This is a genomic window from Kineococcus sp. TRM81007 (genome assembly GCF_022669155.1).
Taxonomy (GTDB): domain Bacteria; phylum Actinomycetota; class Actinomycetes; order Actinomycetales; family Kineococcaceae; genus Kineococcus.
Genome location: NZ_JALBVB010000043.1, coordinates 46847 through 104517, shown reverse-complemented (window position 1 = coordinate 104517; position 57671 = coordinate 46847). Strand labels below are relative to the sequence as shown.

Annotated in this window: 55 protein-coding genes (1 of these 55 cut by a window edge); 27 read left to right on the top strand and 28 right to left on the bottom strand. The window is 75.6% G+C overall.

Features of this window, described 5'->3' with window-relative positions; translation table 11 throughout:
- The 3 genes in view from MN205_RS07380 to MN205_RS07370 are tightly spaced (at most 23 nt apart) and all read left to right on the top strand, a layout consistent with a single transcriptional unit that may run on beyond the window.
- Window positions 1–160: the 3' portion of a monovalent cation/H+ antiporter complex subunit F gene (locus MN205_RS07380; protein WP_242125817.1), read on the top strand. It extends 104 nt beyond the left edge of the window; only the last 160 of its 264 coding nucleotides appear in the window; its start codon lies off the left edge, out of view; its stop codon occupies window positions 158–160.
- On the top strand, window positions 157–570 hold the full coding sequence (gene mnhG / locus MN205_RS07375) for a monovalent cation/H(+) antiporter subunit G (RefSeq protein ID WP_242125815.1): 414 nt from the start codon (window positions 157–159) through the stop codon (window positions 568–570). Before MN205_RS07380 ends, mnhG begins: the two co-directional genes overlap by 4 nt.
- A gap of 23 nt (window positions 571–593) precedes the next feature.
- Window positions 594–1451: a purine-nucleoside phosphorylase gene (locus MN205_RS07370; RefSeq protein ID WP_305037182.1), complete on the top strand. Its 858-nt coding sequence runs from the start codon at window positions 594–596 to the stop codon at window positions 1449–1451.
- Window positions 1452–1479: 28 nt separating this feature from the next.
- Here MN205_RS07370 and MN205_RS07365 read toward each other — a convergent pair whose 3' ends face one another.
- The 3 genes from MN205_RS07365 to MN205_RS07355 all read right to left on the bottom strand — a co-directional run bounded on the left by MN205_RS07365 (window position 1480) and on the right by MN205_RS07355 (window position 4724).
- Window positions 1480–2637 carry a CAP domain-containing protein gene (locus tag MN205_RS07365; RefSeq protein ID WP_242125811.1) on the bottom strand — a complete coding sequence of 386 codons (1158 nt, stop codon included), beginning with the start codon at window positions 2635–2637 and terminating at the stop codon, window positions 1480–1482.
- A 267-nt stretch (window positions 2638–2904) separates the two neighbouring features.
- Window positions 2905–3699, bottom strand: coding sequence for an ABC transporter permease (locus MN205_RS07360; RefSeq protein ID WP_242125808.1), 795 nt, complete (start codon window positions 3697–3699; stop codon window positions 2905–2907).
- Window positions 3696–4724, bottom strand: coding sequence for an ATP-binding cassette domain-containing protein (locus MN205_RS07355; RefSeq protein WP_242125806.1), 1029 nt, complete (start codon window positions 4722–4724; stop codon window positions 3696–3698). Before MN205_RS07355 ends, MN205_RS07360 begins: the two co-directional genes overlap by 4 nt.
- Window positions 4725–4865: 141 nt before the next feature.
- Here MN205_RS07355 and yidD point away from each other — a divergent pair, with 141 nt between their 5' ends.
- Window positions 4866–5147 (top strand): membrane protein insertion efficiency factor YidD, encoded by a 282-nt coding sequence (gene yidD, locus MN205_RS07350; RefSeq protein WP_242125804.1) that lies wholly within the window; start codon window positions 4866–4868, stop codon window positions 5145–5147.
- Between the two features lie 20 nt (window positions 5148–5167).
- Here the strand turns inward: yidD and MN205_RS21700 are convergent, their stop codons facing one another.
- Both MN205_RS21700 and MN205_RS07340 read right to left on the bottom strand, forming a co-directional pair.
- On the bottom strand, window positions 5168–5722 hold the full coding sequence (locus tag MN205_RS21700) for a GNAT family N-acetyltransferase (RefSeq protein WP_242125802.1): 555 nt from the start codon (window positions 5720–5722) through the stop codon (window positions 5168–5170).
- A 42-nt stretch (window positions 5723–5764) separates the two neighbouring features.
- Window positions 5765–6682, bottom strand: a complete 918-nt coding sequence (locus MN205_RS07340) for a dihydrodipicolinate synthase family protein (RefSeq protein ID WP_242125800.1) — start codon at window positions 6680–6682, stop codon at window positions 5765–5767.
- Between the two features lie 134 nt (window positions 6683–6816).
- Here MN205_RS07340 and MN205_RS07335 point away from each other — a divergent pair, with 134 nt between their 5' ends.
- Window positions 6817–7710, top strand: a complete 894-nt coding sequence (locus MN205_RS07335; protein WP_242125799.1) for an ABC transporter ATP-binding protein — start codon at window positions 6817–6819, stop codon at window positions 7708–7710.
- A complete protein-coding gene (locus MN205_RS07330; protein ID WP_242125797.1) occupies window positions 7707–9356 on the top strand; it encodes a hypothetical protein in 1650 nt (549 codons plus the stop codon). The genes MN205_RS07335 and MN205_RS07330 overlap by 4 nt, the downstream gene beginning before the upstream one ends.
- A gap of 10 nt (window positions 9357–9366) precedes the next feature.
- On the opposite strand, the gene MN205_RS07325 is transcribed toward MN205_RS07330, so the two are convergent.
- The 4 genes from MN205_RS07325 to MN205_RS07310 are packed head-to-tail and all read right to left on the bottom strand — an operon-like array spanning window position 9367 to window position 12363.
- Complete coding sequence (locus tag MN205_RS07325) at window positions 9367–10443, bottom strand: GTP-binding protein (protein WP_255818303.1); 1077 nt, start codon at window positions 10441–10443, stop codon at window positions 9367–9369.
- Between the two features lie 23 nt (window positions 10444–10466).
- Window positions 10467–11123 (bottom strand): nucleoside/nucleotide kinase family protein, encoded by a 657-nt coding sequence (locus tag MN205_RS07320; RefSeq protein ID WP_242125793.1) that lies wholly within the window; start codon window positions 11121–11123, stop codon window positions 10467–10469.
- On the bottom strand, window positions 11120–12163 hold the full coding sequence (locus tag MN205_RS07315) for an NADPH:quinone reductase (protein ID WP_242125791.1): 1044 nt from the start codon (window positions 12161–12163) through the stop codon (window positions 11120–11122). Before MN205_RS07315 ends, MN205_RS07320 begins: the two co-directional genes overlap by 4 nt.
- Window positions 12164–12207: 44 nt before the next feature.
- Window positions 12208–12363, bottom strand: coding sequence for a hypothetical protein (locus MN205_RS07310; RefSeq protein ID WP_242125789.1), 156 nt, complete (start codon window positions 12361–12363; stop codon window positions 12208–12210).
- Window positions 12364–12430: 67 nt separating this feature from the next.
- On the opposite strand from MN205_RS07310, the gene MN205_RS07305 reads away from it, so the two are divergent.
- Window positions 12431–14161 carry a phospho-sugar mutase gene (locus tag MN205_RS07305; RefSeq protein ID WP_242125787.1) on the top strand — a complete coding sequence of 577 codons (1731 nt, stop codon included), beginning with the start codon at window positions 12431–12433 and terminating at the stop codon, window positions 14159–14161.
- A 78-nt stretch (window positions 14162–14239) separates the two neighbouring features.
- On the opposite strand, the gene MN205_RS07300 is transcribed toward MN205_RS07305, so the two are convergent.
- Window positions 14240–15136, bottom strand: coding sequence for an alpha/beta fold hydrolase (locus MN205_RS07300; protein ID WP_242125785.1), 897 nt, complete (start codon window positions 15134–15136; stop codon window positions 14240–14242).
- A gap of 192 nt (window positions 15137–15328) precedes the next feature.
- Here MN205_RS07300 and MN205_RS07295 point away from each other — a divergent pair, with 192 nt between their 5' ends.
- Together MN205_RS07295 and fmdA are read left to right on the top strand one after the other, a co-directional pair.
- Window positions 15329–15613: a hypothetical protein gene (locus tag MN205_RS07295; protein WP_242125783.1), complete on the top strand. Its 285-nt coding sequence runs from the start codon at window positions 15329–15331 to the stop codon at window positions 15611–15613.
- Window positions 15614–15657: 44 nt separating this feature from the next.
- A complete protein-coding gene (fmdA, locus tag MN205_RS07290) occupies window positions 15658–16911 on the top strand; it encodes a formamidase (RefSeq protein WP_242125781.1) in 1254 nt (417 codons plus the stop codon).
- 16 nt (window positions 16912–16927) lie between these two features.
- Here the strand turns inward: fmdA and MN205_RS07285 are convergent, their stop codons facing one another.
- Complete coding sequence (locus MN205_RS07285) at window positions 16928–18481, bottom strand: PHP domain-containing protein (RefSeq protein ID WP_242125779.1); 1554 nt, start codon at window positions 18479–18481, stop codon at window positions 16928–16930.
- A gap of 66 nt (window positions 18482–18547) precedes the next feature.
- Here MN205_RS07285 and MN205_RS07280 point away from each other — a divergent pair, with 66 nt between their 5' ends.
- From MN205_RS07280 to rsgA, 4 genes are all read left to right on the top strand, one after another.
- Entirely contained in the window at window positions 18548–19930 is a 1383-nt protein-coding gene (locus MN205_RS07280; RefSeq protein ID WP_242125777.1) for an aldehyde dehydrogenase family protein, read from the top strand.
- A gap of 49 nt (window positions 19931–19979) precedes the next feature.
- Window positions 19980–20633: an aldehyde dehydrogenase family protein gene (locus MN205_RS07275; RefSeq protein ID WP_242125775.1), complete on the top strand. Its 654-nt coding sequence runs from the start codon at window positions 19980–19982 to the stop codon at window positions 20631–20633.
- 126 nt (window positions 20634–20759) lie between these two features.
- Window positions 20760–22376, top strand: a complete 1617-nt coding sequence (locus tag MN205_RS07270; RefSeq protein WP_242125773.1) for a methyl-accepting chemotaxis protein — start codon at window positions 20760–20762, stop codon at window positions 22374–22376.
- A gap of 64 nt (window positions 22377–22440) precedes the next feature.
- Window positions 22441–23526, top strand: coding sequence for a ribosome small subunit-dependent GTPase A (rsgA, locus tag MN205_RS07265; RefSeq protein ID WP_242125771.1), 1086 nt, complete (start codon window positions 22441–22443; stop codon window positions 23524–23526).
- A gap of 22 nt (window positions 23527–23548) precedes the next feature.
- Here the strand turns inward: rsgA and MN205_RS07260 are convergent, their stop codons facing one another.
- Window positions 23549–24658, bottom strand: a complete 1110-nt coding sequence (locus tag MN205_RS07260; protein WP_255818345.1) for an adenosine deaminase — start codon at window positions 24656–24658, stop codon at window positions 23549–23551.
- Window positions 24659–24718: 60 nt separating this feature from the next.
- Here MN205_RS07260 and MN205_RS07255 point away from each other — a divergent pair, with 60 nt between their 5' ends.
- The gene (locus MN205_RS07255) at window positions 24719–25282 is read left to right on the top strand and encodes a GNAT family N-acetyltransferase (protein ID WP_242125767.1); all 564 of its coding nucleotides are present in this window, start codon (window positions 24719–24721) and stop codon (window positions 25280–25282) included.
- A 254-nt stretch (window positions 25283–25536) separates the two neighbouring features.
- The gene (locus MN205_RS07250) at window positions 25537–26397 is read left to right on the top strand and encodes an aldo/keto reductase (protein WP_242125765.1); all 861 of its coding nucleotides are present in this window, start codon (window positions 25537–25539) and stop codon (window positions 26395–26397) included.
- 84 nt (window positions 26398–26481) lie between these two features.
- Here MN205_RS07250 and MN205_RS07245 read toward each other — a convergent pair whose 3' ends face one another.
- The 9 genes from MN205_RS07245 to MN205_RS07205 form a co-directional block, all read right to left on the bottom strand.
- A complete protein-coding gene (locus tag MN205_RS07245) occupies window positions 26482–26940 on the bottom strand; it encodes a DUF4190 domain-containing protein (RefSeq protein ID WP_242125763.1) in 459 nt (152 codons plus the stop codon).
- Window positions 26941–27038: 98 nt separating this feature from the next.
- Window positions 27039–28325, bottom strand: coding sequence for a thymidine phosphorylase (locus MN205_RS07240; protein ID WP_242125761.1), 1287 nt, complete (start codon window positions 28323–28325; stop codon window positions 27039–27041).
- The gene (locus tag MN205_RS07235) at window positions 28322–28783 is read right to left on the bottom strand and encodes a cytidine deaminase (protein WP_242125759.1); all 462 of its coding nucleotides are present in this window, start codon (window positions 28781–28783) and stop codon (window positions 28322–28324) included. The genes MN205_RS07240 and MN205_RS07235 overlap by 4 nt, the downstream gene beginning before the upstream one ends.
- Window positions 28780–30078, bottom strand: a complete 1299-nt coding sequence (locus MN205_RS07230; RefSeq protein ID WP_242125757.1) for an ABC transporter permease — start codon at window positions 30076–30078, stop codon at window positions 28780–28782. Before MN205_RS07230 ends, MN205_RS07235 begins: the two co-directional genes overlap by 4 nt.
- Complete coding sequence (locus MN205_RS07225; protein WP_242125755.1) at window positions 30075–31298, bottom strand: ABC transporter permease; 1224 nt, start codon at window positions 31296–31298, stop codon at window positions 30075–30077. The genes MN205_RS07230 and MN205_RS07225 overlap by 4 nt, the downstream gene beginning before the upstream one ends.
- Window positions 31295–32809 carry an ABC transporter ATP-binding protein gene (locus tag MN205_RS07220; RefSeq protein ID WP_242125753.1) on the bottom strand — a complete coding sequence of 505 codons (1515 nt, stop codon included), beginning with the start codon at window positions 32807–32809 and terminating at the stop codon, window positions 31295–31297. Before MN205_RS07220 ends, MN205_RS07225 begins: the two co-directional genes overlap by 4 nt.
- A 55-nt stretch (window positions 32810–32864) precedes the next feature.
- Complete coding sequence (locus MN205_RS07215) at window positions 32865–33953, bottom strand: BMP family protein (RefSeq protein ID WP_242125752.1); 1089 nt, start codon at window positions 33951–33953, stop codon at window positions 32865–32867.
- Between the two features lie 155 nt (window positions 33954–34108).
- Window positions 34109–35347: an amidohydrolase gene (locus MN205_RS07210; RefSeq protein WP_242125750.1), complete on the bottom strand. Its 1239-nt coding sequence runs from the start codon at window positions 35345–35347 to the stop codon at window positions 34109–34111.
- A gap of 74 nt (window positions 35348–35421) precedes the next feature.
- The gene (locus MN205_RS07205; protein ID WP_374115877.1) at window positions 35422–36528 is read right to left on the bottom strand and encodes a mannose-1-phosphate guanylyltransferase; all 1107 of its coding nucleotides are present in this window, start codon (window positions 36526–36528) and stop codon (window positions 35422–35424) included.
- Window positions 36529–36965: 437 nt separating this feature from the next.
- Between MN205_RS07205 and sdhC the strand changes: the two genes are divergently transcribed.
- The 7 genes from sdhC to MN205_RS07170 all read left to right on the top strand — a co-directional run bounded on the left by sdhC (window position 36966) and on the right by MN205_RS07170 (window position 45213).
- A complete protein-coding gene (gene sdhC, locus MN205_RS07200) occupies window positions 36966–37382 on the top strand; it encodes a succinate dehydrogenase, cytochrome b556 subunit (protein ID WP_242125746.1) in 417 nt (138 codons plus the stop codon).
- Window positions 37383–37392: 10 nt separating this feature from the next.
- Entirely contained in the window at window positions 37393–37866 is a 474-nt protein-coding gene (locus tag MN205_RS07195) for a succinate dehydrogenase hydrophobic membrane anchor subunit (protein ID WP_242125744.1), read from the top strand.
- 32 nt (window positions 37867–37898) lie between these two features.
- Window positions 37899–39734 (top strand): FAD-binding protein, encoded by a 1836-nt coding sequence (locus MN205_RS07190; protein ID WP_242125742.1) that lies wholly within the window; start codon window positions 37899–37901, stop codon window positions 39732–39734.
- Complete coding sequence (locus tag MN205_RS07185; RefSeq protein ID WP_242125739.1) at window positions 39734–40579, top strand: succinate dehydrogenase iron-sulfur subunit; 846 nt, start codon at window positions 39734–39736, stop codon at window positions 40577–40579. The genes MN205_RS07190 and MN205_RS07185 overlap by 1 nt, the downstream gene beginning before the upstream one ends.
- 89 nt (window positions 40580–40668) lie before the next feature.
- On the top strand, window positions 40669–42333 hold the full coding sequence (locus MN205_RS07180; RefSeq protein WP_242125736.1) for an AarF/ABC1/UbiB kinase family protein: 1665 nt from the start codon (window positions 40669–40671) through the stop codon (window positions 42331–42333).
- A gap of 79 nt (window positions 42334–42412) precedes the next feature.
- Complete coding sequence (locus MN205_RS07175) at window positions 42413–44407, top strand: ABC transporter substrate-binding protein (protein WP_242125734.1); 1995 nt, start codon at window positions 42413–42415, stop codon at window positions 44405–44407.
- Window positions 44404–45213: an ABC transporter permease gene (locus MN205_RS07170; RefSeq protein WP_242125732.1), complete on the top strand. Its 810-nt coding sequence runs from the start codon at window positions 44404–44406 to the stop codon at window positions 45211–45213. The genes MN205_RS07175 and MN205_RS07170 overlap by 4 nt, the downstream gene beginning before the upstream one ends.
- Window positions 45214–45244: 31 nt before the next feature.
- Here the strand turns inward: MN205_RS07170 and MN205_RS07165 are convergent, their stop codons facing one another.
- The 3 genes from MN205_RS07165 to MN205_RS07155 are packed head-to-tail and all read right to left on the bottom strand — an operon-like array spanning window position 45245 to window position 47802.
- A complete protein-coding gene (locus MN205_RS07165) occupies window positions 45245–45994 on the bottom strand; it encodes a LamB/YcsF family protein (RefSeq protein WP_242125730.1) in 750 nt (249 codons plus the stop codon).
- A gap of 12 nt (window positions 45995–46006) precedes the next feature.
- The gene (locus MN205_RS07160; RefSeq protein WP_242125728.1) at window positions 46007–46936 is read right to left on the bottom strand and encodes a glycosyltransferase family 2 protein; all 930 of its coding nucleotides are present in this window, start codon (window positions 46934–46936) and stop codon (window positions 46007–46009) included.
- Window positions 46933–47802, bottom strand: a complete 870-nt coding sequence (locus tag MN205_RS07155; protein ID WP_242125726.1) for a polysaccharide deacetylase family protein — start codon at window positions 47800–47802, stop codon at window positions 46933–46935. The genes MN205_RS07160 and MN205_RS07155 overlap by 4 nt, the downstream gene beginning before the upstream one ends.
- Window positions 47803–48154: 352 nt before the next feature.
- Here MN205_RS07155 and MN205_RS07150 point away from each other — a divergent pair, with 352 nt between their 5' ends.
- The 5 genes from MN205_RS07150 (at window position 48155) to MN205_RS07130 (ending at window position 52778) form a co-directional block, all read left to right on the top strand.
- The gene (locus tag MN205_RS07150; RefSeq protein WP_242125724.1) at window positions 48155–49483 is read left to right on the top strand and encodes a hypothetical protein; all 1329 of its coding nucleotides are present in this window, start codon (window positions 48155–48157) and stop codon (window positions 49481–49483) included.
- Between the two features lie 85 nt (window positions 49484–49568).
- Window positions 49569–50207 (top strand): allophanate hydrolase subunit 1, encoded by a 639-nt coding sequence (locus MN205_RS07145; RefSeq protein WP_242125722.1) that lies wholly within the window; start codon window positions 49569–49571, stop codon window positions 50205–50207.
- Window positions 50208–50293: 86 nt separating this feature from the next.
- Complete coding sequence (locus MN205_RS07140; protein ID WP_374115876.1) at window positions 50294–51166, top strand: biotin-dependent carboxyltransferase family protein; 873 nt, start codon at window positions 50294–50296, stop codon at window positions 51164–51166.
- Complete coding sequence (locus tag MN205_RS07135) at window positions 51163–52578, top strand: carboxyl transferase domain-containing protein (protein WP_242125718.1); 1416 nt, start codon at window positions 51163–51165, stop codon at window positions 52576–52578. The genes MN205_RS07140 and MN205_RS07135 overlap by 4 nt, the downstream gene beginning before the upstream one ends.
- The gene (locus tag MN205_RS07130) at window positions 52575–52778 is read left to right on the top strand and encodes an acyl-CoA carboxylase epsilon subunit (protein WP_242125716.1); all 204 of its coding nucleotides are present in this window, start codon (window positions 52575–52577) and stop codon (window positions 52776–52778) included. The genes MN205_RS07135 and MN205_RS07130 overlap by 4 nt, the downstream gene beginning before the upstream one ends.
- 57 nt (window positions 52779–52835) lie before the next feature.
- Here the strand turns inward: MN205_RS07130 and fdhA are convergent, their stop codons facing one another.
- From fdhA to MN205_RS07110, 4 genes are all read right to left on the bottom strand, one after another.
- Complete coding sequence (fdhA, locus tag MN205_RS07125; protein ID WP_242125714.1) at window positions 52836–54071, bottom strand: formaldehyde dehydrogenase, glutathione-independent; 1236 nt, start codon at window positions 54069–54071, stop codon at window positions 52836–52838.
- Window positions 54072–54164: 93 nt separating this feature from the next.
- On the bottom strand, window positions 54165–55661 hold the full coding sequence (locus MN205_RS07120) for a GH1 family beta-glucosidase (RefSeq protein WP_242125713.1): 1497 nt from the start codon (window positions 55659–55661) through the stop codon (window positions 54165–54167).
- A gap of 92 nt (window positions 55662–55753) precedes the next feature.
- Entirely contained in the window at window positions 55754–56650 is an 897-nt protein-coding gene (locus tag MN205_RS07115) for a carbohydrate ABC transporter permease (RefSeq protein WP_242125711.1), read from the bottom strand.
- Window positions 56647–57627 (bottom strand): carbohydrate ABC transporter permease, encoded by a 981-nt coding sequence (locus tag MN205_RS07110; protein ID WP_242125709.1) that lies wholly within the window; start codon window positions 57625–57627, stop codon window positions 56647–56649. The genes MN205_RS07115 and MN205_RS07110 overlap by 4 nt, the downstream gene beginning before the upstream one ends.
- Window positions 57628–57671 lie beyond the last annotated feature (44 nt).

The window sequence follows — 57671 nt, the reverse complement described above, 5'->3', positions numbered from 1 at the left end:
CGCCGTGGACGTGTTCGTGGCGGTCCTGCTGTGCGGGGCGGCGGTCGCCGCCGCCTCGCAGGGCTCGGCCGTGCTGGTGGCGGTGCTGCTGGTGCTGTCGCTGCTGGGGTTCGCCGGTTCGGTGGCGGTGGCGCGGTTCGTCGGGCGGGACGACCGGTGAGCGCCGTGCTGGACGTGGTCTCCGGGGTGCTGGTGGTGCTCGGCGCCCTGCTGGCCGTGACCGCCGGGGTGGGGCTGGTGCGCTTCGGCGACCTGTGGCTGCGGATGCACGCCGGAACCAAGCCGCAGGTGGCGGGCCTGCTGCTGGTGCTGGCCGGCTGCGCGCTGCAGTTCACGCACCGCGTCGGGGTGATCGCCTCCCTGCTGCTGGTGGCGTTCTTCCAGGTGCTCACCGCGCCGGTGTCCGCGCACGTGCTGGCGCGCGCCGGTCACCGCTCCGGGGCGGTGCCGCGCGACGGGCTCGTCCACGACGACCTGGCGCGGGCCGTCGGCGGCGCCGGGGCGGGCGAGGACGACGCGGACGACCCGGACGACCCGGACGGGCCGGTGGGCGACGCGCCCGGGCGCTGAGCGGGGCGCCGCGACGACCTAGGCTGGGGCGCGTGACGAAAGCCGCTCCCCCCGCTCGCCACTCCACCGGCCACGCCGACGACCCGTTCGACCTCGCCGCCCGCGCGGCCGCGCGCGTGGCGGAGCTGACGGGCGTGGCGCACCACGACGTGGCGCTGTGCCTGGGGTCGGGGTGGGCGGCCGCGGCGGACCGCCTCGGCGAGGTCGTCGCGGAGGTGCCCGGCACCGAGGTGCCCGGGTTCACCCCGCCGGCCGTGGTCGGCCACGCCGGCACGATCCGCTCGCTCCGCGTGGAGCGCGAGGACGACGAACCGCTGCACGCGCTGGTGCTGCCGCGCACCCACTTCTACGAGGGCCGCGGGGTGCGGGCCGTCGCGCACGGGGTGCGCACCGCCGCGGAGGCGGGCTGCCGCACGGTCGTGCTGACGAACGGCTGCGGCGGGCTGGACCCGGCCATCGCCCCCGGCTCGGCGGTGCTCATCGCCGACCACCTGAACCTCACGGGTGCCACCCCCCTGGAGGGCGCCACGTTCGTCGACATGACGGACCTGTACTCCTCGCGGCTGCGCGACCTGGCCCGCACCGTGGACCCGGGGCTCCCGGAGGGCGTGTACGCGCAGTTCCACGGGCCCCAGTACGAGACGCCCGCCGAGGTCCGCATGGCGGGGGTGCTGGGGGCGACCCTGGTGGGCATGTCCACGGCACTGGAGGCGGTCGCGGCCCGGCACGCCGGCCTGGAGGTGCTGGGGTTCTCGCTGGTGACGAACCTCGCAGCGGGCGTGCAGGAGCACCCGCTCTCGCACGAGGAGGTCCTCGAGGAGGTCCTCGAGGCGGCGCCGCGCTGCGCCGCGCTGCTCGCGGGGGTCGTGCCGCTGCTGTGAGCGGCGCGCCGCCGGTGCCCGGGATCCTTCAGGAACGGGTGACGCGGCCGGTGGCGCGGTTCCACGTCAGGGTGCCGCCCTGGAACTCCTGGCGCACGCCGCCCTCGACGGCGTGCTCCCCCGTGCGGGGGTAGCCCAGGGAGCCCCTCTCCCAGCCCTGGGCGGCGTAGGTGGCGCCGAACGCGCCGTGGACCTCGTGCGCGCCGAGCTTCGGCGTCCAGTACACGAGCCCGCGGGCGAACCGCTGCACGCGGCCGCCGTCGCGCACCGCGAACTCCTCCCCCGCCGGGTACCCCACGGCGGAGTTCTCCCAGCCGAGGGCCGACCAGGTGCCGCGGATCGCTCCGCGCACGACCTGCGCGCCGGTGGACGGCGTCCAGTACACCGAGCCGCCGTCGAAGTGGGTGTAGCGGCCGACGCCGTCGGGGGTGCTGAGTTCCGACGTGGTGGGCAGGCCGAGGACGCTGCCGGGGCCGCCGGCCGCCTGGTAGCGCGCCAGGATGGAACCCTGCAGGCGGTGGGTGACGCCGTGGTTGGTCCACGTCCCGGTGGCCGGGGCGGAGACGGTGCTGGTGGTGGGGCGGGTCCCCTTGACGGTGTTCACCACGTAGTAGACCTCGGTCTGCGCGTTCGGGACGCGCGCCGGGCCGACGGCGATGCCGACGCCCATGCCGGTGAAGTCGCCGAGCATGACGGCGTGGTGCGGCGCGGAGCCGATCCAGCCGCGCACGGCCCAGTTCCCGTCGTTGCGGGTCTGGTAGCTGAGGTGGATGATCTCGCCCTTGCCCGCGTACCCGTTCAGCTGCGCGGAGAACTCGGGGTTGTGCCGGTAGGAGCCGCTGGCGGCCTGCGCCTCGGCCCAGCGCTGCGAGACGGCGGAGACGTCGCCGAACTCGGCGAGGGGGGCGAGGCCGTGGGCGGCGCGCTCGGCGTTGATGCCGGCGACGACCTGGCGCTTCTGCGTGGCGAGGTCCGTGTCGGGTGCGGCGAGCGCCGAGGCCAGGGTGACCGCGGCGGGTGCGGCGGGTGCGGCGGGGACGGCAGCGGGCGCGGCGGTGGCCGTGCCCGCGGCGGTCCCCACCAGCGCACCGGCGGCCAGCAGGCCGCTCAGCGCCCGGCGCACGGCGGTGCGCCGGCCGCGTCCGGTCGCCCTCGCACCGATCGTCCCCGCGCTGCTCGTGAACACGCCCCGCACCTCCGCCTCGCTCGCCGGCCCCGCCTGTCGCGGGCGTTCCACGGAGGGGATCGGGCCGGTCGAGGGCGGTCTTGAGCGTGGAGAGCGGTGCGAGCCGGGGAAGCGGGGCCCCGGTTCACCCGTCCNGGTGAACCGGGCGGGTCGGCCGGAGCGGGAGCGGGCGCTGGGTGCCGGTGGCCCGAGGGCGGGCCGCGGGGCCCCGGCGCGCCGACGGCTCCCGCCCCCGCGGTGCGGGAGGGGAGCCGTCGGGGCCGGTCGTCAGCGGGCGGCGGCCCGCCGGTACTGCCGGGTCGCCAGCGGCACGAACACCGCGAGGATCACCACGATCCACAGCAGCGTGTACAGCTCGGAGTTCTGCAGCGACCAGGTGCCCAGCTCGGTGCCCGGCGGCACGTTGCCGAAGCGCTCGCGCGCCGCCTGCACGAGGGTGGAGACCGGGTTCCACTGCGCGATCGTCTGCAACGGGCCGGGGAAGGTCTCCAGCGGCACGAAGGCGTTCGTGATGAACGTCAGCGGGAAGATCGTCAGGAACGTCAGGTTGTTGAACGCCTCCGGGGTGCGGATGAGCAGGCCGAGCAGGCCCATCACCCACGACAGCGCGTAGGCGAACAGCAGCAGCAGCGCGAAACCGACGACCGCGTCGAGGAACGAGGTGCGGATCCGCCACCCGATCACCAGACCGGTCAGCGACATGATGACCGTGACGATGACGTTGAGGACGACGTCCGAGGCCGTGCGCCCCACGAGGACCGCGGACTGGGCCATCGGCAGCGACCGGAACCGCTCGATGATGCCCTTCTGCATGTCGTCGGCGATGCCGGCGCCGGTGATGGTGGCCCCGAAGATGACCGTCTGGGCGAAGATGCCCGGCACGATGAACTCACGGTAGTTCGGCACGTCGATCGCGCCGCCGAAGACGTACCCGAACAGCAGGATGAACATGATGGGCGAGATGAGGGTGCCGACCAGCAGGTCGGGGATCCTCGTGATCTTCAGCATGTTCCGCTTGGCGATCACCGAGCTGTCGGCGAGCACCACCCCGACCGCGCTCACGGCCGCACCCCCTCCCCCACCGGCCGCGCCGGCTCGTCGACGCCGGCGACCTCGTCGGCCGGCTTGCCCGTCAGCGTCAAGAAGACGTCGTCCATCGTGGGGCGGCGCAGCCCCGCGTCCAGCGGCACGATGCCCACCTCGCCGAGGCGCTGCAGCACCTGCACGAGCACCTGCGTGCCCGAGGTCACCGGTGCGGTGACCCGGCGCGCGCGGCGCTCCACCTGCAGCTCGCCGACGGCCACCTCGTGCAGCACCGCCACCGCCGCGTCCACGTCGCCGTCGGTGGCAACGACGACCTCCACGCGCTGCCCGCCGACCTGGGTCTTCAGCTCGTCGGCGGTGCCGCGGGCGATGACGCGGCCGTGGTCGATGACGACGATGTCGTCGGCGAGGCGTTCGGCCTCCTCCAGGTACTGCGTGGTCAGCAGCAGCGTGGTGCCGCCACCGACCATCCGCGTCAGCAGCTCCCACATGTCGTTGCGGCTGCGCGGGTCGAGCCCCGTGGTCGGCTCGTCCAGGACCAGCACCGGGGGCTCGGCCACCAGGGCGCCCGCGAGGTCCAGGCGGCGGCGCATGCCGCCGGAGTACGTCTTGGCGACCCGCTTGGCCGCGTCCGTGAGGTCGAACTGCTCCAGCAGCTCCCACGCCCGCTCCCGCGAGCGCTTGCGCCCCAGGTGGTACAGCCGGCCCACCATGTCCAGGTTCTCGAACCCGGTGAGGTTCTCGTCCACCGCCGCGTACTGGCCGGACAGGCCGATGCGCCGGCGCACCTCGCGCGGGTCGGCCACGACGTCCACGCCCGCCACGGTGGCGGTCCCCTCGTCGGGGACCAGCAGCGTGGTGAGCATCCGCACCGTCGTCGTCTTGCCGGCGCCGTTGGGGCCCAGCAGGGCCAGGACGGTGCCGGCCGGCACCGTCAGATCGACGCCCGCCACCGCGGTGACGTCGCCGTACCTCTTCACCAGTCCCCGCGCTTCGACCGCCGGGGACACCGCCCGCGCGGCCGCCGTGCTCGCCGTTGCCATGACCGGAACCCTAGGGAAGACCTCCGACACCACGCCGCTCCTTTACCGTCGACCAGCCGTCGGGGAGGTGACCGGCGCCCGGCGCCGGACTCATCGCCTCGACGCCGGGCGCCGCGGCCGCGACGGCGCTAGCGTCGGGGCATGACGAGCCCCGCAGCCCGAGCGTTCGACGCCCTGTGCGACGTTTACCAGCGCCGGATCTCACCCCGGAAGGGATACGCGTGCGCCCACCGCGTCGCCCACGGCGGCGACTCCTGCTCCGGGGCCGTGCGCAGCATCGTGCGCAGCCGCGGGCTGCTGGGCGGCGCCGTGCCCAGCGCCGTGCGGTTCCTGGCCTGCTACCAGGCCGCGTCGCTGCTCATGGCCGGTGGTGGGCGCGGAGTGTGCTGCTGCGGGCCGATCCCCATCCCCTTCCGCTTCTGAGCGGTGCGGGGCTGCGCGGTTCAGCGCAGCGGCAGGTGCAGGTGCAGCTCGTCGCGCAGCGACCCGTCGGGCATGCGCAGCGCCCGCGGGTGCCGGCCGTGCCGGACCCACCCGAGCCGCTCGTAGAACGGCTCGGTCCCGGCGCCGCCGCGCACCTCCAGCACGAGGTGGTCCAGGCCGAGGTCGTCGCGGGCGTGCCGGGCGACCTCGGCCATCAGCGCCCTGCCGACCCCGCGCCCGCGGGCCGGCAGCGCCGTCTGCACCCGTGAGACCCGTCCCCGGTGGCCGGTGACCTCGGAGTCCGGCACGTCCAGCGCGAGCCAGCCGAGCAGCTCCGCGCCGTCCAGGGCGCGCAGCAGGCTCCGGTGCGGTCCCAGCCCGGCCAGCAGCTCGTCGAGCACCGGGCCGACCCGGGCCTCGTCCACCGGCAGCCGGGGGAAGCCGACCGCACCACCGGCGTTGCTGACCTCCACCCAGCACTCCAGCAGGCGCCGACGCTCCGGAGCTCCCACCTGACCGGGCGCGCTCGCCCAGCGGAACCCCACCCCGGCCCGGTCCTGCGCTGCGCTGCCCACCCGCGCAGCCTCACAGGCCGCCCGGGAGCGGGGCGAGCGGGGTCACCCCGCCGCCGGGGCCGCCACCAGCTCGCGGAACCGGCTCACCGCAGCGTCCGGGGCGGGGCGCAGGGGTGCGCGCGGCGCCCCCGCCGGCACGCCCAGCGCAGCCGCGAGGGCGTGCAGACCGGCGATCGGGCGCAGCCGCGCCAGCTCCTCGACGACGGGCCGCAAGAACCCCGTCCACCGGTCGACCTCCGGCCCGTCCCCGGCGACCACGGCCGCGCGCGAGCGCGCGTAGGCGGTGGGCAGCAGCGCCGCGACGCCGGAGTGCCAGGCGTCCGCAGCGCTGCCGGCCCCCAGCAGCAGCACGTCCCGGCTCAGCCCCACGGCGCACGGCAGCCCCGCGTCCCGGTAGCCCGCCAGGCGCTCGCGCCACTGCTCCGGGCCGGCGGCGGTGTCCTTCACGGCGGCCACCGCACCGGCACCCGCCAGTTCCCGCAGCACCGGCAGCGTCACGTCGTAGCGGGTGGTGGTCGGGTTGTTGTAGAAGCACACCGGGACCCCTGCCGCAGCGGCCACCGCCGCGACGTGCGGCACCACCTCCTCGTCGGTGAGGGGCACGTACCCCACCGGCGAGACGAGGACCCCGTCGGCGCCGGCGTCCACGGCGTCGCGGGCGGCGGCCACCGCGTCCCGGGTCGACAGGGCGCTGACCGCCGCGTACAGGGGAACCCCCGAACCCCGCAGCGCCTGCGCGGCGTGCCGTACGACGGCGCGCCTCTCGTCCGCGTCGAGGTACACCCCCGAGCCGGAGGTCCCGAGCACGGCGACGGCGTCGGCGCCACCGGCGGCCGGACGGGTCACCAGGTCGCGCAGCGCCGCGGTGTCCACCGCACCGGACGCGTCGAAGGGGGTGGGCGGGTAGGCGACCAGCCCGGTGAACGGCCGGGACGCACCCTGCTGCGGGTTCTTCTGCACACCGGGACCCTGCCACAGCGACGACGCGTGGGAATCCCCTGTCCCGGGCCGTGCGATCGGCGTACGCTCCTCCTCGGTGTGCCGGGAAGTCTGGTCGGCGGTCAGATCGGCGACGACCGGAAGGGTTCCCCACCATGAGCGGACCAGCGCTGCGCGCCGTCGGCCTCACCAAGCGCTACGGCCGGACGACGGCCCTCGACGACCTGTCCCTGGACGTCCCCGTCGGAGAGGTGTTCGGTTTCCTCGGCCCGAACGGCGCGGGGAAGTCCACCACGATCCGCCTGCTGCTGGGTTTCGCCCGGCCCACGGCCGGGCGCGCGGAGGTGTTCGGCGTCGACGCGTCCGACGTCGCCCGCGCGCACCGGCTGCTGGCGCACGTGCCCGCCGACGTGGCGCTGTGGCCGAAGCTGACCGGGGCCGAGGTGCTGCACCTGCTGGCCGCCACCGGGGCCGGCACCGACACCGCGCGCCGCGACGAGCTCGTCGAGCGGTTCGGCCTGGACCCCTCGAAACCCGCCCGCACGTACTCCAGCGGGAACCGGCAGAAGGTCGCGCTGGTGGCGGCCTTCGCCAGCCGGGCACCGCTGCTCGTGCTGGACGAGCCGACCAGCGGCCTGGACCCGCTGGTGGAGCGGGAGTTCCGCCGCGCCGTCGTCGAGGCCCGGGAGCAGGGGCGGACGGTGTTCCTGTGCTCCCACCAGCTCGCCGAGGTGGAGGCGGTGTGCGACCGCGTCGGCATCCTGCGCGCCGGCCGCCTCGTGGAGGTCGCCGGCGTGCCGGAGCTGCGCCGCCTGCACCGCAGCGAGGTGACCGTCACGTTCACGGGGGAACCGCCGCGCCTGGAGGCGGTGCCCGGCGTGGAGGGGGTGGAGAGCACCGGCGAGGGGCGGCTGCGGTTCTCGCTCACCGGCTCGCCCGGCCCCGTGCTGGGTCAGCTCGCCGCGGCGGGGGTCACCGCGCTCAGCGTGCGCGAACCCCGCCTGGAGGAGGTCTTCCTGGACCACTACGGGGAAGGAGCGGTGCGGTGAGCACGCGCACCTCCCCCGCACCCGCGCGGGTCCCGGACGTCCCCGCCGTCCCGGCCGCCGCGCCGGGCACCGGCCGGGCCGTGGGGCGCCTGGCGCTGCGCCAGGTGCGACGCGGCGGGCTGGCGACCCTGCTCGTCGCCGTCGCCCTGACGGCGACCGTCGCGGCGAGCTTCGACGCCCTGGCCGCCGACCCCGCGACCCTCGCCGGCCTGCTGGCCGTCGCGCAGAACCCGGCGGTGCGCACCCTGTTCGGGGAGCCCGTCGCGCTGGAGACCGCCGGCGGCTTCACCGTGTGGCGCTCGGGCACCCCCGTCGCCGTCCTGGTCGGTGCGTGGGCCGCGCTGGCGACCACCCGCACCACCCGCGGGGAGGAGGAGGCGGGCCGCTGGAACCTGCTGCTGGCCGGCCCGGTGCGGCTGCGCACGGCCGTGGGCCGGCAACTGCTCGCGGTGGCGGCAGTGGTGACCGCCACGGGTGCGGCCCTCGCGGCGGCCCTCGTCCTCGCCGGGACCCCGACGGGCGGCGCCGCCGTCCACGGCGCCGGGATCGCCGCCCTCGGGCTGTTCTCCGCGGCCGTCGCCGCGCTGGCCGCGCAGGTCCTCGGCACCCGCTCGGCCGCCACCGGTGCGGCCGTCGCGGCCCTCGGCGCGGGTCTGCTGACCCGGTCCGTCGCCGACGGGGTGCCCGGGTGGCAGGGGTTGCGCTGGGCCTCGCCGTTCGGGCTGCTGGGGCTGAGCCGGCCGTACGCGCAGGACCGGGTGCTGCCCGTCCTGCTGCTGCTCGCGGCGGCGGCGGCGCTCGCCGCGGTGGCGCTGGTCCTGGCCGGCCGGCGGGACGTGGGTTCGGGCCTGCTCGCACGCCCCGCGCACCGGCGGGCCCGCACGGCGCTGCTGGGCTCGGTGGGGGGTTTCGCGGTGCGCCGTGCCCTGCGGCCGGTGGCGGGGTGGTCCACGGGGATCGGCGCCTACTACCTGCTCATCGGCACCACCGCGGTCGCCCTAACGGAGTTCCTGGCGCAGGACGCGGCCGTGAGCGACCTGGCCGGGCAGGCGGGTTTCGCGGCGCTGGACAGCGTGCGGGGTTTCACCGCGACGGTGTTCTCGCTGCTGCCCGTCCCGGTCGGCGTGTTCGCCGCGGTGCGGATCGCGGCGCTCGTGGCGGCGGAGTCGGACCGCCGCCTGGCGCTGCCGGCGGCCGGGCCGGTGGGTCGCCTGCGCCTGCTGGGGACCGAGGCCGCGGTGACGGCCGCTGGGGTCCTCACCCTGCTGTCCGTGGCGGCGTTCGCCACCTGGTGCGGCACCGCCGCCGGGGGCGGCCTCCCGCTCGCGGACGCGCTGCGCGGCACGTGGAGCACGGCACCGGTGGCGCTGCTCTGCCTGGGAGCGGCGGTGCTCGCCGCCGGGTGGCTGCCGTCGGCCACCGCCCTGGTGGGCTCGCTGCCCGCGGTCGGGGGTTTCCTCCTGCAGATCCTCGCCGACAGCACCGGCGCCCCCGCGTGGGTGCGGGAGGTCTCGCCGTTCGCGCACCTGGCGCTCGTGCCGCTGGAACCCGCCGGCACGGCCGCCGCGCTGGTGATGACGCTCGTGGCGGTGCTGCTCGCCGTCGTCGGCGCAGCGGGGTACCGGCGCCGGGACCTGCTGTGCTGACGCGCCCGCGTCAGCCCGCCCCGCCGCCGTCCGGGTCCTCGGCACCGGCGCCGTCGACACCTTCGGTGTCGACGCCCTCGGTGTTGCGCAGCACGCCCATCATCGCCATCTCCTCGTCCGCCACCGGACCGCCCGCCACGCAGGCTCGCAGGTCCCCCTGCAGCGCCGCCTCGTCGATCCCGGCGCCGATGAGGACGAGTTCCGTGCGGCCCGCCGAACCCCGCGGCCAGGCCGTGCGCTCGAAGCGCACGGCCGCGCCGACGGTGTGCAGCACGAACCGCTGCGGGTGCGAGGGCGCGGCGAAGCGCACAAAGCCCTTGATGCGGAAGACCCCCGAGGGCCGCCCGTCCAGGAAGCGCACGAACGCGCGCGGGTCGAGGGGCTCGTCGCTGGTGAACTCCACGGTCTCGTACGCGGTGTGGAGGTGGTCGCCGTGCTCCTCGGCCACCGCCTCCCCCAGCGTCAGCTGGCGCTGCACCGCGGGCCGCTCGTCGAACAGCAGCCGGGCATCCACGCGCCCCTGCGCGGCGGGCACCACGGGCGCCCACGGGTTCAGCTCCCGGCAGTGCGCGGCGACCCGCGCGAGCTCCGCCTCCCCCACGAGGTCGGTCTTGGTCAGCAGCACCACGTCGGCCATCGCGACGTGGTCGCCGAGCGCGGGGTGGCGCGAACTCGTCGCCTCGAACTCCACGGCGTCCACGACCACCACCAGGCCGCCGTACTCGATGCCCTCGACGCCGCTGAGCAGCACCCGGCGCACCATCGCCGCCGGCTCGGCGACGCCGCTGGCCTCGATGAGGATCGCGTCGAGGACCTCACCGCCCCGGGGTGCCGCCAGGCGCGCCAGCAGCTCCTCCACGCTGCCGTCCTCGGTGCTGCAGCACAGGCAGCCGTTCTCCAGCGAGACGGTGTCGTCGGCGAGCCCGGCCACCAGCAGGGCGTCCACCCCGATGGCGCCGAAGTCGTTGACGACGACGCCGAGGCGCACCTCGGCGGCCGAGCGCAGCAGCTGGTTCAGGACGGTGGTCTTGCCGGCGCCGAGGAAGCCGGCGAGGACGACGACGGGGATGCGCGGCACGCGGCCCATCCTCTCCCGGCCCCCGGCGGGTGTCAGGTGGTGGGCAGGTCGAGGTCCCCGGTGAGCACCAGGTCGGCGCGGGAGGCGGTGGCGTCCACGAGGTCGGCGTTCGGCGCGTCGACCGCCGCCACCCACGCCCGCGCGGCGTCCGGCTCCTTGCCGAACTCCACGTGCCGGCGCACCAGGCGCCCGGTGCGCTGCGCGGCGTCGCCGGCGACGAACCACACCTCGCCGAACAGCTCCCGCACGCCCGCCCAGGGTCCGTCCAGCAGCAGGTAGTTGCCCTCGCTGACGACGAGCCGGGTGCCGGGGTGCACGGGCACGCTGCCGGCCACCGGCTGCTCGATCTCGCGGTCGAACGCCGGGGCGTAGACGACCTCCCCGGCGCCCTGCCCGCGCAGCCGGCGCAGCAGCGCGGCGTACCCGGCGACGTCGAAGGTGTCCGGGGCGCCCTTGCGCCCGCGCCGGCCCAGCCGGTCCAGCTCCACGTCCGCCAGGTGGAAGCCGTCCATCGGCACGTGCTGCGCGGCGCTCTCGTCACCGGCGGCTTCGCGCACGGCGGCGACGAGGGCGCGCGCGAGCGTGGTCTTGCCCGCGCCCGGCGGCCCCGCCAGCCCCAGCAGCACCCGGTCCCCCGGCAGGGCCAGGGCGCGGCGGACGAGGTCGCCGAACGCGGGCGCGGTGCTCACGCGCCGGCCGGGCCCGCCGCGTCCTGCCCCACGTCGATCAGCACCTTGCCGACGGTGCCGGCCTCCACGGCGGCGTGCGCGTCGGCGGTGCGCTCCAGCGGGAACCGGGTCAGCGGCAGGCCGTGCTCCTCGCCCACCGGCAGCGCGCCGTCGCGCAGCGCGGCGGTGACGTCCTGGGCGGCGGCGTCGAGGTTGTGCTGCCCCATCGTGTACATGAGGACGAACTGGAAGCGGGTGTTCAGCACCATGTTGGGGCGCACGTCCAGCTCCACGGGGACGCCGCCGTCGTTGGCGTACACGGCGATGCTCGCGCCCGGGCGCACCACGGCCAGGTCCAGCTCCAGGTTCGCGCCCAGCGCCAGCTCGACGACCTGGTCGACGCCGTCGGGGGCCGCGCGGCGCACCTGCTCGGCGGCGTCGGCGTCGCGGTAGTTCACGACGTGGTGGGCTCCCGCGGCGCTGGCCAGGCGGGCCTTCTCCGGGCCGCTGACGGTGGCGACCACGGTGGCACCGGCCCAGCGGGCGAGCTGGATCGCGGCGTGCCCGACGGCGCCCGCGCCGCCGGCGACGAGCACGGTGCGCCCGGCCAGGGCACCGGGGCCCAGGCGGCGGGGGCCGTCCTCGGCGACGGTGAGGGTGCGGTGGGCGGTGACGGCCGGCACGCCCAGGGCGGCACCGGCGTCGAAGGGCACACCGTCGGGCAGCGGCAGCACCCGCTCGGCGGGCAGCACGGTGACCTCCTGCGCGGTGCCGGTGGGGCGGCCCTGCGCGGCCATGTAGACCCACACCCTCTGGCCCGGGGCGAGGCCGCTCACGCCCTCGCCGACGGCGTCCACGGTGCCGGCGCCGTCCTGGTTCGGCACCACCTCGCCGTCCGGCGCGGCGGCCGTGGCGCCGCTGCGCGACTTCCAGTCCGTGGGGTTGACCCCGGAGACGGCCACGCGCACGCGCACCTCACCCGGGCCGGGCTCGGGCACCTGGCGCTCCACCAGCCGCAGGACGTCGGTGCCACCGGACTCGCTGTAGACGATCGCCTTCACACCGGCGGCGAACCAGGCACCGGCGGGGGTTGTTCCCGCGCCGGTCAGCGGCGGCGGGCCAACCGCGCGCCGAGCGCCACGCCGGCCAGCGCCCAGGCGGCGCCGGCGCCGACCCCGGCCAGCACGATCCAGAACGGCACCCGCAGCTCGTCGTCGCCCCGGGCGACCGCGGCCGGTGGGGTGCTCACCTCGTCGCTCACGGGGCCAGCCTGGCGCGGCACCGCGTGCCCGCGCCACCCCCCTGCGGCGGGTCGTAGGGTCGGGCCCGTGAGCACGACCGAGCCGACCGCCCTGCCCGGGGACCTGCGCGAGCGCGCCCTCGCCTGGATCGCCGACGACCCCGACGAGCGCGACCGCGAGGAGCTGCGGGCGGTGCTGGCGGGCGCCGAGGGCGGCGACGCGGGCGCCGTCGCGGACCTGGCGGACCGGTTCTCCGGGGTGCTGGAGTTCGGCACGGCGGGGCTGCGCGGTGCGGTGGGTGCGGGCGAGCACCGGATGAACCGCGCCGTGGTGCAGCGCGCCGCGGCCGGGCTGGGCGCGTGGCTGGTGCAGCGCTTCGAGCGCCCCCGCGTCGTGATCGGCCTGGACGCGCGGAACCGCTCGCGGGAGTTCGCCGACGACTCCGCGGCGGTCCTGACCGCCGCCGGGTGCGAGGTGCTGCTGCTGCCGCGGCCGCTGCCCACCCCGGTGCTCGCGTTCGCGGTGCGCGCGCTGGACGCCGACGCGGGCGTCATGGTCACCGCCAGCCACAACCCGCCGCAGGACAACGGCTACAAGGTCTACCTGGGTGGCCGCGCCGGCGGCGAGGACGGCCGGGGCGTGCAGATCGTTCCGCCGGTGGACGGCGAGATCGCCGCGGCCATCGCCGCGGTCGGCCCGCTGGCGGACCTGCCCCGCGCGGAGGGCGGCTGGCGGGTGCTCGGCGAGGACGTCCTCGCGGACTACCTGGACGCGGTCCTGGCCGCCACGGGGCTGCCGGAGCACCCGGGACCGGCGCGCGAGCTGCGCGTCGTCACCACGGCGATGCACGGCGTCGGCGGCGAGGTGCTCGCGGAGGCGCTGCGCCGCAGCGGTTTCGGCGACGTGCACGCCGTGCCGCAGCAGGCGGACCCGGACCCGGCGTTCCCCACGGTCGCGTTCCCGAACCCGGAGGAACCCGGCGCCCTGGACCTCGCGCTGGACCTGGCGGCCCGTGTCGAGGCCGACCTGGTGCTGGCCGTGGACCCCGACGCCGACCGCGCCTGCGTCGCGGTGCCCACCGGTGAGCGCGGCGACCGCTCCGCGTGGCGGGCGCTGTCCGGCGACGAGCTGGGCTGGGTGCTCGGCGAGCACCTCGCCGCCCCCGGCGCCGTCCTGGCCTGCTCGGTGGTCAGCTCCCAGGGCCTGGAGCGCATCGCCACCGCCCACGGGGCCCGGTTCTCCCCCGCCCTGACGGGTTTCAAGTGGATCGCCCGGGTCCCCGGGATCTCCTTCGGCTACGAGGAGGCCATCGGGTACTGCGTCGCCCCCGCGGTGGTGCGCGACAAGGACGGCGTCTCCGCCTCCGTGCTCACCGCGCGGCTGGCCCGGCGGCTGCTCGCGGACGGGCGCACCCTGCTGGACGTCCTGGACGACGTCGCCCGCCGCGACGGCGTGCACGTCACCGGCCCGGTATCGATCCGCGTGGAGGACCTCTCCCTCATCGGCACGGCGATGGCGCGGCTGCGCGAGCAGCCGCCCGCCGAGCTGGGCGGCTCGCCCGTGGCGAGCGTGGAGGACCTGCGCGACGGCGTGGACGGGCTGCCGCCCACCGACGGGCTGCGCTGGCGCACCGCCGAGGGGGCCCGCGTCGTCGTGCGGCCCTCGGGCACCGAGCCGAAGCTGAAGTGCTACTGCGAGGTCGTCGTGGACGTGGAGGCCGCCGCGGGCGACGACGACCTCGCCGCGGCGCGGCTGGTGGCCGCGGAACGGCTCGACGCGGTGCGCCACGACGTCCGCGCGGCCACCGGCATCGGCTGACCCGCCGCCGCCCCCGCCGCCCCCGCCGCCCCCGCCGCCCCCGTGGTCTCGCACGGTCGAGCGCTCACCGTCGCGGGGTCACCGGGCGGCGCGGGCCCGCTCCCGCAGCCACGCCACCACGAGCGCGGTGACCTCCTCGCGGTTCGTCTCGTTGAACACCTCGTGCCGCGCACCGGGCAGCAGCTCCAGCGTCACGTTCCGCAGCCCGGCGGCGCGGTAGCGCTCCACGAGACGCACCAGCAGGTCGCCGCCGGTGCCGCCGACGGGGTCCTCGGTGCCGCTGACGACGAGCACGGGCAGGTCGGCGCGGACACCGGCGAGCCGGGCGGGGTCGGCGGTCGCGGCAGCGGTGGCCAGGGCACCGGCGAGGATCGCCTCGTCGGTGGCGAACCCGCACAGCGGGTCGGCGACGTAGGCGTCCACCTCCGCGGGATCGCGGCTGAGCCACTCGAACCCGGTGCGGTCCTCGAAGGGCGCGTTGAACGCCGCCAGGCCCGGCTGGTCCGCCGGCAGCGAGCGCACGACGTCGACCAGGCCGTCCAGCGCGGTGGAGCCGCTGAGGACGACGCCGTCGTACAGGTCGGAACGCTCCAGCAGGACGTTCTGCGCGCCCATCGAGCCGAGGGAGTGCGCGAGCAGGAACACCGGCAGCCCGCCGTGCTCATCGCGCAGCAGCTCGCCGTACCGGGCGATGTCGGCCGTGAAACCGGCGAACCCCACCTCCCCGAAACCGCCGAGGGGAACACCGGGTCCGGTGGAGGAACCGTGACCGCGGTGGTCGTCCGCCGCGACGACGAACCCGGCGGCGTTGAGCGCCGCGGCAAGGCGCGCGTAGCGGCGGCCGTGCTCGGCCAGGCCGTGCGCGACCTGCACCACGCCCAGCGGCTCGCCGGGGACGTCCGCCCAGCGGTACGTGGTCAGGGGCAGGCCGTCCGCGGGGGACGGGAAGGAGCCGACGACGGCGTCGCTGGTCACGGGGCCTCCATCAGGTGCGGGGCTCGGCGGTGAGCCCGGCGGGGTCGCGGTCGGCGCCCAGTGTGACGAGGGCGCGCGGAACCCGCCCCACCGGGTCGGCGAACTCGTGGCGGCACGGCCCTTGACGCGCCACGCGCACCGGAGAAGCATGCGATCACGACGGCGTGGCGGTCCGCAGCTCCGGGAGGTGTCGTGGCGCAGTACGAGTACCGGTGCGACCGGGACGGCGCGCTGGAGGTGAGCCGCCCCATCGGGACCGCTCCCGCGACGTTCGAGTGCCCCTCGTGCGGGCGGCCGGCGCCGCGTTCGTTCACCGGGCCGATGCTGTCGTTCGCGCCGCGCGCGCTGGTGCGCGCGGTGGACGACGCGGAACGCACCCGCGAGGCGCCCGACGTGGTCACCGCACCACCCCCGGCCGCGCGCCGGCGCACCACCACCACCGTGAACCCGCTGCACCGCGGGCTCCCCCGCCCCTGAGGCGGTTCCGCACCGACCCGAACAGCGCACACCCAGGAGGCGACGTGCCCGAGGTGGTCTTCCCGCTGGACTCCACGAAACCCTTCACCGAGCAGGAGCTCGTCGGGCACAACCGGTGGCACCCCGACATCCCCGCGCAGGTCCACGTGCGGCCGGGCACGTCGTTCCGGGTGCACTGCCGCGAGTGGTTCGACGGGGCGATCCGGAACGACGACTCCGCCGACGACATCAGGGACGCCCCGCTGTCGCGGGTGCACGCGCTCAGCGGGCCGATCGCCGTGGAGGGCGCCCGGCCCGGTGACCTGCTGGTCGTGGACATCCTCGACCTGGGCCCGATCCCGCAGGAGGACTCCGGGCCGCTGGCCGGGCAGGGCTGGGGCTACACGGGGATCTTCGCGAAGCAGAACGGCGGCGGGTTCCTCACCGACCAGTTCCCGGACGCCTACAAGGCGGTGTGGGACTTCCAGGGGCAGACCGCGACCTCCCGGCACGTCCCGGGGGTGTCGTTCACCGGCATCGTGCACCCCGGCCTCATGGGCACCGCACCCTCCGCGGAACTGCTGGCGCGCTGGAACCGCCGCGAGGGTGCGCTCATCGCCACCGACCCCGAGCGCGTGCCACCGCTCGCGCTGCCACCGCTGGCGCAGGACGCGATCCTGGGGAGCCTGCAGGGCGCGGAGTTCGACCGCGTCGCCGGCGAGGCGGCCCGCACCGCACCCCCGCGGGAGAACGGCGGCAACCAGGACATCAAGAACCTGACCAAGGGCACGCGCGTCTTCTACCCCGTCTACGTGGACGGGGCGAACCTGTCGGTCGGCGACCTGCACTTCTCCCAGGGCGACGGCGAGATCACCTTCTGCGGCGCGATCGAGATGGGCGGGTTCATCGACCTGCACGTCGACGTCATCCGCGGCGGGATGGAGACCTACGGGATCACGGAGAACGCCGTGTTCCTGCCCGGGAACACCGACCCGCAGTACAGCCAGTGGCTGGCGTTCTCCGGGACGTCGGTGACCCTCGACGGCGAGCAGCGCTACCTGGACTCCCAGCTGGCCTACCAGCGCGCGTGCCTGCACGCCATCGACTACCTGACGAAGTTCGGGTGGACCCCGGAGCAGGCGTACGTGATCCTCGGCGCCGCACCGATCGAGGGGCGGTTCTCCGGCGTGGTCGACATCCCGAACTCCTGCGCCACGGTGTACCTGCCCACGGCGATCTTCGACGTCGACGTGCGCCCCTCCCCCGGCGGGCCCGCGCGCGTCGACCCCGGGCAAGGGGTGCCCCGCTCCGCGTTCTGAGGCGGCGGGGCGCTCGTCACTCCACGTCGACGAACACCGGGTTCGTGTAGCACCACAGGTCGTCCCACGGGTCGGAGTCACCGATGCGGTCCACCAGCGGGTGCCCGTCGGCGTCGGTGTGCCGGCCGTCGCCACCTCGGAACCGCACGTAGAACGGGTCCTCCACCCCGCGCAGCGTCACGGCGAACCGCTGGCGCCCGCGGGCGTTCGCGGGCACCTCGAAGCTCTCCACCACGCGGGTGCCGGGGGCCTGCCACAGGTCGCGCTCGGTGTCGGCCACGCGGCCGGTGACGGTGCCGACGATCACGTCCCAGCGCGCGGAGCGCGGCACCTCCCCGCCGCCGTTGGGCTCGGTGGCGGGGTCGACGAGCAGTTCCACCTCCACGTCGCCGCCGCGGCGCACGGTGGTGCGCGCGCCGAACGTGACACCGGGTCCCTGGCCGCCGGGGCGGACCCGGGCCTCGACGGCGCGCACGAGACCGCCGTGCACGACGAACACCCGGCCGGAGCGCAGCGCCGCCATGACGGAGCGGTAGTCGCGGCGCACCGCGCCCACGCAGGTGCGCGAGTAGAACCCGGGCGCGAAGTCCACGTACCCGTGCTGCACGACACCGGAGTCCACCGGCGTCCCCCGGTGGCCGTGCTGGACGTAGAACTCACGCTCGGGGTTCCCCACGACGACGGTGTCGCCGTGGTCGAAGTGGTTGTCGGAGTTCGCGGTGATCCACCACGGCAGGCCCTCGGCGAGCAGGGAGTCCCACAACCCGCCGACCCGCGCGGTGGCGGCGTCGAAACCGCCCCAGGTGCGGTACTGGTCCAGGTCGTACCCGGGGAACGACCACCGGCCCGGCGACTCGTCGTACTGCCCGCGCCCGCGGCCGCGGCCCAGCGGCGCCGGCAGCGCCGCGGCCTGGTGGCCGGGGGCGCCCTCCCAGCCGACGAACACGCCCGGGGCGGCGTCGCGCCACCCGCGCACCTTCGACGGCGAGACGCGCCCGGTGCGCATCGGGTGGTTCGACAGGACCAGCGCCTCACCGACCTCACCGGTTCGCAGCTCCTCCACGAGCCAGGCGAGCGCGTCCAGCCCCAGCCGCTCGGCCTCCGGGCCGCCCTGCACGGAGTGCTCGATGAGGCGCGGGCCACCGGGGTTGGAGGCGGCGGCGAGCACGTCGCCGTCGAACATCCGCTCGAAGCGTTCCAGCAGGTCCGGGGTGCCCTCGTGGTCGGGGGCGATGAACGTGGCGTGCTCGGCGCCGGGGACGTTCCACTCCATGCCCTGGAACACCAGCACGGGGTGCCGGCGGCGGGCCTCGGCGATGAGCGGGGTCTGCAGCGCCACGGACTGCTTGGCGTGGTCCGGGCCGCCGTGGTCGGTGATGACCATCCAGTCCAGCCCGCACTCGCGCGCGCGCCGCACCTGGTCGTCCACGCCGTACATGGCGTCGCGGGAGAACGTGGTGTGGATGTGGTGGTCCCCGGCGTACCAGGCGAAGTCCCGGGTGTCGCCGTCGGAGGCGGCGACGCTCTCCCAGACGGGCGGGGGCGGGGCGGACGGGCCGTGGGAGTGCACGGCCCCACCCTGCCAGTGCGGCGTTCACCCCGGGAATCGAGCCGCACCTCAGTAGACTTACGCACCGTGACGTCGCAACTACCGGAAGCATCGGGGAGGGCGCCCCGGCACCTCCGCGAGCAGCCGGGGCGCGCACAGGGCCCCCCGCGCGAGGACGCCTCCCTCGCCGCGCTGCCCGCCGAGCTGACCGCCACCGGGGGCGACGGCACCTCTCCCCGCACCGACGTCGCCGCACCCGCCACCGGCGAGCACCTCCTCGCCGTCGCCGACACCGCCCACGGCGTCCTCACCCGCCTCCTCGAGCGCGTCGTCGCCGTCAGCCGCGCCGAGTGGGCCTGGCTCAGCGGTGAGGACCGGGCCCGCCACCTGTTCACCCTCGCCGACGTCCTCGCCGACCACGTCCACCCCCTGGCCGTCACCCGCGCCCTGACCACCGGGCGCCCCGTGGCCACCGGCCTCGCCGTGGACGGGCCCCGGCTGCTCGACGCCGCCTTCTCCACCGCCGGGTGGGCCGACAAGCTCGACGCCCTCGGCGCCCGGCCCGGCACCGGTGGCGCCGTCGCCGTCCTCACCACGTGGCGCAGCACCCCGGCGGCGGTCCTCACCGCCGTGGCCGCCGGGCTGGCCGCGGGCGCCGGGGTGCTGCTGCGCCCCGACGCGCAGTCCGCGCCCGTGGCCGAGCGGGTCGTGCGCGCCTGCGCCGACGCCGGCCTGCCCGACGGGCTCGTGGCCAGCGCCCCGGGGCGCGACCCGGTCGCCGACGCCGTGCTGTGGGAGGCCGACGGGCTGCTCGCGGTGCGCGCGGACGGCACCGCGGAGCAGCTGCGCGAACTCGCCCTCGACCTCGCCGACCGCGGCACGCCCCTGGTGGCCGACCGCGACACCACGGCCGTGGACGTGGTGCTGGCCGGTGCGGACCTGGACGCGGTGCTGCCCGCGCTGCTGGCCGGTCTGGCCGACGGCGCCCACGGCCGTCCCGGCGGTTCGCGGGTGCTCGTGGTCGAACCGCTCGCCGAGGCGGTGGTGGCCCGGCTGGACGCCGCCGCGGCGGCCCTGCGCGTCGGGGACCCGCTGGAGCGCACCACCCGCGTCGGCCCGTGCCCGTCGCCGGAGGTGGCGCGCGAGGCCGCCGCGGTGAACGGCGTGGCCGCCGTGCCCGCGGGACTGCCCGCCGGTGGCTGGTGGGCGGCTCCGGCCGTCGTCGCCACCGGCCGGCGCACCCTGCCGCCCCCGCCGGGGCCCGTCCTGGGCGTGCGCACGGTGCGCGACGGCGTGGACCCGCGCACGCTGCTGGCGGAGGCCACCGCCGTCACCGTGTGGGGCCCGAGCGGTCCCGAGCGGCGCGGCTGGCTGGCCGGTGCGCACCGCGAGCGCCTGGGCCTGGACGCGCCGGCGGGCCCGGACGCGCGCCTGGACGCGCGGTTGCTGCTGCGGGCCTGCCGTGGCTGACCGGGCAGCGGGCTCGCAGCCCGGCACGGACCCCGCCCCGGAGCCGGGCGTGGGCGAGGACGTGGTGCGCAAGGTGCTGGCGGCCGCGGTCGGGGCGGCCGCCGCCACCGGCGCCGCAGCCCCCCTGGTGCGCGGGCGCGCCCTGCTGTCCGTCGCGGTGGACCTGGAGGCGCGGCGGACCGAGCTCGTGGAGCTGGTGCGCCGCACGGAGCGCTGCCGGCTCTCCGAGGCGCTGGCGGCGGTCGACTACTGCATCGACGCGGCGGTCCGCTGGGCCGGGTGGGCCGACAAGCTGGACCTGCTCGTGCCCAGGCTGCCCGGCAGCGCCCCGCCCTCGGTGGTGGGCGTCCTGGGCGGCGGCCGGCTGCTGCCGACCGTGCGCAGCACGATGGCCGTCCTTGCCGCCGGCGGTTCGTGCGTGCTGACCGGCGCAGGGCCCCTGGAGCGGCTGGCCGACGCCGTGGTGGCGGAGTTCGGCGACGGGGCCGCGGCCGCGCTGCCGGGCGACCCGGCCACCACGGCGCTGCTGGCCGGCGGCGTGGAGGTCCTGGACGCCCGCTGGGCGGGGCCGGAGTTCACCGCCGCGGTGCGCCGCGCGGCGGCCGCCGCGGGCACCCGGGTGCTGCCGCCGGCCGACGCGGGACCGCCCTCCGACGCCGGGCTCCTGGGCCCCCTGCTGCGCGACGTCTCCCTCACCGGCTGACGCACGGCCGCCGGCGCGACCCGGGGGCGCGCTCGTGGTCGGTGCTCCGGGCACCGGTCCTCCAGCCCGCCACGGTAGTTGCCGATGCAAGGGCCGGAAACGATCGTCCCCCGTTCGGAGGCACCTGTGAACGCGAACAACCCCCACCGCGCGAAGGCCGGTGCGTGGTGGGCCGACCGCGGCATCGCCGTGAAGGTCCTCGCCGCCGTGGCCCTGGCCGCGCTGGTCGGCGTCCTCGTCGGCGTGACGGGACTGCGCTCCCTGGGCGCGGTGCGGGACAGCGCCGCGCACATGGACGAGGACGGGTTCACCGCGATCCGCGCTCTCGACGACGTCGCGATCGAGTTCCGCGAGGCCCGCATCGACTTCCTCAGCCACGTCCTCAGCACCGAGCCGGCGGCCAAGGCCGACAGGGAGCAGCAGCTCACCGCCGACCGCGCCGCGGTGGAGGAGGCGCTGGCCGCCTACAAGAGCACCGACCAGACCGGTCGCGAGGAGCACGTGCGGGCCTTCGAGGACGCCTGGGTCGCCTACAACGAGCTGCGCGACGCCGAGGGCGTGCCCGCCAGCCGCGCCGGCGACCTCCGCCGGGTCGACGAGGTGCAGGAGCAGCTCGGCGAGCACACCGACGTCATGAACGAGACCCTCGCGACGCTGCGCGACATCGAGAACGCCACCGTCGACCAGCTCGCCGCCGACGTCGAGGAGACCTACACCGACAGCCGCACCACCGTGCTGGTGCTGCTGGCCGTGGGCATCACCGTGGCGCTGGCCGCCGGCGCCGCGATCGCCCGCTCCATCGCCGCCGGCCTGGGCAAGGTCCAGGCGGTCGCCGACGGCCTCAAGGACGGCGACCTCACCCGCACCGCGGGGCTGACCTCGCACGACGAGGTGGGCCGCACCGCCCAGTCGCTGGACACCGCGACCGCGCAGCTGCGCGAGCTGGTCGGCACCATCGACACCGCCTCCGCGGGTGTCGCTGCCTCCGCGCAGCAGATGTCGGCGATCTCCACCCAGATCGCCGCCGGTGCGGAGGAGACCTCCGCGCAGGCGGGTGTGGTCTCCGGCGCCGCCGAGGAGGTCTCCTCCACCGTCCAGACGGTCGCCGCCGGCTCGGAGGAGATGGGCGCCTCGATCCGCGAGATCTCCTCCAACACCGACGAGGCCGCCCGCGTGGCCTCCGAGGCCGTGCAGGTCGCGGAGTCCACCAGCCGCACGATCGCCGCGCTGGGCGAGTCCTCGCAGGAGATCGGCTCGGTCGTCAAGGCCATCACCGCGATCGCGGAGCAGACGAACCTGCTGGCGCTGAACGCCACCATCGAGGCCGCCCGGGCCGGGGAGATGGGCAAGGGCTTCGCCGTCGTCGCCGGCGAGGTGAAGGAGCTGGCCCAGCAGACCGCCCGCGCCACCGACGACATCTCCCGGCGCGTGCAGACCATCCAGTCCGACGCCGCCGGCGCCGTGGGGGCGATCGGGGAGATCTCCGCCATCATCGGCCGCATCAACGACTTCCAGGTGACGATCTCGTCCGCGGTGGAGGAGCAGACCGCCACGACGGCGGAGATGAACCGCAACGTCGCCGCGGCCGCCGCGTCCTCCGGGGACATCGCCACCAACATCGCCGGGGTCGCCGACGCCGCCTCCTCCACCGCCCAGGCGGTCACCGAGTCGCAGCAGACCAGCGCCGACCTCGCCCGCACCTCCCGGGAGCTGAGCGCCCTCGTCGCACGGTTCCGCTACTGACACCGGGCCCGGCACCGCGGAAAACCCCTCGCCCGCGGTGCCGGGAGGTTCCTACCGTCGTCGCGTGACGACTTCCGCGCAGGAGAGGAGCGCCGCGCACCCCCTCGACCCGTACGGCTGGGACGAGGGCTGGGAACTCGCGCTGGCGCAGCACCACCACGACCACCCCGGGCCGCTCGTGCCCGCCCGCGTCGTGCGCACCCACCGCGGTGCGCTCGACGTGCAGACCCCGCTGGGCCCGCAGCGCGTCGGCGTGCCGCGCGCGCTGCTGCCGGAACCCACCACCGGCGACTGGGTGGTGCTCGGCCTGGCCGGCGCCGACCCGGAACTGCTCGCGGTGCTGCCCCGGCGCACCGCGCTGACCCGGGCGGAGGTCTCCGGCCGCTCCACCGAGCAGGTGCTGGCCGCGAACGTCGACACCGTCGTCGTGGTCGTCGCGCCCGCCCGGCGAGCGCCCCTGGGCCGCGTCGAGCGGTTCCTCGCCCTCGCCTGGGACTCCGGCGCCCGGCCGCTGGTGGTGCTCACCAAGACCGACCTGCTGACCGGCCGGGAACTGGCGGCGGCCCTGGCCGAGGTGGAGACCGCCGCCCTGGGCGCCGGTGTGCACGCGGTGAGCGCCGAGCGCGGGGCGGGTGTCGAGGAGCTCCGCGGGGAGCTGTCCGGCACCGTCGTGCTCCTCGGCGCCTCGGGCGCGGGCAAGTCCACCCTCGCCAACGCGCTGCTCGGGGAGGACCGCCTCGCCACCGCGGCAGTGCGCGCCGGGGACGGCAAGGGCCGGCACACCACCGTGCAGCGGGAACTGCTGCCGCTGCCCGGCGGGCTGGTGCTCGTGGACACCCCCGGTCTGCGCACCGTCGGCCTGGGCGGGGAGGGTGCCGCCGAGAGCCTGCAGCGCACGTTCGCCGACGTGGAGGACCTCGCGGTGGACTGCCGCTTCGGCGACTGCACCCACACCGCGGAGCCCGGGTGCGCGGTGGTGGCCGCGATCGACGCCGGGGTGATCGACCGGCGTCGGCTGGACAGCTACCGCAAGCTGGAGCGCGAGCAGGAGTTCTTCGCCGCCCGCACCGACGCGCGGTTGCGGGCGGAACGCACGCAGCGGTGGAAGGTGATCCACAAGCAGCAGCGCGCGCACCGCCCGCGGGGCTGAACGACTCCCCGGACTCCCGGGGTCAGCCCTGCGCGCCGCCGCGGGCCGCCTCGCGCGCCGCGTCGTACGCGGGCCGGATGACGTCGGCGGCGAGCGCCAGGCGGTCCGGGAACGGCAGGAACGACGCCGCCAGCGAGGTGATGGTGACCCGTTCCACGTCCTCCAGCGTCCAGCCGGCCCCGTCGGCGAGCAGCGCGAACTCCCGCGAGAGGGTGGTGGCCGACACCAGCCGGTTGTCGGTGTTCACCGAGACCGAGAAACCCAGGTCCTTCAGCACGGTCACGGGGTGCTCGGCGACGCTGGTGGCCGCGCCGGTCTGCACGTTGCTGGACGGGGCGAGCTCCAGCACCACGCCGCGGTCGCGCACCCAGTTCGCGACCCGCCCCAGCCGGGCGTCGGGCAGGCCGAGGCGGTCGGTGCCGTCGCCGAACTCGATGTCCTCGACGATCCGCACGCCGTGGCCGATGCGCTGCGCCCCGCACGGGAACAGCGCCTCGGCGATGCTCTCCACCCCGGCGGCCTCACCGGCGTGGATGGTGACGGGGAAGTTCGCCGCGTGCAGCAGGTCGAACGCCTCGCGGTGGCGACCGGGCGGGAAACCGTCCTCGGCACCGGCGATGTCGTAGCCGACGACGCGGCCGTCCGGGTCGTCGCGGTGGCGCAGGGTCAGCTCGGCGATCTCCAGGGAGCGGTCGGCGTGCCGCATCCCCGTCAGCAGGGTTCCGACGCGGATGGTGCGCCCGGCCTCGGCGGCCTGCTGCTCACCGCGGCGCATCCCCTCCTCCACGGCGACGACGACCTCGTCGAGGGTGAGGCCGCCGCGCAGGTGCTGCTCGGGGGCGTAGCGCAGCTCGCCGTAGACGACGCCGTCGGCGGCGAGGTCCAGGACGGCCTCGGTGGCCACCCGGGCCAGGGACTCCGCGTCCTGCATGACGGCGACGGTGTGGTCGAACGTCTCCAGGTAGCGGACCAGGGAGCCGGAGTCGGCGGACTCGCGGAACCACTCCGCGAGCTGCTCGGGGTCGGTGGTGGGCAGGGTGTGCCCGTTGGCCGAGGCGATCTCCACGATCGTCGCCGGGCGCAGGCCACCGTCGAGGTGGTCGTGCAGGGACACCTTGGGCAGGGCGCGCATGTCGTCGAGGGTGCTCACCCCCCGATCCTGACAGCCCCGAGCCGCTCCTAACCTGCGGGCGTGTCCTCCCCCGCCCCGGTCGCGCTGAGCGTGCGCGACGCCACCGCCGCAGATGCCGCCGCCTGCTCCGCCCTGTACGCCCCGTACGTGCGCGAGACGGTGATCTCGTTCGAGTCGGAGCCGCCGGACGCGGCGGAGCTGGCCCGGCGCATCGCCAGCGCGCAGGAGCGGCACGCCTGGGTCGTCGCCGAGGAAGCCGGCGAGCAGGGCCCGCGCGTGGTCGCGTACGCGTACGCCGGGCCGTTCTCCGGTCGCGCCGCCTACCGCTGGTCGTGCGAGGTGAGCGTGTACGCCGAGCTCGGGCGGCGCCGCAGCGGCGTGGGGCGCCTGCTGTACGCCGAGCTGTTCGCGCGGCTGGAGCGGCGCGGGTACCGCTCGCTGTTCGCCGGGGTGGCCGAGCCGAACGCGCCGAGCGCCGGGCTGCACGCGGCGATGGGCTTCGAACGCGTCGGCACCTACCGGCGGGTGGGCTTCAAGCACGGCGCCTGGCGGGACGTCACCTGGTGGCAGCGCACCCTGGGCGAGGACGGCCCGGCGGGCGAGCCGCCGACGGAGCCGCGCTGACGCCACCACCCTCTTCCCCCGCTCCGCTCCCTCCTCCCGCTCCGTTCCCTCCGCTCCGTTCCCTCCGCTCCGTTCCCTCCGCTCCCCGCGGTGATCATGCACGGTTGAGAGTTCACCCGTGCACGATCACCACGGGGAGGGGGCGGTGGGGCGGCTGAGGGGGGCGGGTGAGCGGGCGGGTGACGCGGAGCGGACGTAGCGTCGGCGCGGCGCCCGAGCGCGCCGCCCGACCGGCTCCGCGGGAGAGGAAACCCATGACCGTCGCGAACAGCGGCACCATCGACCTGGGCGGCAAGACCGTCCACCGCCTCGGCTACGGCGCGATGCGCATCACCGGCCCCGGCATCTGGGGGCCGCCGAAGGACCACGACGAGGCCGTGCGCGTGCTGCGCCGCACGGTCGAGCTCGGCGTGACGTTCATCGACACCGCCGACTCCTACGGCCCGTTCGTGTCCGAGGACCTCATCAAGGAGGCCCTGCACGACGGGTCCGGTTACGGCGACGTCGTCATCGCCACCAAGGGCGGCTTGACCCGCCACGGCCCGGACGTGTGGCCTCCGCTGGGCCGCCCGGAGTACCTGCGCCAGTGCCTGCTGATGTCGCTGCGCCGCCTCGGCGTGGAGCAGATCGACCTGTGGCAGCTGCACCGCATCGACGCGAAGGTCCCCCGCGAGGAGCAGTTCGGCGAGATCAAGTCGTTCCTCGACGAGGGCCTGGTGAAGCAGGTGGGCCTGTCCGAGGTCGGCGTCGACGAGGTGGAGGCCGCGCAGGCCGCCGGGCTGCCGGTGGCGTCGGTGCAGAACCGCTACAACCTCGGCGACCGGCGCGCGGAGGAGCTGCTGGACTTCTGCACCGCGCAGGGCATCGCGTTCATCCCGTGGGCCCCGGTCGACGCGGGCACCCTCGCCCGCCCGGGCGGGCCGCTGGACGCGGTGGCGGGCAACCACCCCGGCACCACCACCGGCCAGCTCGCACTGGCGTGGCTGCTGCGCCGCTCCCCCGTGATCGTGCCGATCCCCGGCACCTCCTCGGTGGAGCACCTGGAGGAGAACTGCGCCGCGGCCGACGTGGAGCTGACCGACGAGGAGTTCCAGGCCCTCACCGACGCCGCCTGAACGGCCGACGGGCCCCGGCGCACGCCGGGGCCCGTCGTGGCCGCTCGACGGTCACTCGGCGGTCACTCGACGGTCACTCGACGGTCACTCGACGGTCACACCGAGGTTCTCGTTGAAGTCCTGCTGGCACTGCTGCTGCGCGGCGAGGTCGTCGCCGGCGTTCTGCAGGCACTCGGTGAGGTCGGCCCCACCGTTGTTCCAGAACGCCGTGCCGACGGCGATGGTGATCGCCAGGAAGATCGCGCTGGCGATGACGGCGAGGACGCTGGTGACCACACCGGCGATCGCCACGCCGCGGTTGGTGGCCAGGCCCCGCTTGGCGCGCTTCATCCCGACGACACCCAGGATCAGCCCGATGATGCCGGGGATGATGCCGATGCCGAGGAACCAGCACAGCAGCAGGCCGATGATGCCCAGGATCAGCGAGGCCAGGCCGACGCCGTTGCGGGGCTGCGCGCCGTAGGGCTGGTCCTGGTAGCCGCCGTACTGGTTGCCGTGCTCGTTGCCGTACTGGTTGCCGTACTCGTTGCCCGGCGTCGACATGTCGTCCCCTCGTTCCTGTGCGGTCGGGCTGTTGTTCGGACGCCGATCGTGTCAGCTCCCGCGGGCCGGAGCACGCGGGGCGCGCGGGCCCGCCGGCGTCAGGCGGTGACGCGGCGGTGGACCAGCGGCACCGCGGCGGGCGCCGCGGCGCCGACCACGAGACCGGGCTCCAGCGCCTCCAGCGCCCAGGCGAAGCGCTCGGGGGTGTCGGTGTGCAGGGTCGCGACCCGCTGCCCGGCGCGCACCGCGTCACCGCGCACGGCGTGCAGCTCCACCCCGGCCCCGGCCTGCACGGCCTCCTCGCGGCGCGCTCGGCCCGCGCCCAGGCGCCACGCGGCCACGCCCACGGCCATCGCGTCGACCTCGGTGAGGTACCCGTCGGCGGTGGCGAGGACGTCGTGGGTGTGCGCCGCGGTCGGCAGGGGCGCGTCGGGGTCGCCGCCCTGCGCGGCGACCATCCGCCGCCAGGCGTCCATGGCGCGCCCGTCGGCGAGGGCGTCGGCGGGGTCGACGGCGTCCAGCCCGACGGCGGCGAGCATCTCGCGCGCCAGCACCAGGGTGACCTCCACGAGGTCGGCGGGGCCGCCGCCGGCGAGGACCTCGACGGACTCGCGCACCTCCAGCGCGTTGCCGGCGGTGCGGCCCAGCGGGGTGGACATGTCGGTGACCAGGGCGGTGGTGCGCACCCCGGCGTCGGTGCCCAGCGCCACCATCGCCTCGGCGAGCGCCACCGACTGCGCCAGCTCCTTCATGAACGCGCCGGAGCCGGTCTTGACGTCCAGGACGAGCGCGCTGGTGCCCTCGGCGATCTTCTTGCTCATGATGGAGCTGGCGATCAGCGGGATCGCCTCCACCGTGCCGGTGACGTCGCGCAGCGCGTAGAGCTTCTTGTCCGCCGGGGCGAGGTCGCCGGTGGCGGCGCAGATCACGGCACCGACGTCGATCAGCTGCTGCCGGATCTCGGGCAGCTCCAGCGAGGCGCGCCAGCCGGGGATGGACTCCAGCTTGTCCAGGGTGCCGCCGGTGTGGCCCAGCCCGCGCCCGGACAGCTGCGGCACGGCCGCCCCGCAGGCGGCGACCAGCGGAGCCAGCGGCAGCGTCACCTTGTCGCCGACACCGCCGGTGGAGTGCTTGTCCACGCTGGGGCGGGGCAGGTCGGTGAAGTCCAGCCGCGAGCCGGAGGCGATCATCGCCGTGGTCCAGCGGCTGACCTCCTCGCGGGACATGCCGTTGAGGAACACCGCCATGGCCAGCGCCGACATCTGCTCCTCGGCGACCTCGCCGCGGGTGTAGGCGTCGATCACCCAGTCGATCTGGGCGTCGGACAGGCGGCCGCCGTCGCGCTTGGTGCGGATGACGTCGACGGCGGCGAACCGCTGGCTCACGGGCGGGGCTCCTCGGTGGGGTCGCTGGGGGCGGGGGTCCTGCGGGCGGGGTCGTCCAGGTCGTGCGGGCCGAACGCGTCGGGCAGGACCTCGGTCATGGGCAGCACCCCGCGCGGGGTGTCCACCAGCAGGGCGGGGCCGCCGAACTCGTACAGCAGCTGGCGGCAGCGCCCGCACGGCATGAGCACGTTCCCGGCACCGTCGACGCAGGCGAACGCCACGAGCCGGCCGCCGCCGCTCATGCGCAGCTGCCCCACCAGGGTGCACTCGGCGCACAGGGTCACGCCGTAGGAGGCGTTCTCGATGTTCGCCCCCGACACCACGCGCCCGTCGTCGACGAGCGCGGCGGCCCCCACGGGGAAGCGCGAGTACGGCGAGTAGGAGTGGGCCAGGGCCGCGCGCGCCGCGGCGCGCAGGGCCTCGAAGTCGATCCCGGGCACGGTCGTCTCCTCGCTCACGCCGGGTACGGCTCCCCGCTGGCCGCCGGGGGGCGCACCCGCCCGACGAAGCCGGCCACCGCGAAGATCGTCGCCAGGTACGGCAGCGCCGACAGGAAGCTGGCCGGCACCGACGACCCGTACGGCAGGACGCCGACGAGGGTCTGCAGGGCGGCGAAGAACCCGAAGAGCAGCGAGGCCGCCACGGCGCCCTTGGGGGTCCAGCGGCCGAAGATGACGGCGGCCAGGGCGATGAACCCCTTGCCCGCGGACATGTTCTCGGTGAACGGACCGATGGTGCCGACGGACAGGAACGCCCCGCCCAGGCCGGCCATGCCGCCGGCGACGACCACGTTCACGTAGCGCATGCGCAGCACCGGCACGCCGACGGTGTCGGCGGCCTTGGGGTGCTCGCCCACGGCGCGGGTGCGCAGGCCCCAGCGGGTGCGGAACAGCACGACCTGCAGCGCCACGATGAGCACGTACATCAGGTAGACGACGACGTTCGCCTCGAACAGCAGCGGCCCCAGCACGGGGATCTCCGAGAGCACCGGGATCGCCACGGGCTGCAGGACGCCGGGCGAGTTGAAGCGGGCGGTGTCGGACTGCATGAGCGCCTTGTACGCCCAGCCGGTGAAGCCCAGGGCGGCGGCGTTGAGGACCACGCCGAGGATGACCTGGTTGACGCGGTACCGGATCGCGAACACCGCCAGCAGCCAGCCGACCACCGCGCCGGACAGCACCCCGCCGACGACGCCGGCGCCGAGGCTGCCGGCCAGCGAGCCGACGAGCGCGGCCGTGAAGGCGCCGGTGAGCAGCTGCCCCTCGATGGCGACGTTGACGATGCCGCTGCGCTCGCCCAGCACGCCGGCCAGCGCGCCGAGGATCAGCGGGGTGGCCAGGAACACCGTCGAGCGCAGCAGGCGCACCAGGTCGATGGAGGAACCCTCGCCACCGCTCATGGCCCACGCCAGGAACGCCAGGACGAAGGCGACGACCGCCACCCCCGCCACGAGCGGGGTGCGGCGGGAGCTGAAGCCGCGGGCGAGCTGGTACAGCCCCAGCAGCGCCACGACACCGCCGAGAAGCACGGGGGTGACGGTGCCCGGCAGCGTCAGGTCGGGCAGCGTCACGACGGTGCCCCCGCCGAAGGAGAACGTGGCGTCGCCGGGCCCGGAACCCAGGCCCCAGCCGACCACGGTCGCCAGGCCGACGAGCAGCAGCAGCACGCCCGTGACGCCCCGCGCGCGCCGGCCGGCGCGCGGCCCGGCGTGCTCGCGGTCCCCGACCGTCTCCGGTCGCGTCTGCGCGCTCACCGGCTCCACCCCCCGGCCAGCTCGGTGCCGACGCCGCGGCCACCGGCGCGCAGCCGGAACACGGCCCGCACGAGGGCGGGCGCGGCGATGAACAGGACGATGAGGGCCTGCAGGACCCCCACGAGGTCGACGGGCACGCCGGTGGCCGACTGCATCTGCACGCCGCCGGCGCGCAGGCCGCCGAACAGCAGGCCGGCGGCGACCACGCCCCAGGGGTTGTTGCGGCCCAGGAGCGCGACCGTGATGGCGTCGAAGCCGATGCTGCCGGCGACGCTGCCGGTGACGCTGCCGCTGACGCCGAGGACCTGGGAGGCGCCGGCCAGCCCGGCCAGGGCACCGGACAGGCCCATCGCCACGACCTGCAGCCGGCCCACGTCCATGCCGGCGGTGCGCGCGGCGTCGGCGTTGGCGCCCACGGCGCGCAGCCGGAAGCCGAGACGGGCGCGCTGGAACAGCCAGTGGACGCCGAGCGCGGCCAGCAGCGCCAGCAGCAGGCCGGCGTGCACGCGCAGCGGCCCGCCCAGCAGCGGCGGCAGGGTGGCGCTGGCGTCGACCTGCTCGGAGATGGCCTGCCCGTAGGGCGGGCGCTGGAACCCGGGGACGCCCAGCAGGAAGATCAGCAGGTTGATCGCCACGTAGTTGAGCATGATCGTGGTGATGACCTCGTGGGCGCCGGTGCGGGCCTTCAGCCAGCCGACGATCCCGCCCCAGAAGGCGCCGCCGAGGACGCCGCCGACCAGGGCGACGAGCAGGTGCAGCACCACGGGCAGGTCGAACGCGAAGCCCAGCCAGGCCGCGGCGATCGCGCCGAGGATGACCTGCCCCTGCGCGCCGATGTTGAACAGGCCCACCCGGAACGCCAGGGCCACGGCGAGGCCGCCGAGGATCAGCGGGGTGGCGTTGACGAGCGTCTCGGAGATCGGCCCCAGCGCGGCCGCGCCGCTCAGCACCGGGCTGTAGACCGCGCCCTCCAGCAGCGCCACGTAGGCGTCGCGCACCGCGTACCAGGCGTTGGAGAACGTGTCCCACGGGTAGGTGAAGAAGTACCCCGCCGCGGCGCGGGTGCGCGCGTCGCCCACCGCGATGAGCACCGCGCCGACGAGCAGGGCGCCGATGACGGCGAAGACGGTGACGAGCCACTCGCCGCCGGCGGTGGGCCGGCGGCGGCGCGGGGTGCCCGCCGGCGGCTGGACCGGCGTCGCCGGGGCGTCGGTGCTCACGGGGTTCCTCCCTGCGGCTGCGCACCGGCCATGAGCAGGCCCAGCTGCTCGGAGTCGGCGTCGGGGCCGACCTCGCCGGCGATGCGGCCGCGGTACATGACGACGATGCGGTCCGCGAGGGCGCGCACCTCGTCCAGTTCGGTGGACACGAGCAGGACGGCGGCACCGCGGTCGCGCTCGGCGACGATCCGCTGGTGCACGAACTCCTGGCTGCCGACGTCGACGCCGCGGGTGGGCTGGGCGACCACGAGCAGCTTCAGCGGCCGGGACATCTCCCGGGCCAGCACGACCTTCTGCTGGTTGCCGCCGGAGAGGGTGGAGACCGCGGCGTCCGCGCCGGGGGTGCGGATGTCGAACTCCGCGATGCGCTCGGCCGCGTTGCGCTCGACGGCGGCGCGGTCCACGGAGGGGCCGGTGGAGAAGCCGGGGGTGTCGACGAGGTCGAGCACGAGGTTCTCGGCGATGCTGAAGGAGGCGACGAGGCCGTCGTGCAGGCGGTCCTCGGGCACGTAGCCGACCCCCCGCTGCAGCACCTGCCGCACCGGCAGCCCGGTGACGTCCTCCCCGGCCAGGCGCACCGCGCCGGAGTCCACCTCCTGCAGGCCGACGACGCTGCGGGTCAGCTCGGTCTGGCCGTTGCCGTCGACGCCGGCGACGGCCAGCACCTCCCCCGCGCGCACCGTGAGGCTGACGTCGTCCAGCAGGACCGCGCCCGCCGGGTCGGCCAGGCGCAGGCCGGTCACCTCCAGCACGGGTTCGCCGGGGGCGGCGGGGGCCTTGTCCACGACCAGGCGCACGTCGCGACCGACCATGAGGGCGGCCAGCTCCTCCTGCGAGGCGGTCGGCTCGGCCGAGCCGACCACCCGGCCGCGGCGGATGACGGTGATGCGGTCGGCGACCGCCTTCACCTCCCGCAGCTTGTGCGTGATGAAGACGATGGAGGTGCCCGAGTCCGCCAGCTCGCGCATGACGCGCATGAGGTCGTCGGTCTCGGCGGGGGTGAGCACCGCCGTGGGCTCGTCCAGCACGAGGACCTTCGCCTCGCGCAGCAGGGCCTTGAGGATCTCCACGCGCTGCTGCACGCCGACGGCGAGGTCACCCACCAGGGCGTCCGGCGGCACGGCCAGGCCGAACCGCTCGGAGGTCTCCACGACGCGCGCCCGTGCGCGGCGGCGGTCCAGCAGACCGCCACCGCGGGTCATCTCGGCGCCCAGGACGATGTTCTCGGCCGCGGTGAAGCCGGGCACCAGCATGAAGTGCTGGTGCACCATGCCGATGCCCGCCGCCATCGCGTCGCCCGGGGAGGAGAACTCCACCGGCCGGCCGTCGACGAGGACCTGCCCCTCGTCGGGCGTGTAGAGCCCGTACAGCACGTTCATCAACGTGCTCTTGCCCGCGCCGTTCTCGCCCAGGAGGGCGTGGATCTCGCCCTCGCGCACCGTCAGGTCGATCCCGTCGTTGGCGACGAGAGGCCCGAAGCGCTTGGTGATGCCCCGGAGTTCCAGCTCCACGTGCGCGTCGTCCCTCTCGTCGCCGCTGAACCGCTCGCTGTCGTCGGACCGGTGCTCAGCCGGCGGCGATGGCGTTCGGGGAGGTGATCTCGACGCTGCCGTCGATGATGCCCTGGCGCACCGTCTCCAGCTGGTCCTTCAGCTCCTGGGGGACGTCGTCCTCGAACTGGTTGAAGGGCGCCAGGCCGACGCCCTGGTTCTCGAGGGTGCCGACGTAGGAACCGGTGGGGGCCTCGCCCTCGGCGGCCGCCAGGACGTACTCCCGCACCGAGTCGGTGAGGTTCTTCGTCACCGAGGAGAGGAAGTACTGGCAGTACTGCGCGGCGTTCTCGCAACCGTCGGTGTCCACCCAGATGAGGTTGAGCGCACCGCCCGCGGCCTCGGCGGCCGCACCGGCGCCCAGGCCCGCCTGGCCGGCCACCGGCATGATGATGTCCGCGCCCTGGGCGGCGAGGGTCTCCGTGATGGAGCGGCCCGCGCCCTGGTCGACGAAGCTGTTGGCGAAGGTGCCGCCCCCGGGGTTGTTCTCGTCCCAGCCGAGGACGCGCACGTCCGTGCCGTTCTGCTGGTTGTAGTGCTGCACGCCCTCCCAGAAGCCGTCCATGAAGATGGTGACCGGCGGGATGGGCAGGCCGCCCCAGGTGCCGACGACACCCGTCTTCGTCATGCCGGCGGCGAGGTAGCCGCCCAGGAACGCGGCCTCGGCGGTGTTGTACTGCAGCCCGTAGACGTTCTCCAGCTCGGAGGAGGAGTCGATCTCGGCGAACGACTGCTCGGGGTTCGCCGAGGCCACCTCCGCCATCGCGTCGGCCATCAGGCCGCCGACGCCGATGATCGTGTCGCAGCCCTCCTGCACCTGCGCCTGGAGGTTCGGCACGTACTGCGTGTCGTCGGCCGAGGGCACGTAGGAGATCTCGATGTCCGGGTTCTCGGCCGCGGCGGCCTCCATGCCGGCCCAGGACGACTGGTTGAACGAGCGGTCGTCCACGCCGCCGGTGTCGAGCACCATGCAGGCCTTGAACGCCTCGCCGCCGGAGGCGCCGCCCTCGGCCGCCGTCTCGGTGGGCCGCTCGCCGCAGGAGGCGAGGAGCAGGGCGGCGGCACCGACGGCCACGGCCGGGGCGAGGCGGGAGAAGGTCTTCACGGGTGTTCCTCCAGGTCGTCCGGCGCGAGGGTCCGGCAGTCGGGGCGCGGGGCGTCGAAGTCGCTCCGACGGGCGCGCAGCCATCGTAGTGCGCAACCTGCGCCGTCCAGGCCCGCTCGGCGCGCAACGTGCCCGATCGTGACCTCGAGCACCCCTCAACGGAGCAGCGCGCGCGGCGCCGCGGCCGCGGCCGCCAGCACCCGCACCCCCACCGCGATCGCCCCCTCGTCCGGGACGTAGTCACCGCGGTGCAGGTCGTGGCGGGCTCCGCCCGGTGGGTGGGTGCCGAGCCGCAGCATCGCCCCGGGAACGTGGTGCAGGTACCAGGCGAAGTCCTCCCCGCCGAGCGACTGGCGGGTGGGCAGCACGGCGTCGGCGCCCAGCGTCGTGCGGGCGGCCTCCTCCAGCACCGAGGTGGCGCGCGCGTCGTTGTCGACCGGCGGCACGCCGCGCACCAGCACGACCTCGGCGCGCACGTCGTAGGGGCGCACGAGGTCGGCGACCACGTCCTCGACGAGCTCCCCGGCGTGCTGCCACGCCTCGGTCTCCATGCACCGCAGCGTGCCCTGCGCGTACCCCTCGGCGGGCACGGCGTTGGCGGCGTCGCCCGCGTGGACGGCGCCCCAGGTCAGGTTCACGCCCGAGCGCGGGTCGACGCGGCGGGTCAGCACCGCCGGCAGCTGGGTGACCACCTGGCCGAGGGCGAAGACGAGGTCGCCGGCCAGGTGCGGGCGCGAGGTGTGCCCGCCGGTGCCGGACAGCCGGACGGTCACGTGGTCGGAGGCGGAGGTGATCGGGCCCGCCTTCAGCCCCACGGTCCCCACGTCCAGGCTCGGGTCGCAGTGCAGCGCGTACACGGCGACGACGCCGTCCAGCACGCCGGCGCCCACGAGGTCGAGCGCGCCGCCGGGCATGACCTCCTCGGCCGGCTGGAAGAGCAGCCGCACCCGGTGGGCCAGCGCACCGGCGCGGTGCAGGTCCGCCAGGACCAGGCCGGCGCCGGCGACGACGGCGGTGTGCACGTCGTGGCCGCAGGCGTGCGCGACACCGGGCACGGTGGAGGAGAACGGCAGGCCGGTGGTCTCCTCCAGCGGCAGCGCGTCCAGGTCGGCGCGCACGGCGACCGCCGGACCGCCCTCGGGGCCGACCTCGGCGACCAGCCCGGTGCCCGGCAGCAGGCGCACCGCGAGGCCGGCGCCGGTGAGCAGCTCGGCGACGGCGGCGGTGGTGCGGCGCTCGGCGCGCGCCAGCTCCGGGTGGGCGTGCACGGCGCGGCGCAGCGCCACCACGGCCGGCAGGTGCGCCGCCGCCAGCGCGGCCGGCAGCTGCGGGGCCGGTCCGACGGGCGCCGCCGGACGGGCGAGGGCGGTGTCGTTCCCGGTGTCGCTGCTCATGGGCTCCCCACGCTACTCCCGCCCGCGCGGCGGCGACCCGGGCACCGCGTCGCCGCCGGGCGCACGACCCCCGCTCACACGACGGAGTCCAGGCCCGCCTCCTTCGCGCGGGCCACGAGCTTCTTGACCTCCTGGGCGCGGGCTCGCGTGGTGACCAGCAGGGCGTCGGGGGTGTCGACCACGACGATGTCGTCGACGCCCAGCAGGGCCACGACGCGCCCGTTGGCGGGCACCACCAGGCCGCCGGCGACCTGCTCGGTGAGCACCAGGTCCGCGTCGCCCAGCACGCGCGGCTCGTCGACCTCGGCGGGCAGCAGCTCCGCCAGCGAGGAGAAGTCGCCGACGTCGTCCCAGCCGAAGGTGGCGGGGACGACGGCCACGCGCCCGGCCTCGGCGGCCGGCTCGGCCACCGCGTGGTCGATGGCGATGGACTGCAGGGCCGGCCACTGCTCGGCCAGCACCGCGTCGCGGCGGGGGCCGTCCCAGGCGTCGGCGATGCGCTGCAGGCCGGCGTGCAGGGCGGGGACGTTCTCCGCCAGCAGCTCCAGGAGCACGTCGGCGCGGGCGACGAACATGCCGCCGTTCCAGCGGTAGTCGCCGGTGGAGAGGTACGCGGAGGCGGTGCGCGCGTCCGGCTTCTCCTTGAACTGCAGGACGCGGCGGGCGTTGGGCGCGCCCTGCAGGCGCAGCCGCTTGCCCAGGCGGATGTACCCGAACCCGGTGGCCGGGTGCGAGGGCGCGATGCCGATGGTGACCACGAAGCCGCGGCGGGCGGTGACGACGGCCTCCTCGACGGAGGACTCGAAGTCGTCGCGGCCGGAGATGTTGTGGTCGGCGGCGAAGGAGCCGAGCACGGCGTCGGGGTCGCGGCGCACCAGGACGGCGGCGGCCAGCCCGATCGCGGCGGCGGAGTCGCGCTGGCACGGCTCGCGCAGGATGTTCTCCGCCGGCAGCTCCGGCAGCTGGGCGGCGACGGCGTCGGCGTGCGCGCGCCCGGTCACCACCCACGTCCGCTCCGCCTGCGTCAACGGCAGCAGGCGGTCCCACGTGGACTGCAGCAGGGTGCGGCCGCGGCCGGTGAGGTCCAGCAGGAACTTGGGGCGGTGGCTGCGCGAGAGCGGCCACAGCCGCGTGCCGGCGCCACCGGCGGGTACGACCGCGTGGAAGTCGGACAGGTCGATCTGCGCGTCCTCGAGGTCGTCCGCCGACCACGTCGGCGCCCCTGCGGGCACCGGTGCCGCCGCCCCCCCGGGCGCCGCGGCGTCCCCCGCCGTCGTCGCGCCCCCCGCCGTCGTCGCGCCCTCGCCGGTCCCGTCCCGCTCCTGCACGCCTGGCCCCTCCCCCTCGTCCGGATCGACGGGACGAACCTACCGGCGCACCGGGCGCCGGGGGCGTGGTCCCGCTCGGCGGGGCCGCCGCAGGGGGGTAGGGTGAGGTGAGCCTCACCTGCTCGGACCAGAGGTCCTGCACCCCGTGAGTCCTTCGTCACAAAACCTCCGCACCGGCCTCCGCAGCGCGATCGGTCACCGCCGCGCGCCTACGATGGATCCCGGACGCCGCCACCCGTGCGCCGGAGCCCGGGAGGAGCCGGCGTCGGACGAAATCGAGGAGGACGCCGGTGGCCACGAGCCTCACCCCGCCGTCGCAGGGGAAGAAGAGCGGGCTCAAGCCCGCGGGCACGCTGTACCGCGGACGCGAGGGCATGTGGTCCTGGGTGATGCACCGCATCTCCGGCGTCCTGATCTTCTTCTTCCTGTTCGTGCACGTCCTGGACACCGCCACGGTGCGGGTGTCCCCGGAGGTGTACGACGCGGTGATCAACCAGTACAAGAACCCCGTCATGGGCCTCGGCGAGGCCGGCCTGGTGGGCGCCGTGGTGTTCCACGCCCTCAACGGCGTGCGGATCATCCTGGTCGACTTCTGGCACAAGGGCACCCAGCACCAGCGCAAGCTCTTCTGGGGCGTCGTCGTCGTGTGGTTCGCGCTGATGGTGCCCTTCCTCGTCCGCCACCTGACCAACGTCTTCACCCACTGAGGCGGCCCCGATGAGCGCACCCGAGCAGACCCCCGGCGGCAGCTACGCGCCCGCCCTGGAGACCCCCCGCTCCCCGTACAAGCGCAGCCGCTCCACGCGCCCGAACTGGGAGCTGCACGGCTGGCTGTTCATGCGGATGTCCGGCCTGGCGCTGATCGTCCTCGTCTTCGGCCACCTGTTCATCAACCTCGTCCAGGGCGAGGGCATCCACCAGGTCGACTGGGGCTTCGTGGCCGGCAAGTGGTCCAGCCCGTTCTGGCAGACGTGGGACCTGCTGATGCTGTGGTTGGCGCAGCTGCACGGCACCAACGGCGTGCGCACGGTCATCAACGACTACGCCGAGCGCGACGCGACGCGCTTCTGGCTGAAGATGGCGCTGTACCTGGCCACGGTGATCGTCCTGGTCGTCGGCACCCTCGTCATCTTCACCTTCGACCCCTGCGCGGACCCCACGCGGAACTTCGACTTCTGCTCGGCCGCCTGAGCGGCACCCACCGAGCACTCAGGGAGGCAGTTGTGCAGACGCACCAGTTCGACGTGGTCATCGTCGGCGCCGGCGGCGCGGGCATGCGCGCCGCGCTCGAGTCGGGCCAGCGGGCCCGCACGGCCGTGCTCACCAAGCTCTACCCGACGCGGTCGCACACCGGTGCGGCCCAGGGCGGCATGTGCGCCGCGCTGGCGAACGTCGAGGAGGACAACTGGGAGTGGCACACCTTCGACACCGTCAAGGGCGGCGACTACCTCGTCGACCAGGACGCGGCCGAGGTGATGTGCAAGGAGGCCATCGACGCGGTCCTGGACCTCGAGAAGATGGGCCTGCCGTTCAACCGCACGCCCGAGGGCCGCATCGACCAGCGCCGCTTCGGCGGGCACACCCGCGACCACGGCAAGGCGCCCGTGCGGCGTTCCTGCTTCGCCGCGGACCGCACCGGCCACATGATCCTGCAGACCCTCTACCAGCAGTGCGTCAAGCACGAGGTGGAGTTCTTCAACGAGTTCTACGTGCTCGACCTGCTGATGGTGCCGGCCGGCGAGGCCCGCACCGGCGACGAGATCGAGGGCGCCGTCGGGCAGCCCGCCGCGGAGACCCCGCCGTCCATCGGCGTGCCCGGCGACAAGCGCGTCGCGGGCGTCGTGGCGTACGAGCTCGCCACGGGTGAGATCCACGTCTTCCAGGCCAAGTCGGTCGTCCTCGCCACCGGCGGGGCGGGCAAGGTCTTCAAGACGACGTCCAACGCCCACACCCTCACGGGCGACGGCATGGGCATCGCCTACCGGCGCGGCATCCCGCTGGAGGACATGGAGTTCTTCCAGTTCCACCCGACCGGCCTGGCGGGCCTGGGGATCCTGCTGTCCGAGGCCGCCCGCGGCGAGGGCGGCATCCTGCGCAACGCCGACGGCGAGCGGTTCATGGAGCGCTACGCCCCCACCATCAAGGACCTCGCGCCGCGCGACATCGTCGCCCGCTCGATGGCCAACGAGGTGCGCGAGGGCCGCGGCGCCGGGCCGAACAAGGACTACGTCCTGCTCGACCTGACCCACCTGGAGCCGGCGCACATCGACGCCAAGCTCCCGGACATCACCGAGTTCGCCCGCACCTACCTCGGCGTCGAGCCCTACACCGAGCCGGTGCCGGTGTACCCGACCGCGCACTACGCGATGGGCGGCGTGCCGACCAACGTCGAGTCCGAGGTGCTCTCCGACAACACCCACGTCGTCCCGGGCCTGTACGCCGCGGGCGAGGTGGCGTGCGTGTCGGTGCACGGTTCCAACCGCCTGGGCACCAACTCCCTGCTGGACATCAACGTCTTCGGCCGCCGCGCCGGCATCGCCGCCGCGGAGTACGCGACGAAGGCCCAGTGGGTCGCGCTGCCCGCGCAGCCGGAGGCGGCCGTGGTGGCGCAGCTCACCGAGCTGCGCGACCGCCCCGCCGGCGACGAGCGAGTCGCCGCGATCCGCGCGGAGCTGCAGGAGACGATGGACGCCAACGCCCAGGTGTTCCGCACCGAGGCCACCCTCAAGCAGGCCCTCACCGACATCGAGCGGCTGCGGGAGCGCTACGCGCGCGCCGCGGTCCAGGACAAGGGCAAGCGCTACAACCTGGACCTGCTCGAGGCCCTGGAGCTCGGGTTCCTCCTGGACCTCGCCGAGGTGATGTGCCTCGGCGCCCTGGAGCGCAAGGAGTCCCGCGGCGGTCACTTCCGCGAGGACTACCCCAACCGCGACGACGTCAACTTCATGCGGCACACGATGGTGTACCGCGAGGCCGGCGCCGACGGTCAGCACACGATGCGCCTGGACTTCAAGCCCGTCGTCCAGACGCGCTACCAGCCGATGGAGCGCAAGTACTGATGTCCAGCCCCGAGACCACCCCGCGCGAGACCAGCGGCACGGCCGGTTCCGCCAAGTCCGCCCAGGCCGCCTCCGAGCACGACGGCGGTGCGCAGCCCCGCGAGGGCGGCAACATCGGCGGCACGGGCGAGGTGCCCAGCTTCGAGGTGACGCTGAAGATCCGCCGCTACGACCCGGAGCGCGACTCCGAGCCGCGGTGGGAGGAGCACCGCCTCACCATGTACGGCACGGACCGCGTGCTGGACGCGCTGCACAAGGTGAAGTGGGAGGTGGACGGTTCCCTGACCTTCCGCCGCTCGTGCGCGCACGGCGTGTGCGGCTCGGACGCCATGCGCATCAACGGCGTGAACCGGCTCGCGTGCAAGGTGCTGCTGAAGGACCTGAACCTCGACAAGCCCATCACCGTCGAGCCCATCAAGGGCCTGCCGGTGGAGAAGGACCTGCTCGTGGACATGGAGCCGTTCTTCGCCTCCTACCGCGAGATCATGCCGTTCCTCATCACCAAGGGCGCCGAGCCGACCCGCGAGCGGATCCAGTCGCAGGTGGACCGCGAGCGCTTCGACGACACCACCAAGTGCATCCTGTGCGCCGCGTGCACCTCCAGCTGCCCGGTGTTCTGGACCGACGGGCAGTACTTCGGCCCGGCGGCCATCGTCAACGCGCACCGGTTCATCTTCGACAGCCGCGACGCCGGTTCCGACCTGCGCCTGGAGATCCTCAACGACAAGGAGGGCGTGTGGCGCTGCCGCACGACCTTCAACTGCTCGGAGGCGTGCCCGCGCGGCATCCAGGTCACCAAGGCGATCGCTGAGGTCAAGCAGGCGATCATCGCCCGCAAGTTCTGAGGCCGGCGCCACCCGGCGCCGCGGCCCGGGGGCCCGTCCCGCTCGTGCAGCGGGGCGGGCCTTCGCGCGTTCGCGCTCCAGGGGTCAGGATGGGGGCCGTGCGCCACCAGGACCGCTACCTGCAGATCAGCCGTGTCCTGTACCGGCACGGGCTCGGCTACTTCGTGCACGCCCTCGGCCTGGAGCGCTGGGTGCGCCCCGAGCGCGTCGCGGCCGCCCGCGCCCCGAGCGGTGAGCCGCACAGCGTCGCCGTGCACGTGCGGCTGGTGCTGGAGGAGCTGGGCCCCACGGCGGTGAAGCTCGGGCAGATCCTGTCCACCCGCCCGGACCTGCTGAGCCCCGCCTTCCAGCAGGAGCTGGAGAAGCTGCAGGACCGCGCCTCGCCCGTGCCGCTGGAGGTGGTGCGGGCCGCGGTGCGCGAGGAGCTGGGCGCCGACCCCGAGAAGGTCTTCCTGCGCTTCGACCCCGTCCCGCTGGCCAGCGCCTCCATCGGGCAGGCCCACACGGCCACGCTCGCCGACGGCAGCGAGGTCGTCGTCAAGGTGCGCCGGCCCGGCGTGGTGGAGGAGGTGGAGGCGGACCTGGAGATCCTGCGGGCCCTGGCGGCGCGCGCGGCGCAGCGCTGGTCCGCGGCCGCCGACTACGACCTGGTGGGCCTGACGACCGACTTCGCCGACACCCTGCGCGCGGAGCTGGACTACCTGCAGGAGGCGCAGAACGCCGAGCGCTTCGCCCGCAACTTCCGCGGGGACCCCGACATCCACGTCCCGGAGGTGCACTGGGACACCACCACCTCGCGCGTCATCACCCTCGAACGCCTGCGGGGCACGAAGATCAGCGACCTGCGGGCCCTGGACGAGGCGGGCGTCGACCGCAGCGCGCTGGCGGCGCGGGCCACCCGGCTGATGGCCGACATGGTCTTCGAGCACGGCTTCTTCCACGCCGACCCGCACCCGGGGAACTTCCTCATCGAACCCAGCGGCCGCATCGGCCTGCTCGACTACGGCATGGTCGGGGAGGTCGACGAGCGCACCCGCCGGCACCTGGCGGCGCTGCTGGCGGCCTTCGAGCGGCGTGACCCCGCGCGCATCGCGGCGGCCTTCGCCGACATCGGCATCACCAAGCAGCGCGTGGACCGGGGCCGGCTCACCGCGGACGCCGCGTACCTGCTCAGCCGCTACGAGGGCCTGCCGCTGGGGAAGGTCCGCATCGGCGACATCGTGCGCGACGTGCTGGAGATCCTGCGCCGGCACCACCTGGCGCTGCCGCGCAACCTCGCGCTGGTCGTGAAGATGATCGTGATGACGGAGGGCCTGGGCTCCACGCTGGACCCCGACTTCCAGATCGGCAGCGTCCTGAGCCCGTACGCGCGCCGGCTGGTGCTGGGGCACGTGGACCCGGTGGCCATCGCGCGGCGGCTGCGCCAGGCGGGCCTGGACGCGGCGGCGCTGGGCGTGGAGCTGCCCGGCCAGCTCGGGCGGCTGCTGGACGTGCTGGACCGCGACGGGGTGTCGGTCTCGGTGCGCACCGACGACCTGGACCCGCTGGTGGCGCGCGTGGAGCGCATCGGCAACCGGCTCGTGGTGGCGATGGTGACGGCCGCGGGCATCGAGGCGCTGGCGCTGCTGGCCTCCGCGGACCCGGACCGGCTGAAGCCGCACGAGACGAAGGTGGCCGCCCTGGGCGCAGCGGCGGTCGGCTCGCTGACGGCGTACCTGGGGTGGACGGCGCGCGGGCGGCGGCGCCGGCGCTGACCGGCGGCGCACCGCGGTGGCACCCCGGGACGGCGCCCCGGGGTGGCCGTGGGGCACCGCCCTCCTGCACGATCGGGCCGTGACCTCCCCCGGCAGCACCGTCCTGTCCGGCGTGGGCGTCCGCTTCGGCGAGCGGGAGGTGCTGCGCGGGGTGGACCTGGACGTCGGCCCCGGCGAGCTGCTGGCGGTCGTCGGCCCCTCGGGCGCGGGCAAGTCCACGCTGCTGCAGGTGCTCGCGGGCCTGCGCGCACCCGACACCGGCACCGTGCGGCGCCCGGACGACGGCCCGGCCGGCCCGGGCCGCACCGCGCTGGTCGCCCAGCAGGCCCACCTGCTGCCCTGGCGCACGGTCGCCGGCAACGTGGCGCTGGGGCTGGAGTACCGCCGCAACGGCGGGCGCTGGCCGGCCCGGAGCCCCGGCGCCGGCGAGCGGGTGGCACGGGTGCTGGGGGAACTGGGCATCGCCGACCTCGCCGCGCGCCGGCCGGGGCAGCTGTCCGGGGGCCAGGCGCAGCGCGTCGCGCTCGCCCGCGCCGTGGTCACCGGCCCCTCGCTGCTGCTGCTGGACGAGCCGTTCGGCGCCCTGGACCCGCTGACCCGCTCCGAGCTGCAGGACTGGCTGGGCGCGGTGCGCTCGCGGCTGGGCACCGCCGTCGTGCTGGTGACGCACGACCTGGACGAGGCGCTGCTGCTCGGCGACCGGGTGGCGCTGCTCAGCGGCCGCCCGGGGCCCCTGGCGGTCGTGGCGAGCCCCGTGCGCGAGCGGGGCGACCTGGCCGACGGCAGCGCCCGGCGGGTGCTGCTCGAGCGCTTCCCCGGCGGCCGGGACGTGCCGGACCCCACCGGTGGCGCCCCGGCGGGGGCGAGCGCCGTCGCGGCCCCCGGGCAGCGCGCGGCGGGCCGCCGGCAGCTGCTGCGCGCCGGGGCGGCCACGGCGCTGCTCGCCGCGCCGTTCGCGGCCGGGCTGGCGAGCGGTGCACCCGGCCGGGCGGTGGCCGCGGGCACCGCCGCCGTCCCCGGCGGGCCGCTGCGCACCGGGTACCTGCCGATCACCGACGCCGCTCCCCTGCTCGTCGCCCACGCCGACGGCGAGCTGGCCGCCCAGGGCCTCACGGCCCCGCGGCCGGTGATGTTCCGCTCCTGGCCGGACCTGGCGGAGGCCCTCCAGGCGGGCGCCGTCGACGTGGTGCACATGCTCATGCCCCTGGCGGTGCAGCTGCGCCACGCCGCCGGGGTGCCGGTGCGCGTGCTGATGTGGAACCACGTCAACGGCTCGGCGCTGACGGTCGCCCCGGACGTCGGCGACGTCGCGGACCTGGCCGGGCGCACCGTCGCGGTGCCGTTCTGGTGGTCGGTCCACAACGTCGTCGTGCAGCAGGTCCTGCGGGCCGCGGGCCTGCGCCCGGTGCTGCGGGGCGAGCCGTCCGCGGCGGAGGGCACCGTGAAGCTGGTGCTCATGGCCCCCTCGGACATGCCGCCGGCGCTGGCCGCGGGCGAGGTCGCGGGGTTCACCGTCGCCGAGCCGTTCAACGCGGCGGCGGAGGTGCAGGGCGTGGGGCGGGTGCTGCGCTTCACCGGGGACGTCTGGAAGGACCACGCCTGCTGCGTGACGGTGGTGCACCAGCGGTTGCTGGACGAGCGGCCCGAGGCCGCGGACGCCGCGGTGCGCGGCCTGGTCGCGGCCCAGCGCAGCCTGCGCGCCGACGGTCCGCGCGGTGCGCGGCTGCTGTCGGAGGGCGGCTACCTGCCGCAACCGCTGCCCGCGCTGCTGCGCACCTTCGCCGGTGAACCGGGCGAGGAGCACCTGCGCACGGGGGCGGTGCAGCACCCGCAGTGGCACCAGCAGCGCATCGGCTTCCAGCCGTACCCGCACCCCTCGTACACCGCCGAGCTGGTGCGGGCGATGGGGACCACGGACGTGGTCGGCGACACGGCGTGGCTGGCCGGGCTGGACCCCGCGGCCGTGCACGCCGACCTGGTCGACGACGGGCCGGTGCTGCGGGCGCTCGGCGGGACCGCCGGGCTGGCGGCCTTCGGCACGTCCCCGCAGCGCACGGAGGTGGTCGCGCCGTGAGCGCCGTGAGCGCCGTGGTCCGCTGGTGGCCGCGGGCCGCGGCGCTGGCCGCCACGGTCGGCGCGTGGTGGCTGGTGTGCGACGTGCTCGCCGCCGGCGACCCCGTGCTCTCGCGGACGGGGCCGTGGTCGACGGCCACCGCGCTGGTGGAGCTGCTGGGGCGGCGCTCCACCGCGCTGGACGTCGCGGCGAGCCTGCGCCGGCTGCTGCTGGGCCTGGCGGTCGCGGGTGCGGCGGGCGTGCTGCTCGGCCTGCTGCTGGGTTCGCGGCGCCGCCTGGAGCACGCGACGGCACCGGTGGTGGCGGTCCTGCGGATGACCTCCCCGCTGGCGTGGGCGCCGCTGGCGGTGGTGCTCCTCGGGGTCGGCGACGCACCCGTCACGGCCCTCGTCGCCGTCGCGGCGCTGTGGCCGGTGGCCCTGGGCACCGCCCACGCCGTGCGCACGGTGGACCCCGCGCTGCTCGCGGTGGCGCGCTCCCTGGGCGCCTCCCGCGTCGAGGCCCTGGGCACGGTGGTGCTGCCGGCGCTGCGCCCGCACGTGCTGAGCTCGCTGCGCCTGGCCCTGGGGATCGGGTGGGTGGTGCTGGTGCCCGCGGAGATGCTGGGCGTCGACTCCGGCCTGGGGTACGCGGTGCTCAACGCGCGCGACCAGCTCGACTACCCGCGCCTGGCCGCCACGATCGTGCTCATCGGCGCGGTCGGCTTCCTCCTGGACCGGCTGCTGAACGTGCCGGCCGCCCCGGGCGCCGACCTGCCCGGGGCGGCCGCGGCGGCGGGGCGGGTGGGGGCGGGCGAGCGCGGCTGAGCACGAGCGCGCCCGGTGACGAGCCGCCGGGTCAGGCGAACGGCGCGAGCTGCGCGCCGGCCTCCTCCAGCGCCGCCCGCACCCGCCGGGCGATGCCGACCGCGCCCGGGGTGTCGCCGTGCACGCAGATCGACGCCGCAGCCACCTCCACGTCGCTGCCGTCGACTGCCGTCACGCGCCCCTCGCTGGCCAGGCGCGCGCAGCGGCGGGCGATCTCGTCGGCGTCGTGCAGGACGGCGCCGGGCTCGGTGCGGGGAACGAGGGTGCCGGCGGGCGTGTAGGCGCGGTCGGCGAACGCCTCGGCGACGGTGCGCAGCCCGGCACGCCCGGCCAGGTCCAGGAACCGCGAACCGGGCAGGCCCAGCACGGCCATCGCGGGGTCGTACCGGTGCACGGCCTCGACGACGGCGGCGGCCTGCGCCTCGTGGTGCACGACCGCGTTGTAGAGGGCGCCGTGGGGTTTGAGGTACGCGACGCGGGTGCCGGCGACGCGGGCGAGGGCCTCCAGCGCACCGATCTGGTACAGCACGTCGTCCGTCAGCTCCGCGGGGGCGACGTCGACGAACCGGCGCCCGAAACCCGCCAGGTCCCGGTACCCCACCTGGGCCCCGACGGCCACGCCGCGCGCGGCCGCCAGCTCGCAGGCGCGCCGCAGCACCGTGGGGTCGCCGGCGTGGAACCCGCACGCGACGTTCGCGCTGGTGACCACCTCCAGCAGCGCCTCGTCGTCGCCGAGGGTCCAGCGCCCGAAGCTCTCACCGACGTCGGCGTTCAGGTCCACGGACGGGTCCCTTCAGGACGCGGAGAGGGAGCGGGGAACGTGCTGCAGCGGGTCCGGCGCCACGTGCGGCCTGCGGCGGTGCCCGACGTGCCAGCCCATCTGCCACAGGAAGTGGCCCAGGCTGCCCCGGTCCCGCACGGCCGCGAGCTTGCGCAGCATCGTCGCCGTCCCGGACCCGCCCCCCGGCCCGGCCGGCGGCACGTCCGCCGGGTCCGGTCGGACGTCGCGGTACCGCTGCTCCAGCCACGCCTCGGCGGCGCCGTAGTCGAAACCCTGCCGGTACAGGTTCTGGAACGTGGCGCGCAACCGCACGTGCACCACGGCGTCGGGGGCGAACGCCAGCGGGTGGCCGGCGAGCTGCAGCCGCCAGCTGAGGTCGGTGTCCTCCAGGTGCAGCGCGCCGGGGTCGAAGCCGCCGACGGACAGGAACGCGGAGCGGTGCACCCCCATGTTCCCCGCGCCGGCGTGCGGCAGGTGCGGAGGGAACGGCGAGTTCTGCAGACCGTCCTGCTGCTGCAGGCTGCGCGCGGCGACGGTCCACGGGTCGTTCAGCTCGTCCATGCCGAACCGGCCGGCCACGAAGGGGTTCTCCGCCAGGGCGCGCGCCATGGCGTCCAGCCAGCCGGGCGCGACGACGTCGTCCGCGTCGCAGAACACCAGCCACTCGCCCTGCGCCAGCTGCGCACCGACGTTTCGCGCGGCGCCGGCGCCCCGGCGCGCACCGGCGTCGACCCACCGCAGCCGCGGCAGGCGGCCGGCCCAGGCCTCCACCAGCCCACGGGTGCCGTCCGTCGATCCGTTGTCGCAGACCAGCACCTCCCAGCTGAGGCGGGACTCCTGGCGGGCGAGCGCGGCGAGCTGCTCGACGAGGGTGTGCGCCGCCTGGTACGTCGCGATGACGACGGAGACCCGCACGGGCACGGCGTCCTGGCCCGCGCTCACCGGGACCGCCGCCGGGAGGACGTCTCGGCCCACACCGCGCGCACGGCGGGGCGGTCGGCGAGCAGCTGCCCGACGGTCGCGTAGTCCCAGGGTTCCGCGGCGCCCCCCGCGCTCAGCAGGTCCAGCGCGTGCGACAGCGCCTCGGCGCGGGAGAACCGCGGCACCTCGGTGGGGTCGCCGACGTCCGGGTCGCCGCGGGTGTCGTGCAGGAGGATCACCGCGCCGGGGCGGAAGGGCCGGACGATGCGGCCCGCCACGGCCGGCACCTCGTCGTGGACCCAGTCCTGCGCCCACCCGGACCACAGGACGAGTTCCAGGCCGAGGGCGCGGAAACCCACGGCCTGCGGCAGCGTCTGCGCCCCGTAGGGCGGCCGGAAGAACCGCACGGGCCGGCCGGTGACCTGCTCGAGGCGGTCCTTGCCCTCGCGGACGCGGGCGACCGCCGCGCGGGTGCCCAGGGCGCTCAGGCGGGTGTGGTCGATGCCGTGCAGCTCCACCTCGTGCCCCTCGTCGAGGGCGCGGCGCACGATGCCGGGGTGGGCCTCGGCGTGCTCGACCAGCACGAAGAACGTGGCGCGGATCGAGCGGCGGGCGAGCACGTCCAGCAGCGCCGGGGTCTGCTCCGGGTCGGGACCGTCGTCGTAGGTGAGGGCGACGACCCGCTCGTCGGTGTCCGCGCACAGGACCGTCGAGGCGCCCCGCAGCGCTCGGTTCACCGGGCGCGCCCACGCCGGCTGGGTGAACCTGCCGCGCCCCGGCCTGTCGAAGTCGGCCGCGCGGCGGCGGACCAGGACGTCCGGTCCAGGTCCGAGGGACGTGCGGGACGGACTGCCCGCCGTCGGCGCGGGCGTTGCGGTGCTGACCATGTTCGAGCCCTTCACTGCGCGGGCCCTGCGGCCCGGCGCTCCCCCCCCCGGCACCGGGACGGACCGGTGCGCCCAGCCCCCCGACTGCGGCGGGACGATGCTAGGGCAGCCGGGTGCCCCGGCGAACGGTGGATCGGCGCGCCGGGTGCCGTCGCGCGGGGGGATTCCACCCCACCGGGGCGATGCTGTGACGTTCGGTGATGAACCTCCTCCGGTCCGTCGCGGTTCACGGTCGCGGCGGCCACCGGTCCCCGTTCGGGCGAACGGCACCCACCACCTCGCCGGGCACTTACCATCGACCGTTCGTCCGTCGTCGCGCGTCCCGGCACGTGCCCGCACCCGAGGTCGGTCAGTGGTCAGAACCATCAGCAGGTTGCGCGAACCGGCGGTGCGCCGGGTCTTCTGGAACATCGGCGACCAGGGCGTCTCGAGCCTGAGCAACTTCCTGCTGCAGTTCGTCGTGGCGCGCGCCGTGGCCCCGGACGACTTCGGCGCCTTCGCGCTCGCGTTCGCCGTCTACACCGTCGTCGTGGGCCTCGGCCGCGCCGTGTCGACGGCACCGATGTCCATCCGGTTCGCCGACGCCGACCGGCCCGGTTTCGAGCGCGCCGCGCGAGCGGCCACCGGAACGGCGCTCGTGGTGGGCGTCGCCGTCGGCCTGGTGCTGCTGGTGGCGGGCCGGGTGCTCGCCGCGGTCGCCGACGCGCCCGGCAGCGCCCTGGCCCTGACCGCCACCGGCGTCACGGCCCTCGCGGTGGTGCTGCCGGGCCTGCTGCTGCAGGACGCGTGGCGCCAGGTGCTCCTGGCCCGCCGGCGACCCGCGGCCTCCACCGCGCTCAGCGTCGCGTGGACGGCGGCGCAGGCGGCGGCGGTGGTGGCGCTGCTGCTGCGGGGGGCGTCCTCGGCGACGCCGTTCACCCTGGCCTGGGGCGCGTCGGCGCTGCTGGCCTCCCTGCTCGGAGTCCGCCTGCTGGGCCGGTGGCCGCGGCCCGCCGCGGCGCCGGGCTGGGTGCGCGAGCAGTGGAGCCTGGTGCGCTACGTGCTCCCGGAGTTCCTCGTGCTGCAGGGCGGCAACCAGCTGTCGGTGTTCGTGGTCTCCCTCGTCACCGCGAGCACCCTGGCCGCGGGGTCGCTGCGGGGCGCCAACCTCCTGATGTCACCCGTCATGATCCTGTCCACGAGCATGCTCGGTTTCGTGGTGCCCGAGCTGGTCAAGCGCAAGCGCGGGATGTCCGCCGGTGCCTGGCGCTCGGCGGCCGCCGGCGTCTCCGGCGCCGTGAGCGCCGCCGGCGTGCTGTGGGGCGTGCTGTTCCTGCTCGGGCCCGACGCGGTGGGCCGTTTCCTGCTGGACGGCACGTGGGCGGGGACCCGGGAGGTGCTGCTGCCCGTCGTCGTGGCGCAGGCGGGTTCCGCCGCCTCGGTCGGTTTCGCCAGCGTCCTCTACGCCATGGACCGCGCTCCGGTGACGCTGCGCATCCACGTCGCGTACGCCCTGCTGCTGGTGGCGTTCACCACCGCGGGGGCGTTCTGGGGCGGTGCGGTCGGCACCGCGTGGGGCAGTGCCGCCGCCTTCTGGGCCGTGGTGCCGTGGTGGTTCCTGGCGGTGCGCGGCGAGTCGGTGCGCGCGGTCGAGCGCGCCCGCGCGGAGGAGGTGCAGCGGCCGGAACCGGCACCGGTGTGAGCGGCACCGGCGTGAGCGGCACCGGTGTGAGCGGCACCGTGCGCCGGCGCGGCGGGAGCGCCGGGCGCTGCCTACAGTGCTCGGGGTGAGCGCCGCGCGCCTGCTGCCCGCCGGGGACCGTGCCTGGCTGCTGGAACCCGCCGATCCCGCGCGCCTGGCCGCCTTCGCGCGCGAGCTGGAGCGGGACGCGCCCGCCGGGGTGGAGGACGTCCTTCCGGCGGCCCGCACCGCCCTGGTGACCCTGCGCCCCGGCGCGGACCGCGACGAGGTGGCCCGGGAGGTGCTGCGGCGGTGGGAGGCGCTGCCGCAGCGCGCCGCGGCCGACCAGACCGGGGACGGGGACGTCGTGACGGTCCCGGTGCGCTACGACGGCGAGGACCTCGACGAGGTGGCCGGTCTGCTGGGCGTCAGCCCCGGTGAGGTCGTCGCCCGGCACACCGGCGCGACGTGGACGTGCGCGTTCGTCGGCTTCGCCCCCGGGTTCGGTTACCTGCGCAGCCCCGGCGCGCGCCTGGCCGTCCCGCGCCGCGCGCATCCCCGCACGGCCGTGCCGGCCGGGGCGGTCGCGCTCGCCGACGGCTTCAGCGCCGTCTACCCGCGCCGCTCCCCCGGCGGCTGGCGCCTGATCGGCACCACCGCGCTGACGCTGTGGGACGCGTCGGCGGACCCGCCGGCGCTGCTGCGGCCCGGCACCCGGGTGCGGTTCGCGCAGGTGGCCGGGTGAGCGGCGCGGCGGCGCGGGGGGCGCGGGCCGGACGGGTGGAGGTGGACGCGGTGGAGGTGGACGCGGTGGAGGTGGACGCGGTGGAGGTGGACGCGGTGGAGGTGGTGGCGCCGGGGCCGCTGACCACCGTGCAGGACCTCGGCCGCCCCGGCGCGTTCCGCTGGGGCGTGGGCGTGGCCGGCGCCGCCGACCGGCGCTCCCTCACCCTCGCGAACCGCCTCGTCGGCAACCCGCCGGACCACGCCGCCCTCGAGGTGCTCCTGGGTGGCCTGGTGCTGCGCGCGCGCACCGACCTCGTGCTGGCGGTCACCGGCGCCGCCACGCCGGTGGACGTGGACGGGGCACCGGCGGGGTGGTGCAGCGTGCTGGTGCTGCCCGCCGGGAGCACGCTGCGGCTGGGGACGGCCACGACCGGCCTGCGCGCGTACGTCGCGGTGCGCGGGGGCGTGGCGGTGCCGCCCGTGCTGGGCTCGCGCAGCCGCGACACCCTCGCCGGTCTCGGTCCCGAACCCCTCGCCGCGGGTGACGTGCTGCCGGTGGGGCCCGCACCGGCGCAGCTCCCCCGGCTGCGCACCGCCCCGGTCGCCGCCCCCACCGCCGGCGCGGTGGACCTGCGCGTGCGGCTCGGGCCGCGCGCGGACCGCTTCACCGACCCCGGCGCGCTGTTCACCGGCGCCTGGACGGTGACCGCGCAGTGCGACCGGGTCGGGGCGCGCCTGACCCGGCCCGCCGGGCAGCCGCCGCTGGAGCGGTCGACGACGGCGGAACTGCCGCCCGAGGGTGTCGTGCTCGGTGCCCTGCAGGTGCCCCCCAGCGGTGAGCCGGTGCTGTTCGGCCCGGACCACCCGGTCACCGGCGGGTACCCGGTGGTGGGCGTGGTGCGGGACGCGGACGCCGACCTGGCCGCGCAGGTGCGCCCGGGTCAGTCGCTGCGCTTCCACCCGGTGGTGGGAGCGTGAACGGCGACCTGCGCGGTGGCGGTGAGGCCGTCGCGGTCCTCGCCGCGCTGTTCGACCCCGGTTCCTTCACGCCGCTCAGCGACCCCGCGGCCGGCGGGCCGGACGGCGTGCTCACCGGGCACGGCACCGTGGCCGGGCGCGGGGTGTGCGCGATCGCGCAGGCGCCCGGTGCCGTCCCGGCGCCGGCGGCGGTGGACGCGGAGGTGCGAGCGCGGGCGCTGGCCGCCCGCACCGGCCGGCCCCTGGTGACGGTGCACGACGCCACCGGGGCGGGGACGGCGCGGGGCTTCGGCGAGCTGGTGCGCGGGGCGGTGGCGCTGTCCGGGGTGGTGCCGCAGGTGGCGGTCGTCACCGGCGCGGCCGACGCCGGGCGCGCCCTGCTGCTGCCGCTGGCCGACGTGGTCGTCGCCACCGCGGGGGCGCGCTCGGCGCTGGCGGACCCGGCCGCCGCGGCCGTCGTCACCGGCCGGGAGCGGGACGCGGCCGGGCTGGGCGGCGCGGAGCTGCACGCGAGCGCGACGGGCCGCGCGGCGCACGTCGCCGCCGACGGCGCCGCGGCGGGGGCGTTCGTGCGGGAGCTGCTCGGCCACCTGCCGAGCAGCAACCTCGCCACGCCCCCGCGCCTGCCGGTCGAGCCCGTGGCCGACGAGCAGCCCGACGAGGACCTGGAGGACCTGCTGCCGGCGGACCCGGCCGCGCCGTACGACGTGCGCGACGTCCTGGCGCGCCTGGCCGACGACGAGGACGCGCCGCTGGAGCTGCACGCGCGGTACGCCGCCGGTGCCGTCACGGGGTTCACCCGCCTGGACGGGCGCAGCCTGGGTGTCGTCGCCACCGACCCGGCCGTGGCCGGCGGGGCCCTCGACGCGGCGGCCGCGGCGAAGGCCGCCCGGTTCGTGCGGTTCTGCGACGCGTTCGGGGTGCCGGTGCTCACGCTGGTGGACACCGCCGGGTTCCTCCCCGCCGGGGAGGACGACCCCGGTTCCCCCACGGCGGCCGCCGCGCAGCTGCTGTACGCGTACGCCGAGGCGTCGGTGCCGCTGCTCACCGTCGTCACCGGTCGCGCGCACGGGGTGGCGCCGTTCGTGCTGGGCTCGCGGCACGTCGGCGCGGACGTGGTGCTGGCGTGGCCCCGGGCTCGCCTGAGCCCGCGGGACGCGGTGGCCGAGGTGGCGGACGAGGTGGCGGACGAGGTGGCCGGCGGCCGGCCGGGGCCGGGCACCGGGGAGTGGGCGCGGCTGGTGGCGCGGCGGGAAGAGCTCGCGCCCCCCGCCGCGGCCGTGGTCGTCGGGGACGTGGACGCGGTGGTGGAGCCGGGCCGCACGCGCGCCCACCTGGCGCGGTGGCTGGAGGCGCTGGAGCGCAAGGCGGTGACCCCGCCGGCCCGCCGGCACGGGAACCTGCCGCTGTGAGCGGCGCCGGCGACTGGGTGGTGCGGGGGAACCCCACCGAGGAGGAACTGGCGGCCGTCGTGGTCGCCGTCCTCGCCGCGGTCGCGCGGCGGGCTCCGGGGGGACCGGCCCCGACGTGGGAGGACCGCTGGGGCGCACCGGCGTCGCTGCTGCGCCGGCCGCTGCCACCGGGCACGCCACCGGGTCCGCCGTCCGGCTGAGGCCCCCGCCGCCCCGCTCCGGAGGGCGGGGCGGCGGGGGCCGGGGTCAGCGCAGCGTCAGCGCGGGATCACCCCGTGCGGGTCGATGACGAACTTCTGCGGCGCACCGGCGTCGAACTTCTGGTACGCGTCCGGCGCCTCGTCGAGGGAGATGGGGGTGGCGCCCACGGCCTTCGCGATCTGCACCTTGTCGTGCAGGATCGCCATCATCAGGCCGCGGTGGTACTTCATCACCGGGCACTGGCCGGTGGTGAAGGACAGCGACTTCGCCCACCCGGTGCCCAGGTCCAGCGACAGCGAGCCCTTCCTCGCCGCCTCGTCGATCCCGCCGGGGTCGCCGGTGACGTACAGGCCCGGGATGCCCAGCGCGCCGCCGGCGGTGGTGATCTGCATGAGGGAGTTCAGGACCGTGGCGGGGGCCTCCTTCGCCGCTCCCTCACCGTGCCCGCGCGCCTCGAACCCGACGGCGTCCACACCGCAGTCCACCTCGGGGACGCCGAGGATCTGCTCGATCTGGTCCTTCGGGTCGCCCTGGGAGACGTCGACCGTCTCGCAGCCGTTCTCCCGCGCACGGGCCAGCCGGTCGGGGTTGAGGTCGCCGACGATGACGACCGCGGCCCCCAGCAGTTGCGCACCGACCGCGGCGGCGAGCCCCACCGGCCCGGCCCCGGCCACGTACACCGTGGAGCCGACGCCGACGCCGGCGGTGACGCACCCGTGGAAGCCCGTGGGGAAGATGTCCGACAGCATCGTCAGGTCGAGGATCTTCTCCATCGCCCGGTCCTTGTCGGGGAACCTCAGGCAGTTGAAGTCCGCGTACGGCACGAGGACGTACTCGGCCTGCCCGCCGACCCAGCCGCCCATGTCGACGTAGCCGTAAGCGGAGCCGGGCCGGTCGGGGTTGACGTTGAGGCAGAGGCCGGTCTTGCGCTCCTTGCAGTTCCGGCAGCGCCCGCAGGCGATGTTGAACGGCACGGAGACGAGGTCGCCGACCTGGAGGAACTCCACGTCCCGGCCCTTCTCGACCACCTCACCGGTGATCTCGTGGCCGAGGACGAGGTTCGGCGGGGCGGTGGTGCGCCCGCGCACCATGTGCTGGTCGGAACCGCAGATGTTCGTGGCGACGAGCTTGAGGATGACGCCGTGGTCGACGCGCCGGCCGACGTTGTCGGGGTGGACGCCCGGCCCGTCGCGCAGCTCGAAGGTCGGGTAGTCGATGTCCTGCACCTCCACCTTGCCCGGCTCGAGGTAGGCGATGGCTCGGTTTCCGGTGCTGGACGCGGTGGTCGTCACGGAGGCTGCTCCTCTCACGGAGGCACCGACCTCGGCGTCGGCGCCCGGGGCCCCATCCCACCTCCCCCGGGCGCCGTCCGCAAGGGCGGGGCCTCAGTCCGCCGCGGGCACCGCGTTGCGCTCGACCACCGAGGCGTACCAGAGGGCGCTGTCCTTCAGGGTTCGCTGCTGCGTGGCGTAGTCGACGTGGACGATGCCGAAGCGCTTCGAGAAGCCGTACCCCCACTCGAAGTTGTCCAGGAAGGACCACAGGTAGTACCCGGTGACGGGGGCGCCGGCCTCCACCGCGTCCAGCACGGCAGCCAGGTGGTCGCGCAGGTAACGGGTGCGCTCCAGGTCGTGCACCCGGCCGGCGACGACGACGTCGCGGTAGGCCGCGCCGTTCTCGGTGACCATCAACTCCAGGCCCGGGTGCTCGCGGTGGATGCGCAGCAGCAGCTCCGTCATGCCGCGCGCGTCCACGCTCCAGCCCATGTCGGTCTTGTCCCCGGGCTGCTCGGGGAACTCGACGAGGTGGTGCGAGCCGACCCACGGGCTGTGCGCGCTGGCCCCGTGACCGTCGGCCTCGGCGCGCGGGCCGGTCCCGTCCCAGGCGCGCACCACGGTGGGGCTGTAGTAGTTCACGCCGAGGACGTCCAGCGGTTGGTGGATCAGCTCCAGGTCGCCGTCGCGCACGAAGGACCAGTCGGTGACCTCCGCGGTGTCGGCCAGCACGTCGGCCGGGTAGCCGCCACCCAGCACCGGGTCGAGGAACACCCTGTTCTGCAGGCCGTCGACGCGGCGGACCGCGTCTCGGTCGGCGTCGGTGGTGCCGTCGGTGCGCACCCAGGCGAGGTTCAGGGTCAGGGCCACGCGGGCGTCCAGCGCGGCGCGGCGCACGGCGGCGGCGGCGAGGCCGTGGGCCAGGTTGAGGTGGTGCACGGCGGCCAGCGCGGACGCCGGCTCGGTGCGCCCCGGGGCGTGCACCCCGGAGGCGTACCCCAGGTACGCCGAGCACCACGGCTCGTTGAGGGTGATGAAGGTGCGCACCCGGTCGCCCAGGGCGCCGGCGACGACCTCGGCGTACTCGGCGAAGCGCTCGGCGGTGGCCCGCGACGTCCAGCCGCCGGCGTCCTCCAGGGCCTGCGGCAGGTCCCAGTGGTACAGGGTCACGGCCGGTTCGATGCCCGCGGCGATCAGCTCGTCGACGAGGGTGGAGTAGAACGCCAGGCCGGCCTCGTTCACCGGCCCGAGGGCGTCCGCGGTGACCTGCGGGGTGATGCGGGGCCAGGCGACGGAGAAGCGGTAGGACGCCAGGCCCAGCCGCTCCATGGTGGCGATGTCCTCGCGGAAGCGGTGGTAGTGGTCGTCGGCGACGTCGCCGGTGTCGCCGCCGACCACCTTGCCGGGGGTGTGGCTGAACGTGTCCCAGATGGAGGGCGTGCGGCCGTCCTCGGTGGCGGCACCCTCGATCTGGTAGGAGGCGGTGGCGGTACCCCAGACGAAACCTGGCGGGAAGGCGCGCTCGGCGCCCTGCCCGGGGGCGGGTGCCTGGCCGGGGACGGCGGTGGCGCCGGTGGCTGCGGTGGGGCGTTCCTCTGTGGTGGTCATGCGGGTCGGGGCCGACGCCGGGGCGCGCGGCACCGCCTCCTCTCCGTGGGTGCGGGGTGGGGTGGGGGTGGGGGTGGGGCTGTGCGGGCGCGTCAGCCCTTGACGGCGCCGGCCATGATGCCGCTGACGATCTGCTTGCCGAGCAGCACGAACACCACGATGACGGGCAGGGTGCCCACGAGGGTGCCGGCCATGATGATCGAGGTGTCGGGCACGTAGCCGCTGCCGAGGTTGTTCAGCGCGACCTGCACGGTGGGCATCGAGGAGTTCAGCGCGATGACGGGCCAGAAGAAGTCGTTCCAGGCCGTCATGAAGGTGAGCATCCCCAGCACCGCCATGCCGGGGCGGGCGATGGGCAGCACGATCGCCACGACGGTGCGCGTGGCGGAGGCGCCGTCCATCTTGGCGGCCTCCAGCAGCTCGTCGGGCAGCGTCTGCACGAGGTACTGCCGCATGAAGAACACGCCGAACGCGGTCACGAGCGAGGGCAGGATGACCGACTCCAGCCGGCCGGCGAGGTTCCAGTCCGACATGATCTTGTACAGCGGCACGACACCCAGCGTGGGCGGGATCATCAGGGTGCCGATGGTCACGGCGAACAGCGCGTTCTTGCCCCTGAAGCGCAGCTTGGCGAAGGCGAAGCCGGCCAGCGTGCAGAACAGCAGGGTGCCGACGGTCGTGGCGCCGGAGACGATCAGCGAGTTGACGATGGCCAGGCCGATGGCCTGCTGCTCCAGGGCCGTGCTGATGTTCTGCCACAGGTACGGCCCCGGCAGGAACGGCGGCGGCGACTGCGTCATCTCCGCCATCGGCCGGCTCGCCGCGACGATCATGTAGTAGAACGGCACGAGGAAGACGAACGCCGTGACGGCCAGGAGCACGTAGGTGAGCCAGCCGGCGGCGTCGGGCGCCCGGTAGCGCCTGCGGCGCGTGGAGGACGGGGTGGGGGCCGCCAGCGCGGCCTCGCGGACACCGGTCGTCACGGTCATCGCCGGGCTCCTTCGCGATCGCGGTCGCGCCAGCGGGCCAGCGCGGTGTTGACGAGGACCAGGACGATGATGAGCAGGAACGTCACCCACGCGATGGTGGCGGCCCGGCCGAGCGACCCGTAGGCCCAGCCCTGCTGGTACATGTACAGGCCCAGCGTCTGGTACTGGTTCAGCGCACCGCCGTCGACACCGCCGAACAGCAGCGGCTCGCCGAACAGCTGGGTGGCGCCGATGGTGGACACCACGACGGTGAAGAGGATCGTCGGCCGCAGCCCGGGGAGGGTCACGTGGACGAACTGCTGCCAGCGGTTGGCGCCGTCCAGGGCCGCGGCCTCGTACAGGTCCTGGGGGATGGACTGCATGCCGGCCAGGTAGATGAGGGCGTTGTAGCCCGTCCAGCGCCAGATGACGATGATCGAGATGGCGATCTGCGCGCTGAGGTCGCCGTTGCGCCAGTCCAGGGCGTCCACGCCCACCAGGGAGAGCATCCAGTTCGCCAGCCCGGCGTCCCGGCCGAAGATCTGGGCGAAGACCAGCGTGGAGGCCGCCACGGAGGTGGCGTACGGCATCATCATCGACACCCGGAAGAAGTTCCGGGCGCGCATGCGGTAGTTCAGCAGGTGCGCCAGGCCCAGGGCCAGCAGCAGCTGCGGCACGGTCGAGAGCACACCGAGGGTGAACGTGTTCCACAGCGCGTTGTAGAAGTCGTCGCTCGTGAAGAGCCAGGTGTAGTTCTCCCAGCCGGTGAACTCCGGCTCACCACCGAGCTCGTACGAGTGGAAGCTGATCCACATCGTGTAGACGAGCGGGAACAGGCCGAAGGCGAAGAACAGCAGGAAGAACGGGGCGATGTAGGCGTACGGCGCGGCCGCGGACTCGAAGCGGAAGAGCTTGGAGCGCAGCGGGACGCGCTGCGCCGGGCTCTTCGGTCCGGGTCCGGCCGGCGCCGGTGGGGCGGTCGCGCTGGGTGCGCTCACGACGTCTCCTCGCGGGGTGGGGTCGGGTCGGCTGGGGCGGGGCG

Coding starts and splice junctions, on each gene's coding strand:
- MN205_RS07355 (WP_242125806.1), bottom strand. CDS start 4,724: ATGGCAACGGCGAGCACGGCGGCCGCGCGGGCGGTGTCCCCGGCGGTC.
- yidD (WP_242125804.1), top strand. CDS start 4,866: ATGACGAGCCCCGCAGCCCGAGCGTTCGACGCCCTGTGCGACGTTTAC.
- MN205_RS07335 (WP_242125799.1), top strand. CDS start 6,817: ATGAGCGGACCAGCGCTGCGCGCCGTCGGCCTCACCAAGCGCTACGGC.
- MN205_RS07325 (WP_255818303.1), bottom strand. CDS start 10,443: ATGGGCCGCGTGCCGCGCATCCCCGTCGTCGTCCTCGCCGGCTTCCTC.
- MN205_RS07260 (WP_255818345.1), bottom strand. CDS start 24,658: ATGCGCGCCCTGCCCAAGGTGTCCCTGCACGACCACCTCGACGGTGGC.
- MN205_RS07250 (WP_242125765.1), top strand. CDS start 25,537: ATGACCGTCGCGAACAGCGGCACCATCGACCTGGGCGGCAAGACCGTC.
- MN205_RS07245 (WP_242125763.1), bottom strand. CDS start 26,940: ATGTCGACGCCGGGCAACGAGTACGGCAACCAGTACGGCAACGAGCAC.
- MN205_RS07210 (WP_242125750.1), bottom strand. CDS start 35,347: ATGAGCAGCGACACCGGGAACGACACCGCCCTCGCCCGTCCGGCGGCG.
- MN205_RS07195 (WP_242125744.1), top strand. CDS start 37,393: ATGAGCGCACCCGAGCAGACCCCCGGCGGCAGCTACGCGCCCGCCCTG.
- MN205_RS07185 (WP_242125739.1), top strand. CDS start 39,734: ATGTCCAGCCCCGAGACCACCCCGCGCGAGACCAGCGGCACGGCCGGT.
- MN205_RS07180 (WP_242125736.1), top strand. CDS start 40,669: ATGGGGGCCGTGCGCCACCAGGACCGCTACCTGCAGATCAGCCGTGTC.
- MN205_RS07155 (WP_242125726.1), bottom strand. CDS start 47,802: ATGGTCAGCACCGCAACGCCCGCGCCGACGGCGGGCAGTCCGTCCCGC.
- MN205_RS07120 (WP_242125713.1), bottom strand. CDS start 55,661: ATGACCACCACAGAGGAACGCCCCACCGCAGCCACCGGCGCCACCGCC.
- MN205_RS07115 (WP_242125711.1), bottom strand. CDS start 56,650: ATGACCGTGACGACCGGTGTCCGCGAGGCCGCGCTGGCGGCCCCCACC.